37 protein-coding genes, 1 pseudogene and 1 riboswitch (1 of these 39 running past the window's edge) are annotated in these 57,671 nt (G+C 34.5%); of the genes and pseudogenes, 6 read left to right on the top strand and 32 right to left on the bottom strand.

Going from position 1 to position 57,671, the window contains the following annotated elements; genetic code table 11:
* The 11 genes and pseudogenes from H3S73_RS10350 to yejK all read right to left on the bottom strand — a co-directional run.
* Window positions 1-1,972, bottom strand: the 5' portion of a protein-coding gene (locus H3S73_RS10350) for a hypothetical protein (RefSeq protein WP_198236554.1). The gene continues 143 nt to the left of window position 1, outside the view; only the first 1,972 of its 2,115 coding nucleotides appear in the window; the start codon lies at window positions 1,970-1,972; its stop codon lies off the left edge, out of view.
* A complete protein-coding gene (locus H3S73_RS10345) occupies window positions 1,969-3,141 on the bottom strand; it encodes a VWA domain-containing protein (RefSeq protein WP_198236553.1) in 1,173 nt (390 codons plus the stop codon). Before H3S73_RS10345 ends, H3S73_RS10350 begins: the two co-directional genes overlap by 4 nt.
* 8 nt (window positions 3,142-3,149) lie before the next feature.
* The gene (locus H3S73_RS10340; protein ID WP_198236552.1) at window positions 3,150-5,714 is read right to left on the bottom strand and encodes a DUF5682 family protein; all 2,565 of its coding nucleotides are present in this window, start codon (window positions 5,712-5,714) and stop codon (window positions 3,150-3,152) included.
* 9 nt (window positions 5,715-5,723) lie between these two features.
* Window positions 5,724-6,830 (bottom strand): AAA family ATPase, encoded by a 1,107-nt coding sequence (locus tag H3S73_RS10335; protein WP_370528800.1) that lies wholly within the window; start codon window positions 6,828-6,830, stop codon window positions 5,724-5,726.
* 321 nt (window positions 6,831-7,151) lie between these two features.
* A complete protein-coding gene (locus H3S73_RS10330) occupies window positions 7,152-10,892 on the bottom strand; it encodes a DUF4132 domain-containing protein (RefSeq protein ID WP_198236550.1) in 3,741 nt (1,246 codons plus the stop codon).
* A 416-nt stretch (window positions 10,893-11,308) separates the two neighbouring features.
* On the bottom strand, window positions 11,309-15,016 hold the full coding sequence (locus H3S73_RS10325; protein WP_198236549.1) for a DUF4132 domain-containing protein: 3,708 nt from the start codon (window positions 15,014-15,016) through the stop codon (window positions 11,309-11,311).
* 453 nt (window positions 15,017-15,469) lie between these two features.
* Window positions 15,470-16,111 (bottom strand): annotated as a pseudogene (locus tag H3S73_RS10320) (DUF4132 domain-containing protein); the annotation flags it as partial.
* 15 nt (window positions 16,112-16,126) lie between these two features.
* Window positions 16,127-19,183, bottom strand: a complete 3,057-nt coding sequence (locus H3S73_RS10315; protein ID WP_198236548.1) for a hypothetical protein — start codon at window positions 19,181-19,183, stop codon at window positions 16,127-16,129.
* Window positions 19,177-22,923, bottom strand: a complete 3,747-nt coding sequence (locus tag H3S73_RS10310; RefSeq protein ID WP_198236547.1) for a DUF4132 domain-containing protein — start codon at window positions 22,921-22,923, stop codon at window positions 19,177-19,179. Before H3S73_RS10310 ends, H3S73_RS10315 begins: the two co-directional genes overlap by 7 nt.
* 842 nt (window positions 22,924-23,765) lie before the next feature.
* Entirely contained in the window at window positions 23,766-24,608 is an 843-nt protein-coding gene (gene nfo / locus H3S73_RS10305) for a deoxyribonuclease IV (RefSeq protein WP_198236546.1), read from the bottom strand.
* 32 nt (window positions 24,609-24,640) lie between these two features.
* Complete coding sequence (yejK, locus tag H3S73_RS10300; protein WP_198236545.1) at window positions 24,641-25,645, bottom strand: nucleoid-associated protein YejK; 1,005 nt, start codon at window positions 25,643-25,645, stop codon at window positions 24,641-24,643.
* A 360-nt stretch (window positions 25,646-26,005) separates the two neighbouring features.
* Between yejK and H3S73_RS10295 the strand changes: the two genes are divergently transcribed.
* A complete protein-coding gene (locus H3S73_RS10295) occupies window positions 26,006-27,397 on the top strand; it encodes an MATE family efflux transporter (protein WP_198236544.1) in 1,392 nt (463 codons plus the stop codon).
* 113 nt (window positions 27,398-27,510) lie between these two features.
* Here the strand turns inward: H3S73_RS10295 and H3S73_RS10290 are convergent, their stop codons facing one another.
* From H3S73_RS10290 to H3S73_RS10280, 3 genes are all read right to left on the bottom strand, one after another.
* Window positions 27,511-28,206, bottom strand: coding sequence for a tetratricopeptide repeat protein (locus tag H3S73_RS10290; RefSeq protein ID WP_198236543.1), 696 nt, complete (start codon window positions 28,204-28,206; stop codon window positions 27,511-27,513).
* A 403-nt stretch (window positions 28,207-28,609) separates the two neighbouring features.
* Window positions 28,610-29,497, bottom strand: a complete 888-nt coding sequence (locus tag H3S73_RS10285) for a DMT family transporter (protein ID WP_198236542.1) — start codon at window positions 29,495-29,497, stop codon at window positions 28,610-28,612.
* A gap of 11 nt (window positions 29,498-29,508) precedes the next feature.
* Window positions 29,509-30,375 (bottom strand): YicC/YloC family endoribonuclease, encoded by an 867-nt coding sequence (locus tag H3S73_RS10280; protein WP_086327324.1) that lies wholly within the window; start codon window positions 30,373-30,375, stop codon window positions 29,509-29,511.
* A gap of 157 nt (window positions 30,376-30,532) precedes the next feature.
* On the opposite strand from H3S73_RS10280, the gene rph reads away from it, so the two are divergent.
* The 3 genes from rph to H3S73_RS10265 all read left to right on the top strand — a co-directional run bounded on the left by rph (window position 30,533) and on the right by H3S73_RS10265 (window position 33,181).
* Window positions 30,533-31,249 (top strand): ribonuclease PH, encoded by a 717-nt coding sequence (gene rph, locus H3S73_RS10275; protein ID WP_039127094.1) that lies wholly within the window; start codon window positions 30,533-30,535, stop codon window positions 31,247-31,249.
* 13 nt (window positions 31,250-31,262) lie between these two features.
* Window positions 31,263-31,907: an orotate phosphoribosyltransferase gene (gene pyrE / locus H3S73_RS10270; protein ID WP_198236541.1), complete on the top strand. Its 645-nt coding sequence runs from the start codon at window positions 31,263-31,265 to the stop codon at window positions 31,905-31,907.
* Between the two features lie 161 nt (window positions 31,908-32,068).
* Window positions 32,069-33,181 carry an SIMPL domain-containing protein gene (locus H3S73_RS10265; RefSeq protein ID WP_198236540.1) on the top strand — a complete coding sequence of 371 codons (1,113 nt, stop codon included), beginning with the start codon at window positions 32,069-32,071 and terminating at the stop codon, window positions 33,179-33,181.
* Window positions 33,182-33,353: 172 nt separating this feature from the next.
* Here the strand turns inward: H3S73_RS10265 and H3S73_RS10260 are convergent, their stop codons facing one another.
* Window positions 33,354-34,058, bottom strand: coding sequence for a GntR family transcriptional regulator (locus H3S73_RS10260; RefSeq protein ID WP_198236539.1), 705 nt, complete (start codon window positions 34,056-34,058; stop codon window positions 33,354-33,356).
* 175 nt (window positions 34,059-34,233) lie between these two features.
* On the opposite strand from H3S73_RS10260, the gene H3S73_RS10255 reads away from it, so the two are divergent.
* Window positions 34,234-36,126, top strand: coding sequence for a beta-glucoside-specific PTS transporter subunit IIABC (locus H3S73_RS10255; RefSeq protein ID WP_198236538.1), 1,893 nt, complete (start codon window positions 34,234-34,236; stop codon window positions 36,124-36,126).
* Between the two features lie 14 nt (window positions 36,127-36,140).
* Entirely contained in the window at window positions 36,141-37,577 is a 1,437-nt protein-coding gene (locus H3S73_RS10250) for a 6-phospho-beta-glucosidase (protein WP_039127082.1), read from the top strand.
* Between the two features lie 74 nt (window positions 37,578-37,651).
* Here H3S73_RS10250 and dinB read toward each other — a convergent pair whose 3' ends face one another.
* The 17 genes from dinB to H3S73_RS10165 all read right to left on the bottom strand — a co-directional run.
* The gene (gene dinB, locus H3S73_RS10245) at window positions 37,652-38,707 is read right to left on the bottom strand and encodes a DNA polymerase IV (protein WP_198236537.1); all 1,056 of its coding nucleotides are present in this window, start codon (window positions 38,705-38,707) and stop codon (window positions 37,652-37,654) included.
* A gap of 85 nt (window positions 38,708-38,792) precedes the next feature.
* Window positions 38,793-40,505, bottom strand: coding sequence for a phosphoethanolamine transferase CptA (gene cptA, locus H3S73_RS10240; RefSeq protein WP_370528802.1), 1,713 nt, complete (start codon window positions 40,503-40,505; stop codon window positions 38,793-38,795).
* Window positions 40,506-40,613: 108 nt separating this feature from the next.
* Window positions 40,614-41,324, bottom strand: a complete 711-nt coding sequence (gene thiQ, locus H3S73_RS10235) for a thiamine ABC transporter ATP-binding protein ThiQ (protein ID WP_198236535.1) — start codon at window positions 41,322-41,324, stop codon at window positions 40,614-40,616.
* Window positions 41,311-42,879, bottom strand: coding sequence for a thiamine/thiamine pyrophosphate ABC transporter permease (gene thiP, locus H3S73_RS10230; RefSeq protein WP_198236534.1), 1,569 nt, complete (start codon window positions 42,877-42,879; stop codon window positions 41,311-41,313). The genes thiQ and thiP overlap by 14 nt, the downstream gene beginning before the upstream one ends.
* Before the next feature lie 33 nt (window positions 42,880-42,912).
* The gene (gene thiB / locus H3S73_RS10225) at window positions 42,913-43,920 is read right to left on the bottom strand and encodes a thiamine ABC transporter substrate binding subunit (protein ID WP_198236533.1); all 1,008 of its coding nucleotides are present in this window, start codon (window positions 43,918-43,920) and stop codon (window positions 42,913-42,915) included.
* Between the two features lie 40 nt (window positions 43,921-43,960).
* Window positions 43,961-44,068, bottom strand: a riboswitch (TPP riboswitch).
* 338 nt (window positions 44,069-44,406) lie between these two features.
* Complete coding sequence (locus tag H3S73_RS10220; RefSeq protein ID WP_198236532.1) at window positions 44,407-45,231, bottom strand: DUF6708 domain-containing protein; 825 nt, start codon at window positions 45,229-45,231, stop codon at window positions 44,407-44,409.
* Between the two features lie 45 nt (window positions 45,232-45,276).
* Window positions 45,277-46,104, bottom strand: coding sequence for a DUF6708 domain-containing protein (locus H3S73_RS10215; protein ID WP_198248902.1), 828 nt, complete (start codon window positions 46,102-46,104; stop codon window positions 45,277-45,279).
* A gap of 45 nt (window positions 46,105-46,149) precedes the next feature.
* Entirely contained in the window at window positions 46,150-46,962 is an 813-nt protein-coding gene (locus H3S73_RS10210; protein ID WP_198248901.1) for a DUF6708 domain-containing protein, read from the bottom strand.
* Window positions 46,963-47,000: 38 nt separating this feature from the next.
* Window positions 47,001-47,813, bottom strand: a complete 813-nt coding sequence (locus H3S73_RS10205; protein ID WP_198248900.1) for a DUF6708 domain-containing protein — start codon at window positions 47,811-47,813, stop codon at window positions 47,001-47,003.
* A 45-nt stretch (window positions 47,814-47,858) separates the two neighbouring features.
* Window positions 47,859-48,671: a DUF6708 domain-containing protein gene (locus tag H3S73_RS10200; protein ID WP_198236952.1), complete on the bottom strand. Its 813-nt coding sequence runs from the start codon at window positions 48,669-48,671 to the stop codon at window positions 47,859-47,861.
* 45 nt (window positions 48,672-48,716) lie between these two features.
* Window positions 48,717-49,544 carry a DUF6708 domain-containing protein gene (locus tag H3S73_RS10195; RefSeq protein ID WP_198236951.1) on the bottom strand — a complete coding sequence of 276 codons (828 nt, stop codon included), beginning with the start codon at window positions 49,542-49,544 and terminating at the stop codon, window positions 48,717-48,719.
* 54 nt (window positions 49,545-49,598) lie between these two features.
* A complete protein-coding gene (locus H3S73_RS10190; protein WP_198236950.1) occupies window positions 49,599-50,426 on the bottom strand; it encodes a DUF6708 domain-containing protein in 828 nt (275 codons plus the stop codon).
* Between the two features lie 51 nt (window positions 50,427-50,477).
* Window positions 50,478-51,290, bottom strand: coding sequence for a DUF6708 domain-containing protein (locus tag H3S73_RS10185; protein ID WP_198236949.1), 813 nt, complete (start codon window positions 51,288-51,290; stop codon window positions 50,478-50,480).
* A gap of 45 nt (window positions 51,291-51,335) precedes the next feature.
* Entirely contained in the window at window positions 51,336-52,160 is an 825-nt protein-coding gene (locus H3S73_RS10180; RefSeq protein WP_198236948.1) for a DUF6708 domain-containing protein, read from the bottom strand.
* Window positions 52,161-52,178: 18 nt separating this feature from the next.
* A complete protein-coding gene (locus H3S73_RS10175) occupies window positions 52,179-56,159 on the bottom strand; it encodes a toxin VasX (protein ID WP_198236947.1) in 3,981 nt (1,326 codons plus the stop codon).
* 35 nt (window positions 56,160-56,194) lie between these two features.
* Window positions 56,195-57,124, bottom strand: coding sequence for a hypothetical protein (locus H3S73_RS10170; protein ID WP_198236946.1), 930 nt, complete (start codon window positions 57,122-57,124; stop codon window positions 56,195-56,197).
* Between the two features lie 2 nt (window positions 57,125-57,126).
* The coding region (locus H3S73_RS10165) for a DUF2345 domain-containing protein (RefSeq protein ID WP_198236945.1) at window positions 57,127-57,671 on the bottom strand (545 nt) is incomplete at its 5' end.

Below are 57,671 nucleotides of genomic sequence, written 5' to 3'. Positions count from 1 at the left end.
TTAAGCCAAGTGTATCGCATTGGTATTGTAATTGGTTTATTTTTTGTTTATCTGCGTTAGATAAGATCAATCGCCCAGAACTGGTGATTGCTTCAAGTAATGCCAGTGTAGGTTTGATGATATATGTCGCAATAGGATCTTGTTGGTAATTGATTTGCGTCATCTGTTTTTTTAATACCGGTTCTTTGGATGCTTCAAAGGCTTTATAATTTTTTCCTTTTGGATATAACCATTCATAATCAAAATCCAAATTGGCGATGTTGATTTGGTCGGTTTTCGACTCTTTATAAATGATTGCAAAAGGTTTAAGATCTAAATTACTGTCATTTTTTATGCATTTTACCAATACTGTCAATGGTTGATGAGCCGTTCTTAGCAAAAGGTTTAGCGTATCAATGCGCTGTGAATAATTTCCATCCCAAAAAAGTTGTAATAAAAGATCATTGTTTTTATTGTCTTTTATACACCAGATTAAACTTTGATTAATTTCATCTAATACCGGTTTTTGGGTATTGGTAATATGAATAGCGATTACCTGATCAAACAAGCCGTCACTGACATCACTATTTTCTAAATAACGACTCAGTTCTTTCCAGTTTCGAAAACCATTAAAGGCTCGAAATTCTTGATAATCCAGATCAGTCCATCCTATCGATTTTATCACCACACTCGCTCCAGTACTTGATAAGTTATTGCCTTCAGCTAGAAGAGGATTGTTCAGTGAGAATCGTTTTCTCATCAATATATTTGGCATTGACTGCCATAATGAAATACGATGCCATATAGAATATTGATTAAAATTAATGTCAGCCTTATTGGATCTGGCTAGCGTTGTTTGGTAATACTGATTATCGTTAGGGTTCCAAAAGTAAAAAGTGGCACCTTGTGCACCGGTATTACTTTCCCACCAATAAGCACCTAATGGCAATAAATCTAACGTTTGCTGGTTGGTCTGGTATTGGCGTTTTTGTTTTCCTCGTAAATTGGCAAGTTGTTCACCTTCGCTATTTAATATTGTTTGCAAATGAACGGTTAAGCGAGCTAAAAGTAAGATGATATCTTGCTCTTCAATAGCGAAATGCCGATTAACTTGCATCTCAACTAATTGGCACAATTGCCTAAGCATGGCAGCCAACATTGGTAAACCTTGTGCTCGGGCTGACATATTAAGTAATTGTAATTGGTTAGCTTGGCTGGCACTTACATGCGACAAGCCATGCTCTATTAACGTGTTGATTTGATTTTGTATCTGTTTTATCAAGATAATTTCATCATCACAAAGCTGATCTTGCTGATTATTTTGCTGATGTTCTGAAATAATCTGTTCAGGCCATTGCCAGCTTTTTTGATTTTGTTGGAATAGATAAGCAATAACGGCTAAATGTACGGCCTGTTTTTGCTTATCGGGTAATTCTGAAATGATGCCAGCAAAGCCCGTACCCGCTGTGTAAATAACTGGGGTGGTACTTTGTGGAACTTGAATACGAAGTTGAACGCCCTGAGTTTGCACAGTTACCCCATCGCTTTGTAACCAATCAAACAGTAATTGATAAGCCAGTCGTATATTGGCTTTGCCCACTGTTTTAAATAACTGGCTACTCTCAATTGCTAATAGCTCGGCTAAAGGATCACTATGTGATTTAGAGGATTCAAGTGGTTGATTAAGTGTGTCACAATTTGGGGTAACTTTGGATTCATCGATAAGTGGATTTTCGTGTAACCATAACACAGAAGCTATTATGTGTTTACAATGATCACTGGCTGGACAGCTACACTTTGCCGCTTGAATACCTTGTGGTGTCAGTTTGACTTGTTGGTTATCAACCTCAAATATCAAATGTGATTGATTGTGTTCGATTAATTTAACTTTATTAGCTTCAATATCTTTGAGTGCACGTCGAATGACGCCAACATTAGCATAGACAGCCAAAGCATCTTGATCGTAATTTAAGTAGATTTGAGACCAACTCATTTCATCACCTCTGCAAGCCAAGTAGCAAAATGTTCGGGTGTTAAAGCCGCAATTTCCATTCCCCGATTGGCGAGTTCTTGGGCTACTTGCAGATCATAAACGGGGGTTGCCAAGTAATCTAATGCAGCTAAACCCAGCATTTTAACTCGATTAGCATTAAGGCGTGCAACAGTTGTATAAAGGTTAGTTAAATTCACCCCCTCACAAAAATCACTGACCACAACCATGACGGTACGACTTGGATTTATTATTTTTTGTTCCGCATAATTTAGTGCATAACCAATATTAGTACCGCCACCAAGTTGTACTGTCATGAGTATTTCGACTGGATCGCTCGCTAAATGTGTTAAATCCACCACTTGAGTATCAAAAACCAATAAATGTAAACGAACAGCCGGCAACCGTGTAATGATACTGGCACACACCGCCGAGTAGAAAATAGAGCTATCCATTGAACCGCTTTGGTCAACACATAAAATGATATCCCAAGGAAGTTGACGAGCAGCGCGAGAGTTAAAAATGGCCTTTTCAATTATGATGCGTTGTTTATCATGATCAAAATGTTTTAAATTAGCTTTAATGGTTGCTCGCCAATCAAAATTTTGGTTATTTTTAATTAATGAGCGTCTAAATCGATTTTTTTTGCCTGTCATGGCATTAATAAAATTCGTCTGGATTTTTCGTAAAATTTCATCCACCACTTTTTTGATAAGCGCTTTTACCTCATCTTGAACACTGTTACTGAGCTTACCTCGTAAGTTCATTAAAAGTCGTACAGAATTGAAGTTGGGTTGTAACTCTTTAACGGCATTAGGATCGTTTAAAATACCTTCAAGATGATATCGTTCAATAGCTTGGTTTTGCATTCGTTCAAAAGTACTTTTAGGAAATAATTTGCGGGATTGTCGCAACCAATTTACTGTATTATAGACAGAACTCTCTTTTCCGCCAGATTTTGAGCTTGATTGGTTTTTGTCTTCCATTAATAAGCCCCGAGAACGATATTCATGTTGATAAAGGTAATCTAAAGCTTGATCAATTTGCTTATCGTATATGCCTAAATTATTATTGCTATTTAGATGTTCATCGGCGTATTGACCTAATATCAAACGCCAACGCTTGACTTGCTCGTCTGTTTTGCTGTTTTTAGTTTGTTTATCGTTAATCATGCCAATGCCTACTGTTTGAACCAATCGGTAAGATGTTGCTGTTTTATTTTTTCCGTAATAAACAATTCCAGCAAGAGCGCTTTTTGTAGCTGATTTTCACTAAATTGATGCTGTTGAAAATGCAAATCAGCATCAGCAATCTGATATTTTTTAGCAATTTTTTCGGCTAACGAAGCCGTTTGTTTAGGATTTAATTGAGAAAAGGCATAACGTAAATCAGGTAAAATTTCGATAAATTGCTCAGGTGACCAATCAATCAGTAATTGATCTAAACTCTCCAATAAAATGGATGAATGTATTACTAATTCAGGTGTACATTGCATGATGCCAATAAAATAGCTAATTGCTTGTTCATTTTTAGTACCTAAATTGAAGTTAATTTTTATATTATCTTCCAATTGTTGTTGGCTTAAATAGGAATCTAAATAACTCATACTATCGATAGCACCACGAATCAAAGGTGCCTGAGTTAACTCTGGTTGCAAACGGGACAAATTATGGTAAAAATCCTGTTTAAGTTGGTTAACATCAAGCTCATCGGGCAGATAATTTAATAAATCTCTAAATGAAAGTAATACTTTTAAATTTTGCTGTTGCTGTTCATTTTCATGTTGTTTAAGTTTATTTAACAAGAAAAAACTCTGTTTAACAATTTTAGTTAATAACGTAAGTAAAGTGGATGTGGCTTTAAGTTGTAAAAAAGTTTGACCTTGCCATAAGTAAACCATACGGTGTCCACAATGGATGAGTGAACTCAATTCACCATCACTTTCAATAAAATCTGCAAAATTATCAACTAAATGGTTAAAGTAATCATCTAATCCCATTAAAGCAGCATGGGTTAACTGCTCAACGGCGATAAGACTTACCGAACCAGTCTTATCGTGTATAAGCTGCTCGGCGTCCAATTGCAATTTATTTATGGCAATTTGTTCCAGCTTAGTCCCCTGCTGAGATAATTCAATCAATCTTGCTTCAACCATTGGTGTCCAAGCATAACGCCAATCTTCAAACATCACATTTAAACGTTGGCCATGAATGTAATCAGGACCATCAAGTCGATTAGCAAAACCAACATTTAAAAAGGTCATCAAGTGCAAAAAACGGCTACGTTGTCGATGATTAGGCTTGCGATAAATATCAATATGAGTAAGTTTTGGGTTGGTATCATCCAATTTGAAACGATATTTTTTTAAAGTTAAATAGACGTCATTAACCAGTGGTGGTTGTGACGTACTAGTCGGCACTTGGCCTAGTAGATTGCCTGATAAGCAACTTTGCACTGACAACCAAAACTCACTATTCGTAGTGTCAATGCTCTCTTTAATAAAGCAAGATTGAATAGCATCGAATAAATCATATCGCCCTGCTCCAACATGTCCACGCAAATCAGCAAGTAATGTGGCTTGTTCAATGGCTGATTTTAAAGGAACAAATCCAGTTGAACTATTATAATTTGGTTGTTGGCGTAATTTATCGGCAATTTCAGACAGTAAAGCTAAGGTTAGCCGTTGGCGATATTCTCGCCCTGATTGATCTTTATTTGTCGCTTTATCATAATGCAATATCGATTGCCAAGCTGCTTGATAATAAGCGGGTGATGGCATACCCGAAGCATAACCATTTAACGCATCAAGACGATCAAAGCTGTAACGAATTAGCCATGTTTGATCGTTCGCACTATTTTTTTGTTGGCGGTTAAACTGTATAACATCTGATCTTTTAGGTAATACAAGCTGATTTTGCCATAATCCCTCTATTAACGCTAAAGTATGAAATCCTCCTGTTACTACGACAATTTTGGCTTGTGGTTTGGATTTTTTTAGCTGACCAATAGCGGTTAACATATACTGTTCGCGCTGGACAGATCCTTCCGCAATTAGCGACTCTTGTGTGTAATCAAACCTTGACATGGCACACCAAACAAACGTATCAACAAAAAACGTCTGCCAATCAGCGATTTCATCATAATCTTTTAATTCAAATAGATGCTCCCATACTTCATCATGATCTCGGCAGTGCAGTTTTTGCATTAAACGTTGTATATATTGGCTATGTTTAAGATAAGTTTCAGAAAGTAGAGAACGATTATAATCCGAATCATAATCAATACTTTGATCCGTTTGTAAACTCCAAGGCAAATCAATAAATTGTATATCAGCCTGTTGCTTTTTTGCCATTTGCATTGCCAACCACTCCGGTGAGTAATGACAAAATGGATAAAATGCTGAATAGGTAATTGATTTAGGTGTTATATCATCGGTATCATCTTCCGTTTCTGGCTCGGAACTTGTCATTAGTTGATCAATGTTTTTTTCGGTTTGACATAGCACGGCGATAGGTGGCTTTGTGTCACTATGTAATAATTGCTCGATAATAGCCTCAAAGCTAGATGGCGCTTCTATCAATATATGTGTTGGCTGAACTTCCTTTATCAACTGTTTTAATGCATAGCTGCATGCGGGACTATGATGGCGCACTGGCGCAAAATAGATCTGTTCTTGCTGTAGCGCTTTTAGGCTTTCTACCGCTTTTGATAACCGTTCTGGTAATAGTGAATGGCTGATTGTCATAGCGATTTGTTATTTCCAAAAAGTTTTTGATACTTGATAAAAACTACGCCAAATATCGGATTTTTTAGCACGTTCACGTACCACATTATCCATATAAAACTGGATTCTTTTAATATCATCCGCATTGTCTTTCAAAACAACGCCAATCAGTTGTTTGGCAATTTGTTCACCTGTCAATGTTCCATCACCAAGATAATGGGCATCTAACGCAGATGCATAGGCAATGTTCACTGCCTCGGCCGTTGACATAACTGCATCGGGTGTTTTTAATTTGGCACCCTCGGTGGTTTGACCTTGTCTGAGTTCTTGAAAGGTAGTTACCAACAATTCAATGACATCAATAGGGATAACGATTTGTGAAGTTAATTCGCCTAACTCTTGATTAAGCTGGCGTTGTATTAATTCAATTTCAAAACCTTTATCAGCAATAGGATTAACGGTTTCGAAGTTAAAACGACGCTTCAATGCCGCAGACATTTCATGCACGCCACGATCTTGTAAGTTTGCTGTACCAATAATATTAAATCCAGGTTTAGCTTTGATAACGCTGTTAGACCCCATTTCGGGAATCATCATTTGTTTTTCGGACATAATCGATACCAGCATATCTTGAATTTCAGGTTGGCATCGGGTTATCTCTTCAAAGCGGACTATTTTTCCTTGCAACATACCTTGATAGATAGGTGAGCCAATTAATGCCCGTTCAGTTGGCCCTTCGGCAAGCAGTAAAGCATAATTCCATGAATAACGAATATGATCTTCGCTGGTACCAGCTGTCCCTTGAATGGTCAAATTCGAATCACCACTTATTGCTGCTGCCAGTAATTCAGATAACATGGATTTTGCTGTACCGGGTTGTCCCACTAGCATTAAACCTTGTTTTCCTAATAGTGATACAATTGCACGATCAACTAACGGATCGTCACCAAAAAATTTACGACTAATGCCTAGTGTGTCGTTACCTAAAATAAATTGACGAACGGATTTTGGTGATAATAGCCAACCTTGGGGTTTATTATTGTCATTATCGGCTTTGCTTAACGTTGCCAATTCTTGGCTATAACGCTCTTCTGCAGTGAATCGTATTACTTGTTTCTGATTTACCATCTTTTTCATCCTTTCAATCTAAATCAAATTCGCTTGATACGTTGGCAACCGCCCTATAATCAACAAAACGCTCGGCTAATAACCCAAGCGAGATGTCATTAGTATCGATTTTTGCTGTTATCATTACTTTGAGCAACAATATCAGGCATACTAAACAGTCTATAAATCCGTTTATCATATTTATTTGTTTTTGATAATACCTTTCGATCATCAAGAACCATGGCATCTTTGTCATATAAAATTTAATGACGAATCCATTCAGGTATTAACTGTTCTAAATCATGTAATCCTGCATTGCAATCAAGAAAAACATGATCCCTCAACTTCTAGTCATGTATCCCATATCACTTTATTTTGCCAATTAGGGTCAAAACCATTGGATGCGTCGGCTACCGCCATATAATTAGCATAACCTTCGGCTAATAACACTTTGGGTAGTTTATCAAGCGCGATTGCGCTATCTTTGAAACCTTTTTTATTGCTGAAATAAAGGGTATAGAGTACTGCTGGAATATTCTCTTCAAGTAGCATGCTACCACTGAATTCAATATTGATATAGATATTGAGAGTGTCAAAGTATTTATAGTAACTATAAAAATATCCGCCATCTTCAGCATTATCACGCTCGTAACCCAATTTCTTTAAAACATCACGTAAGGTAAAACTATCCATTAACCAACCTAAACGATCATCAATAATACCATTTTTAAATTTACTCATATCGGGTAATGAAGTACTAAACTGATCAAACAATGTATTTACTTTGTATTCTTTAAGATACGCTCGCCATTGTGCGGTATCATCACTTGAGAGTAAAGCTGAATGAGCAACGGTAATAAATTGATTTTCATAGAGTAAAACTTCTGCACCATATATATTCGTCGTAAAGTAGCCTTTTTCATTAGACCTAAAACTATTGATGAGCTGACCATTTTTATCTAATTGTAACCAAACCAAATCTTGAATTAATCGACTCACCAGTGGATGATTTTGTAAATATTTTTGCCAATCCTTCACTCGCCATCGACGCTCGGCACACATGGCTTGGTAAAAACGGTTAATTAAGAGTGACACCGCTACACTTTCTTCAATACCACAGGTTAACGCTAATATTCCTTTTGCTTTAATGGCTGAGCCAAGATAGGTTGTTAATGTTTCATTTTTAATTTCTTCAAAAACCTGCTCATAAGTTATATCTTTATAGTCAGAATAAAATTCTGGATAACGCTGATAACTTAAAATACGTTGTTGCAAGCGTTTATCAGCCTCTGAACTGGCTTTGGCTTCCGCCTCTTCCAGTGTTGGCGTTCGGGTATCTTGCTTAATGAAACTTTGTAAAATAAATTCGCCTAATTGCTGCTGACTTTGGGTGCTTAACAAGCGGTTATAGATCGTTAACAGCGGATTAATTGGATCTTTTAATTTGAACGCTAAACAGATCCACCACTTAATAATTAGTGAATCTACTTTATCACCATTTTGCCAAGTTAATGTTGGTATTAAGTTAAAATCAAACCAATCAAGTCCGGCAGGTATTTTACCTTTTAAGCCTTGTTGGGCATCCGCCAATAACTTTTTCGGGGTTAAGTGCTGACTAATGTCTTCACCCATTTTTTCCAATGCTACCAATATCGCCGCTTGTACTGTTTTGCATTTCTCATTTTTTAGCGCAGCATTTAATGCATTAATTGAGCTTTTTTGTCCTAACTCAGCCAACCAATTAGCTGCGGCAATACGTACCTTTTGTTTCGGAGAAGATAAAGCTTGTTCAACTTGAATATGTATATTGGGGATCGGTTTTAAAGCATCTTGCGCTGCATATCGTACTTGATTATCTATATCGGGGATCAGTCTTAAGATAAAATATGGTTGCTCTTGTGTATATTTACTTTCGTTTAAAGCTAATTCAAACAGGTAAGCGACATATTTCGCTGGAATCGTTGAAAACATCTGTAATATTTTTATGGGATAAGTTTTATTAATAAAATAAGATGTTTGTTGAGGAGCCAAACCCAATGCTTCATCAATTAAAAATTCATTTTCAGCAAAAAAAGCCCATAATTTATAGGGTTCATTCTCATAAATGTTATAAAAATAATCACTAGATAAAAACACCCAAGCGATTTTATACTTAACATCAGGAATATTATTAATTTTTAACAACACATCAGCTACTTGTCTAAGATCGAAATTTTTAACAATGTCATATTTTGTATATACATTTTGAAAATAGTAATAATCATGTCTATCTTCAATTAAGAGTGTCATTCGAAATAAGTGGTATAAAGAAAATTCAGGTAAATTTGCTAGTCGATCTTTAGTAGCTAAAAAACTAAAATCAATTTTCTTATCAAGTTTTTTGAATAATGTTGAGTAGCCGATTTTACCATTCAAATAATCAAAGATAATATCCAGAGACTTTGATGTCACTGTTTGCAACAATTTATAACTGTTTTTTTCATAATCCCATGATGTATTATTTTCTCTGTTTTCCGCTAGCTCATTTTCCATCAATTTTTTACATTCGATAAGGTGTTCGTCAAAATTCTGTTGTAAAATATCACGAACTGTGATTGGCAATGGCGTGTCAACAAGTGGTTCAAAATCGGGAATAATTAAATTAGCTTGCTGTTTAACTGTATTGCTAGTTTCTAATTTCAATAAAGCAATTTTAATGGTAGCAATAACTGTTTCATCTCTTTCGTTAGCTAAAGCCTGTAGTAAAATTGTCGGTTCAAGAATGATTCGAGAGAGCAATATTGCGGCATGAGCACGCTCTTTAGCCGCTCCTGAAGTTAAAAAGTGTTGTAATTGGGGTTGAATCAGTTCATGTGGTAAATTAAATAGCATTTCTGTGGCTAATTGGCTAACCGGTTTGAAAGAATTTAACGCCTGCATGACAATAAAATCAACCAATTGCAACTGAAGCTTTGGATATCTTTGAATGTATCTAAGTTGTTCTACCTGTCCCAAAGGCGCTAAACCCAGTGAGGGGAGTTGTTTAAATAATTCAATGCGTTCTTGAATATAAGTCAATAACCCATCCAACTGCGTAAAATATCCGAAGAATCGATAACGTTCAACCGCAATAAAAGTAATATATTTACGATCAAAAATCGCGAACAGCAACTTATCGCCTAATCCTTCTTGTTCAATTTCAAGTAATTGATGTAATTTGTGGACTGACCAACTTTTGCGCAAATAAATTCCGTGTATACAATATTCTTCATAATAAGGTGGTAACTGAGTAATCAGTCCATCATATAACAGATAGATAAACCATGATGGGGTTTGCTTACTTATATGTTTAATAAAATCTAAATGGTCACATAAAATGGCTAAAACCCGGGCAAAACGAATGATTTGCTCTGGTGTATAAACGTCCGTCCAAAAATTATAAAAATCAATACGGGCTTTTTTCGACGGATGAGTTTTTGGTTCAAATTCATCCCATGAACTATAATAATCAGAAGGTCTTCTCAATAAGTCATAAATGTCATTAGCATTATCGGGTATTTGGCATAATTTATCAAAATCGTCTAATACATCATGTTCATCACCATGCAAGATATATTTTGTGATCCGTTCTGGTAAAGACTTGTCTAATTCACTTAATGGGTTAAAGATAGTGATGAGTAGTCCATCATATAACAGATAGATAAACCATGAGGGAATTTGCTTATCTATATGTTTAATAAAACCTAAATGCTCACATAAAATGGCAAAAAACCGATCAAATCGAATGATTTGTTCTGGTGTATAAACATCCGTCAAAAGCTTATAAAAATCAATACAGCCTTGTGTCGACGCATGAGTCTTTAATTCACATTTATCCCATGAATCATGATAACCATAAAGGCTTCTCAATAATTGATAAATTTCATTAGCATTATCGGGTATTTGGCATAATTTATCAAAATCGGTCAACACATCAAGTTCATCTCCATACAAGATATATTGTGTGATCCTTTTTGGGAAAGATTCGTCAAAGTTACTTAATAGACCAAAGATAATGCTAATTAAGTGTCTAGATTTATGTGGACTTGTTGATAATTGTTCAGTTGTTTTCATATTAAGATTCAAATCTTAGGTATCCATTTATAATTTCAGCATATTTATAACTTTTAATCGCTATTCATTCCAATCTAATGTCGCCATTTAAATAAATATAAAACTATCTAAGTCAATACACATCAATTCTTAATGTTTGATAAGTTTATTGGACGTTATCAAATAATGGCTACGAGCTGGAATTTTATATTCCTTATTAGTTTTATTCAATAAATTTATTTTTTACTTTATTGTTTTGCATAATATTTTTACGCGATCCATTTCTGTTATCTACTTAAAACTAAAATGTTTAACATCGAAAATGGTAAATAAGTATTACTACTTTTAGTAGCAATACTTTTGTACACTAATCTCGACAATCATATAACCCATAACTAAATCAAGAATGATATGTTTCATCAGATTTTGACCATGTTTTACCATATTAATTTATCTTTCCAATTAGGATCAAAACCACTACTAGCATTTGCAACAGCCATATAATTAGCATAACCTTCGGCTAATAACACTTTGGGTAGTTTATTAAGCGCAATTGCACTATCTTTGAAACCTTTTTTATTACTGAAATAAAGGTTATAAAGCACTACTGGAATATTCTCTTCAGGTAGCATGTTGCCACTGAATTCAATATTGATATAAATACCTAAACTGCCAAAGTATTTATGATAACCATAAAAACATCCGCTATCTTCAGTAGTATCACGCTCATAACTCAATTTGGTTAAAATACCACGAATGGTAAAACTGTCGGTTAACCAGCCTAAACGATCATCAATAATACCATCTTTAAATTTGCTCATATCGGATAATAGAGCACCAAACTGCTCAAACAATGGATTTACTTTGTAATCTTCAAGATGCGCTTGCCATTGAGCTGTATCATCACTTGATATTAACGCTGAATGGGCAACAGTAATAAAGTGATTTTGATCAAGTAAGATTTCGTCATCTTGATTGGTTATTAAACCGCCATCCTCAGTTGGTCTAAAACTATTGACGATCTGACCATTATTGTCTAATTCCAACCACACTAAACGTTGAATCAATCGTCCCACAATCGGGTGTGGTTGCAGATATTTTAGCCAATCTTCCACTCGCCATTGACGCTCGGCACACATGGCTTCGTAAAAACGGCTTATTTGCATAGTGAGCAATTGGCTAAGCTCTTTTTTACTGTTGCTGAACTGTTTTTTGGCCTCTTTAACGAGTTCAGGATTTTCACTTTTACGTGCTTCTGGTAATGCTTTGATCTTTTCTCCATCAGCATTTTTTAATTGCCACTTAAATTTATCATCTAAACTAGCAGTAAAGGTACGCTCACCGTAATCAAGAATTAACAGACCATTATCATCTAACCCTGCGGTCGATATGGTGCGATCGGCCAGTTCATCTGTTGTCCATCCTGAGCGCTCGGCAATACTTTCTACCAAGTGTCTGGCTTTTTCTTGAATGGATGCCGTACGATAGCGACGTGCTAATGATAATAATAGTTGAATGATCATCGGATCATCACTGTTTGCCAGTGGTTCAAGCATCGCTTCAATTTGTGCACGACGTTGATAATGATTTTTCATAAAACTGCGTAAGAGAGACACTGCAATAGAGCCTTCAATACCACAGGTTAATGCTAATATTCCTTTTGATTTAATGGCTGAGCCAAGATAAATTGCTAATGTCTCTTTTTTGATTTCGTCAAAAACTTGCTCATAAGTAATATTGTTATAGTGAGGATAAAGATTCGGATAACGTTTATAATATCCAATATATTGTTGCAATCGCATATTAGCTTCTAAACCGGCTTTGGCTTCTGCTTCTTCTAGTGATGGACTTAGCGTATCTTGCTTAATGAAACTTTGTAAAATAAACTCGCCTAATTGTTGCTGACTTTGGGGGCTTAACAATTGATTATAAAGAGTTAACAACGGATTAGCCGGATCGTTTAATTTGACCGCTAAACAGATCCACCACTGAATAATTTGTGAATCAACTTTATCACCATTTTGCCAAGTTAATGTTGGTATTAAGTTAAAATCAAACCAATCTAGTTCGGTTGGCATTTTACCTTTTACCCCTTTTTGGGCATCAGCCAATAATTTTTTTGCAGTTAAGTGCTGACTAATATCTTCACCCATTTTTTCCAGCGCCACCAATATTGCCGCTTGTACCGTTTCGCGTTTCTCTTTTTTTAGCGCAGCATTTAGTGCTTTAATCGAGCTTGTTTTTCCTAACTCAGCTAACCAATTAGCTGCAGCAATACGCACCTCTTGTTTTGAAGAAGATAAGGCTTGTTCAACTTGATTATGTATATTAGGTATCTGTCTTAAGGCATGTTGTGCTGCGTAACGTACCGGTTTACTTCCACCTAAAGCTAATTCAATTAGGTAAGCAACATATTTAGCTGGAATGGTTGGAAAAAGTTGTAATATTTTTATGACACTCTCTAGACGACTAAGGATTTGTAGAGGAGCAAAACCCAAAGCTTGATCAATTAAATATATATTTTCAGCAAAAAAAGCCCATAATTTATAGGGTTCATTTTCATAAATATCATGATAAAAATCACTGGTTAAAAACTCCAGAGCAATTTCATACTCAACCTGTGGATAGTTGAGTTTTACCATGACATCCGCTATCTGTCTTAAATCGAAGTTTTTAACAATTTCATAATAATTATATATATATCTAAAAGGATAATTACTATTTAGACCGCTCAGTAACTGAGTCATGCGAAGTAAGTGAAATAAAGAAAATTCAGGTAAATTTGCTAGTCGATTTTTGGTAATTAAAAAGTCAAAATCAATATTCTTATCAAATTCTTTCAATAATGCTGAACGATCAATTTTACCATTCAAATATTCAAAGATCTTATCCAGAGACTTTGATGTCACCGTTTGCAACGGTTTATAACGGTCTAGATAATAGGTTGATCGTCTTTTATATTTTTGGTTTTTCTCTTGCTCATCTTCCATCAATGTTTTACGTTCAATAAGGAACTCGTCAAAATTTTGCTGTATAACATCTCGAGCAATTATGGGCAATGGCGTGTCAACAAGTGGTTCATAACCAGGAATAACTAACTCAGCTTGCTGTTTGGCTGCATTGACGGTTTCTAATCTCGATAAAGCATTTTCAATGGTAGCAATAACTGTTTTATTGGTTTCATTAGCTAAAGCTTGCTCTAAAATTGTCGGTTCAGAAATGATTCGTGAGAGCAATATTACGACATTAGCTCGCTCCTTAGCAGATCTGGAAGTTAAAAAGTGTTGTAATTGAGGTTGAACCAGCTCCAGTGGTAAGTTAAATAGTATTTCTGTAGCTAATTGACTTACCTGTTTGGAAGTATTTAACGTCTGCATGGCAATAAAATCAACCAATTGCAACTGAAATTCTGGATGTCGTTGAATGTAATTAAGTTGTTCTATTTGTCCCAAAGGCGCCAAACCGAGTGAGGGAAGTTGCTTAAATAATTCAATACGTTCTTGAATATAAGTCAATAACCCATTTAACCGAGTAAAATATTTAAAATCACGCAAAGAACTTTCAAAAATATTTTGACGGTCAAAAATCGCGAACAGTAACTTTTCACCTAATCCTGTCTGTTCAATTTCAAGAAATTGATGTAATTGTTGGATTGACCAATTTTCACGATCATCAATTTTATCTTTATTTTCGCTATAAGAGGGTAAAGTAGTAATCAGTCCATCATATAACAAATACATAATCCAAGAAGGAATTTGTTCGCTTATGCGTTTAATATGACTTAAATGTTCAAATAAAATAGCAGAAATTCGGGCAAATCGAATGATTTGTTCCGGTGTATAGGCATCCGTCCAAAGCTTATAAAAATTAATGCGTGCTTTTTGCAACGGATGAATCTTTTGATAATTATATGAACTATAAAAGGCAGCGGGTCCTCGCAATAATTCATAAATTTTATCAACATTAGCTGACTTTTGACATAGTTTATCAAAATCGGCCAACACATCAATTTCATCACCATGCAAGATATATTGTGTGACCCGTTCTGGTAAAGATTTGTCTAATTCACTTAATGGTTTAAAGATAGTATTGATTAACTGTTTAGATGCATGTGGACTTGTTGATAATTGTTCAGCTGTTTTCATATTTCCTTATTCTCCCATTAAGATTCAAATCTTGGGTATCCATTTGTAATTGATTGTTATAGGGATTGTTGTTTCCAAAAAGCTTTTTATACTTGATAATAACTATGCCATATATCGGATTTTTTGGAACGCTTAGGTACTATATTATCCTTATAAAATTATATTTTTTAATATCATTCGTATCTTTCAAAACTACGTTAAACTCCACTTACATTAAACTTTCTTTTCTAATAGTGATAAATTGCATAGTCTACTGACAGATCGTCACAAAAAAATTACCACTAATGCCTAATGTTCCCAACCCAATTAAATTGAGGAACTGATTTTGATAAAAAAAACTTAAGGCTTATTATTGCCATTATCAACTTTGCTTAATGTTGCCAGTTGTTGGCTATAATGTTCTTATACAATTATTCATATTGCTTATTTCTGATTTATCATCTTTTTATCTTTTCAATCTGAATCAAATTTGCTTGAAGCATTAGCGACAGCCATATAATCAGCAAAACTTTCGGCTAATAACACCGGGGGGATGTTGTTAGCATCAATTTTGGGTTTTGTATAGACCCTTTTTTGACGAAAAGAGAGATAATAACGTTCTACTGAAATATTGTCTTGAGAAATATAATTCCCACTAAATTGAATGATGGTATACAAATTTAGGTTACTATAGTATTTACAATAATAATCTAAGCATTCACTATCTTCAATATAATCATGTTTATAACCTCTTTTAGTAAGGACATTGCGAATGGTAAACGCGTCCGTTAACCAACCTGTATAATTATTTACTATACCATCATCAATCCATTGGCTCTTTGGTAAAGGGTTAGCAAATTGGTCAAACAATGGCGTAACTTTATAGTCTTTAAGATGTACTTGCCACTGTTTTGTATGACTGGCTGGTAACAAAACATTATGAGCTAGAGTGATATAGTGATTTTGATTCAAAATGATCTCTTCATCGTTTAAATTAATCAAACTACCATCTTCAGTTGGCCTAAAGCTGTTGCAAATCTTACCTTGTTCATCAACCGCTAACCACACTAATCTTTGCACCAACCGACCGACAATTGGATGGGCAAATAGATATTGTTGCCAATTACTTACTTACCAACGGCGCTGGGTGCACATGGCTTCATACAAGCGTTCGGTTTGTATTGTAACAACTTGTGCGAGTTCTTTTTTATAATGTGAAAACTGTTTTTTCACTTCTTTGATCACTGTTGGATCTTCATCTTTACGCCCTTCTGGTAAAGTTTTTATATTGTTACCTTCCGAATTTTTTAATTGCCATTTAAAGTTATCATCAATACTGGCCGTAAACATTCGTGCGCCGTAATCAAGCATAAGTTTGCCAGAATCATCCAGCCCAGCAGTTGAAACAGTACGTTCAGTAAGATCATCTGTTGTCCATTTTTTCTGCTCAGCAATTTGGTTTACCAAAGATTTTGCTTTTTCTTGAATAGTTTTTTTTGGATTACAGTAAGGAATAGATAACAAAAATTGAATTATGATGAAATCATCATTAACGGCGATCGCTTCTAACATTGCTTCAATTTGCTCTCGTCTAGTGTAATGATTTTTCATATAAGCTTTTATTATTGATACGGCTATATGGCCTTCAACTCCACCAGTTAAAGCCAATAAACCTTTTGATTTAATTGCCGAACCAATTAAACGAGTTTGCACTTCTTTTTTGATTCTTTCAATAACTTGTTGGAGAGTGATATTTTGATATTCAGGGTATAAGTCGGGATGATTTTTATAACTATTTAAATAGGACTGTAGTCGCACTGGTGCGGTTAATTTTGCCTCATTTTCTGCTTCTATTAAGGTCGGGGTTAAGGTATCTTGTTGGATAAAACTTTGTAATATAAATAAACCAAGCTGTTTTTGGCTTTTATCACTTAACAGACTAATATAAATAGTTAATAAAGGATTGGCTGGCTCTTTTAGTTTTACAGCTAACCATGTCCACCAAGTGATAATTCTGCGATCAACCTGATCACCATTTTGCCATGTTAAAGCAGGGATAGTATCACTAACTAACCATTCAATACCTGTCGGTTTTTTACTTTTTAAGCCTTTGATTGCATCATCAAGTAATCGAGATGGTGTTAAATATTGGCCAATATTTTCACCTAAACTTTCTAGCGCAGATAATAGTGCTGCTTGTACCGCTTCTTGTTTTTCTTGATTTAAAGCGGTATTTAAAGCAGCAATCGAAGATTTATTTCCTAATATTACCAACAGGTTAGCTGCTAAAATACGCTGTTTTAATTTATTAGAAGTTAATGCTTTTTCAACTTGACGATGTATACAAGGCGATTTACTTAGTGCTTGTTGGGCCAATAAGCGAGGTATTTTGGTATCGCCTAATGCTAACTCTAATAAATGAATATTATATTTAGCTGGAAGTTTTGGAAAGAAAGTTAAGATTTTTAGGCCACGCTTTTTATCAAAAGTATAATCACTATTTTGTGGCTCAAGGCTGGGGATTAATCCCAATGCTTCATCAAGATAGATAAGATTTTCAGCAAAAAAAGGCCAAACACAATTTGCGTCACTCTCTAAGGTTAGATCATAATAATAATTCATCAAATATGCTGCGGCAACAATACGTTTGACATCGGGCATATCGGATATGTTATTTAAAACCTGAGCGACCAAGCGTAAATCGGTATGCAGCAATATTTCATGTTTTAAAAAACTTAAAGCTAAACAAAACGCTTCAATCTTAGTATAAGTAATTTTTTCTGCGCGTAATAAGTGATACAAATTAAATTCAGGAAATGCTTGCAAACGCCCTTTATGTAAAATAATTTCATTAGTTAGCTTATTTTTAATATCAGATTGCTTTAATTCACCCTTAGCGTTTAGATAATTAAAAATCGTATCTAAATCATTGTCAGTGAAAGTAGTTAATTGCTCGTAACGTTCTTGCTCTTTCGTATATAGGCAATGATATCTTTGATTATCGAGTTTTTCTTGTTGTGCTCTATTTTGCGATTGTATTAACAACTCTTGATAATTTTGTTGCAATATATCGCGCGCTTTCACAGGTAAATCAATTTCAGTAATTGCCATAAAAGGAGGAATGATAAATTCATCCTCTTGCTGCCTAACTAACTTATCATCGTTAACGGAAAATAAAGCACTTTCGATACTTTTAATTACTATTTTATTCGTTTCTTCAGTTAGTATTTTTTCTAATATTACTTTATCAACAGACAATTTAACTAATAGCGCAATTTTTTGACAACGTTGCTTTGGTGTACCTTGTGCGAATGAAGCAATTAAATGATTTTGCGCACTTTCTGTAGAAACACTAAACAATAGCGTTGTCGCTAACTCTCTTATTTTTTTGATGCTACTGGTGGATTGTTTGACTAACAAATCCACTACTTGTTCTTTAAGTTCGGTATGACTGGCAATATATTGCAATTGTTGCAATTGACCAATTGTGGATAATTCTTGATCTGGTAAAGATTTAAACCATTCTAAGTTTTCAGTTATATATAATTTCAACCCTCTAATCGCAAAAACAGTATTAAAATAACGATAGTAATATTTTGGTACTTGTTGTCGATCAAAAAGAGCAAACATAAGTTGGTTTCCCAACCCTGTCTGCTCAATTTCGAGTAATTGATGTAATTGCTCAATGGACCAATTATCACGCTCAGCGATATTTTGCTCAGCATTGAAATTACGCCCTAAAAAAGTAGTGACCAAACCGTCAATAAACAGATATAAAAACCACAAAGGCAGTTTTGGAGTGATAACATTAATATTTATTTTCTCATAATAAACCTGTCTTTGAGGCAGGTCCAGAATATCAGTTGCTGCTAAAATTTTACCAAACCTGATGATCTGTTCAGGTGAATATTGACTCGTCCATAATTGATAAAATTTAGCTCGTATTTTTTGCAGTGGTTCATTACTTTCATCAGAAAAACCAACAAAACCAGGCATACCAAGCAATCTATAAATCCGTTTATATTTATTCGTTTTTGATAATACTTTTAGATCATCAAGAACCATGTCATCTTTGCCATATAAAATATAATGACAAATCCGTTCAGGCATTGACTGTTCTAATTTATTTAGACCTGAGAAGCAATCAAAAATAACCTGTTCCATCAAGTTTTGTTTATGTTTTACCATATTAATTTATCTTTCCAATTAGGATCAAAACCACTACAGGCATTTGCAACTGCCATATAATTAGCATAACCTTCGGCTAATAACACTTTGGGTAGTTTATCGAGCGCAATTGCTCTATCTTTGAATCCCTTTTTATTACTGAAATAAAGGTTATAAAGTACTGCTGGAATATTTTCTTCAGGTAGCATGCTGCCACTAAATTCAATATTGATATAAATACCTAAACTGCCAAAGTATTTATGATAACCATAAAAACATCCGCTATCTTCAGTAGTATCACGCTTATAACTCAATTTGGTTAAAATACCACGAATGGTAAAACTGTCGGTTAACCAGCCTAAACGGTCATCAATAACGCCATCTTTAAACTTACTCATATCCGGTAGTGGATCACTAAACTGCTCAAACAATGGATTTACTTTGTAATCTTTAAGATGCGCTTGCCATTGTGCTATATCATCACTCGTTAGTAATGCTGAATGGGCAACGGTAATAAAGTGATTTTGATCAAGTAAGATTTCGTCATCTTGATTGGTTATTAAACTGCCATCTTCAGTTGGTCTAAAACTATTGACAATCTGACCGTTATTATCCAATTGTAACCAAACTAAACGTTGAATAAATCGTCCCACAATCGGGTGTGGTTGCAGATATTTTTGCCAATCTTCTACTCGCCATTGACGCTCGGCACACATGGCTTCGTAAAAACGGCTTATTTGCATAGTGAGCAATTGATTAAGCTCTTTTTTACTATTGCTGAACTGTTTTTTGGCTTCTTTAACTAATTCAGGGTTTTCGCTTTTACGTGCTTCAGGTAATGCTTTGATCTTTTCTCCATCAGCATTTTTCAATTGCCATTTAAATTTATCATCCAAACTAGCAGTAAAGGTACGCTCACCGTAATCAAGAATTAACAAGCCATTATCATCTAACCCTGCCGTCGATATGGTGCGGTCTGCCAATTCATCAGTCGTCCAGCCTGAGCGTTCGGCAATACTTTCTACCAAATATCTGGCCTTTTCTTGAATGGATGCCGTACGATAACGGCGCGCTAATGATAACAATAGTTGAATGATCATCGGATCATCACTGTTTGCCAGGGGTTCAAGCATCGCTTCAATTTGTGCTCGACGTTGATAATGATTTTTCATAAAACTGCGTAAGAGAGACACTGCAATAGAGCCTTCAATACCACAGGTTAATGCTAATATTCCTTTTGATTTAATGGCTGAGCCAAGATAGATTGCTAATGTTTCATTTTTGATTTCTTCAAAAACCTGCTCATAAGTAATATTTTGGTATCTAGAAAATTGTTTTGGATAGCGCTGATAATATCCAATATAGTCTTGCAATCGTTTATTGGCCTCTAAGCTGGCTTTGGCCTCTGCCTCTTCCAGTGTTGGTGTTTGGGTATCTTGATTAATGAAACTTTGTAAAATAAATTCGCCTAACTGTCGCTGACTTTGGGTACTTAACAATTGATTATAAATAGTTAACAACGGATTAGCCGGATCTTTTAACTTGACCGCTAAGCAGATCCACCACTCAATAATTTGTGGTTCAACTGTCTTACCATTTTGCCAAGTTAACGTCGGTATTAAGTTAAAATCAAACCAATCAAAATCGGTTGGTATTTTACCTTTTAAACCTTTCTGGGCATCAGCCAATAACTTTTTCGGCGTTAAGTGCTGACTAATGTCTTCACCAAATTTTTCGAGCGCAATCAATATTGCTGCTTGTACTGTTTCGCGTTTCTCTTTTTTTAGTGCAGCATTTAGTGCTTTAATCGAGCTTGTTTGTCCTAACTCGGCCAACCAATTAGCGGCAACTATACGTACCTCTTGTTTTGCGGAGGATAAGGCTTGTTCAATTTGATTATGTATATTGGGGATCTGTCTTAAGGCATCTTGCGCAGCATAACGTTCCCGTTTAATTTCGCCTAAAGCTAATTCAAATAGATAAGCGACATATTTAGCTGGAATAGTTGGAAATAGCTGTAATATTTTTATGGTACAAACTCTATCAATACGATCATAACGAGACTGAGCGAATTGTGGAGGAGCAAAACCTAATGCTTCATCAATTAAAAACTCATTTTCAGCAAAAAAAGCCCACAATTTATAGGGTTCATTTTCATAAATATCGTGAAAAACATCACTGCTTAAAAACGGTAGTGCAATTGTATATTCAACATCTGGAATGATATTAATTTTTTTAAACACATCAGCTATTTGTCTAAGATCGGCATTTTTAACAACGTCATAGTTTTCGTATAATCGATTAAAATAATAAGTAACACTTGAATCATCAATTAATCGTCTCATTCGAAATAAGTGAAATAAAGAAAATTCTGGTAAGTTTGATAATCGATTTTTAATAAGTAAAAAATCAAAATCAATTTTCTCGTCAATTTCTTTGTATAATGCTGAGCGATCGATTTTACCATTTAAATATTCAAAGACCTTATCAAGAGACTTTGACGTCACTGTTTTCAACTTTTTATAACGGTACTGATTATAACTCCATGATGTATTATTTTCTTTGTTTTCCTCTAGCTCATTTTGCATCGCTCTTTTACATTCGATAAGGAACTCGTCAAAATTTTGCTGTAAAACATTACGAGCAGTGATTGGTAATGGTGTATCACTAATTGGTTCAAAATCAGGAATAACTAAATTCGCTTGCTGTTTGGCTTCATTGGCACTTTCTAATCTTGATAAAGCACTTTCAATGGTAGCAATAACTGTTTTATTAGTTTCGTTGGCTAAAGCTTGCTGTAAAATTGTCGGTTCAGAAATGATTCGAGAGAGTAATATTGCGGCATTAGCGCGCTCCTTAGCCGAGCCTGAAGTTAAAAAGTGTTGTAATTGGGGTTGAACCAGCTCATGTGGTAAGTTAAATAGTATTTCTATAGCTAATTGATTCACCTGTTTGGATGTATTTAACGCCTGCATTGCAAGAAAATCAACTAGTTGCAACTGAAGCTTTGGATATCGTTGAATATATTTAAGTTGATCAATCTGCCCAAAAAGTGCTAAACCGAGTGAGGGGAGCTGCTTAAATAATTCAATTCGTTCTTGAATATAACTCAATAATCCATTCAATCGGTTAAAATATTTAAATAAACCAACACGTATAACAGGAATATTTTGACGGTCAAAAATGGCAAATAGTAACTTTTCACCTAATCCTGCTTGTTCAATTTCAAGAAATTGATGTAATTGTTGTACTGACCAATTTTCACGTTCAATAATTCCATTTTCGTTTTCGCAATCATCATAAGATGGTAACGTGGTAATCAGTCCGTCATATAACAAATAGAGAAACCATGATGGGATTTGCTCGTTTATACGTTTAATAAAATGTAAATGGTCAATTAAAGTGGCAAAAACTCGGGCAAATCGAATTATTTGTTCTGGTGTATAAATATCGGTCCAAGACTTATACACGTCAATGCGAGCTTTAAATGATGGATGAAGTTTCTCATAACTAAAGTAATAAAAACGTGAACGATAAATACCTGAGGGGCTTTGCAATAATTCATAAAGATCATTTGCCTTATTAGGTATTTGACATAATTTCTCTAAATCGACTAATACATCAATTTCATCACCATACAAGATATATTGTGTTATCCGTGTTGGTAAAGATTTATCTTGTTCACTTAATGGCTTAAAGATAACGGTAATTAATTCTTCGGATGTGTGAGTTTTAGTTGATAATTGTTTTATTTCTTTCATATTCCTTTATTTTCCTATTAAGGCTCAAATCTTGGGTATCCATTTGTATTTGCAACTTATTTGTAGCTTTTTAATCGCGACTTATTCTAATTCAATTTTGCCATTTAAATAAATATAAAACGATGTAAATCATTACAAATCATTTCATAATGACTAGATAAGTTTATTGGGCATCATCCAAAAATGGCTACAAGTTAAAGCTATATATTTTATACTATTTTTTAGTTGTATTTAATTAAGTTATTTTTTTCTTGATTGTAATACATTAAAGATTATTTGTACTCGAGCCATTTCTGTTATCGAGCCTAAACTTAAAGTTTTTAATATGCAAAATGATAAAAAGGTATTACTACTTTTAATTACACTCCACTCACACATTAATGTCGATAATCACATCTAGGTATAAAATATTCATGTAATGGATGGATAGAGATGAAAAATGATAAGGCAAAAACATAAACAGAAAATATACTAATTTGTTTAACATTTTATTTCTTTATTCCTTTTATTAAACAAACGGTTGCAACCAAATAACTAAATGATCCATTTCTATTAAATTTTTTTAATATTATTGATTTTATTTTTAAATTAAAAAGATAGTTTTTGCCAACAACTTTTGCCATAAAAATAATAAAAAGTAATATTTATTAAGAGCAACGTGTAATCGAAAGCTAATTCATTGGCTAGATATTCAATTATATTAAGTGTGATATATGTAATGTTAGGGATAGATGGAGCTTGGTTTTGTGGCGCTTGTGAGCATAAACACCACAATTTAATAAGAGCAATAAACTAATCATCATTATTTTTTGATTAATTTGTTATCGTTTTTTTCATTCTCACTACTTAGCTTGCTCTTTTAACCAAGCAATCTCCTGAGCCCAAATATCTGGGTCAATGGTTTCAAGAATGAGCGGTATTTCGTCAATTCGCGGATCTTGCATGATAAATTTAAATGCTGTTTGACCGATGTTACCTTTACCTAAACTGTCATGGCGGTCAACATGGCTGGCGAGTTCACTTTTGGCATCGTTTAAATGCATGCCCCGTAAATATTTAAAGCCAACAATCTTTTCAAATTCATCAAACGTTTCTTTACAGGCTTTTTCGGTACGTAAATCATAACCAGCAGCAAAGGCATGACAGGTATCAATACAAACACCCACACGAGTTTTATCTTGAACTTTGTCAATGATTTGTGCTAGATGTTCAAACTTATAACCTAAGTTAGATCCTTGCCCAGCCGTATTTTCAATCACAGCAACCACGTTTTTGGTTTTATCTAAAGTGATATTTATCGATTCAGCAATACGCGCTAAACAGTCATCAACCGATATTTTTTGTAAGTGACTACCCGGATGAAAGTTTAATAAGGTGAGTCCCAACTGTTCACAGCGTTGCATCTCATCTAAAAAAGCCGTTCGTGATTTTTCGAGTTGCTCATTGTCAGGACTACCTAGATTTATCAGGTAACTATCATGCGGTAAGATCTGTTTACTGGTAAAGCCATACCGTTCACAGCGTTTTTTAAAGCTATCAATCATGGCTGATTCAAGTGGCTTAGCATGCCATTGTCTTTGATTTTTTGTAAATAAGGCAAAAGCTGTTGCGCCAATTTGATAGGCGTTGATTGGAGCATTATCAACTCCCCCTGCTGCGCTAACATGTGCACCAATGTATTTCATATTTTTATGTTCCTGATAATTGGATGTGATGATTATTTTGAACCGCTATTACGTTGTAATTGATCGCGTAAATTTGGTGGAACACCTTTAATCACTAGTGTATCAGTTTGCTGATCCCATTTAATTCGTTCACCTAATAAGTCAGAATCAAAACTTAAGGTTAATCCACCGCCACTACCTGAGAATTTTTTGAGTTGACGCAGTGCACTACGATCAACTGGAAAGGTCTCTTCTAAATCGTAATCGCTATTTTTTACAAATTCAGCAAAATTATTTTCACCATTAGCCGGCAATTCATTAGCCAGATTTTTGAGTTCGATCTCTTCGCCTGCTTGTAATTGAGCTTGACAATAATTATAGACATTTTCACGGGCGCTGGTTTTGTCTTGTTTATCAAATTGCATTTCTTGGCAATAGTCATCAACCGCTTTCACTAAAGTTTTATTTTGAGCTTTCGCATCTAATCCTTCACTGGCGCCTAAATAGTCCATAAAAAAGTCAGACACTTTGCGCCCAACTCTCCCTTTTAAAAAGGTTAAATAGCGTTTTGAATCTGGTGTGGTTTCCCATTCAGTGATATCAATTCGTGCAATAATATCGGCATGATCAATATCCAAATATTGGGTTTCGGTTATATCAAGCTGTTCATTAACTAACATACTTGAACAGCTATTTAATACTGCAATAATTAAGTATTCAACAGCTAGATAACGGTAATGACAAAAGACCACCGTGCCACCTTCGGCAAACGGGTATTTAGCGAGTTCATTGCGTAGTTGTTTGGTCGATTCTTGACTAAAATGCAAAAAATCTTGGTTGCCTAAACGTAATTCTTTAAGCGATTGTTCAAACAGACTTTCACTATTAAAGAGCCCATAAGCTTTGCTTTTATTATTATAAATACGGTTAATATCCTCAATTAAATTGACAACCGCTTGTTGATTGCTTAGCATTGAATCACGAAGTTGCAGTTCAATTTCAGTGTCATTTTTTCTGATTAATTTATGTAAAATAACTTTTTCTATTTGTACACTCATTTAGAATTCCTGTTTGGATGGCAAAAGTAAGACTACCACTATTTTATCAAAGCACTAAAAAAGTGCTATCCACAATTTATTAGTCTGATTAGATAACAAATGATAATTAGTTAGATTTTATACTAAAACGTATAGTTAACCTGAAACTTCTTTACAAAATCTAATGGTATTTAAGAAATATTAATAACGATAACTTGAGTCTTAGTGGCTAAAAAACCTCACCAACTCATTTTTGATAAGACAACTTCATAAGTGCCATTAGCATAGTGATAAATAGTGTAATTAACAATAATATTTTTTACTGAAACGTAATGTTAATCTGAAACTTTTTTACAATCTGTTATATTTGGAATAAATAATATGGCAAATCCTCAAGATATTTATAATGATTTTAAGAATAAAAAAATCAGTTTATTATTTTGGCAATATGCACTTCCCTCCATTATTGGGACAACCGTCAATACCCTGTATAACATTATTGATGGGGTTTTTATTGGGCATTGGATTGGGCGCGAAGCATTGAGTGGTGCAGGCATTATTTTACCCGTTATGAATCTTGCTGCGGGTATTGGTATGTTAGTAGGTATTGGTTCGGCGAGCCGTATTTCTATATTTTTAGGTCGAGGCGAAATCGATAAAGCCGAAAAAGTTGCGGGTACTTCGTTTATGTTAACAGCAGTACTTAGTGGTATTACTTTAGCGTTATTACTTTATTTTATTGACCCTGTTTTACATTTTATTGGTTCAAGCCCAACCAACCATATTTACGCTCGTGAGTTTTTAGAGGTATTTTTGCCGGGTAGTATTTTTATCACATTGACTTTCAACTACAACAATATGATGCGAGCAAGTGGTTATCCTTTTAAAGCTATGGTAACTATGTTTATTAGCGTGATTGCCAATATTATTCTTGCCCCAATTTTTATTATTGCTTTAGGTTGGGGCATGCGAGGCGCAGCTTTTGCAACCACCTTATCGATGTTCATTAGCTTTTTGTTTGTAATGCAGCACTTTGTTAGCAAAAACAGTAATATCAAGCTATATCGTCGTAATTTTAGGCTTGATATTACATATATTAAATCGATTCTTTCGATTGGCATGTCGCCATTTGCCATGCAAGTTGCTGCGTCTGTGGTAGTGGTATTTATAAACTGGCAATTAACTCACTATGCGCCGATTTCTCATGTTTCAAGTGACGATGCTATTGCTGGTTATTCAAATGCAAATCGATTAATAACCCTGATTATTATGATTGTCATTGGCGTTAACCAAGGAATGCAACCAATCATTGGCTATAACTATGGTTCAAAGAATTATAAACGCGTGAAAGAGACCTTTTTCTACGCAGTAAAAATCGCTACTGTGATCACGAGTGCTGGATTTATATTAGGTTGCTTTATGCCTGATGTACTGGTTAGAGCATTCAGTTCCGAAGCGGATTTAGTTGCTATATCAGCTATTGCACTAAGGTATACAACGCTTTCATTTGCGTTTGTTGGGTTCCAAATGGTGACAACAAGCTTTTTCCAATGTATTGGTATGGCTAGAGTTTCTATTTTACTCAGTCTTTCAAGACAAATTTTAATTTTATTGCCAACACTTTATATTTTACCGCTATTTTTCGATTTAGATGGAGTTTGGGCATCATCACCTACTGCTGACCTTTTATCAACCGGTATCGCTTATGCAGCACTCTACTGGTATTTTAAATCGATTAAAAGTCGGCATTATCCTAAACAAGTTAATTCGTAATATACTAAAATTAAAAAACAAAAGGGGCACTTTGCCCCTTTTAAATTTTATAAGGCCGTATTACTTATTGCTATTAACATTACTGATTATAATTTTTAATTCGATAAACAAACTCATTGACAAATTGGATGTTCTACACCGCCTTCACATCCTTTTTCAATCAATTCCATTGCTTTGTTATGATCTTTTGTTAGACCTGCTGCTCCATTTTCATACATGACCCCTAAATTAAACTGTGACTCTGGTTGCCCTTGTTCGGCTGCTTTTTCAAACCAATATCGAGCTTTATTGAGATCTTTATCTATGCCTGCACCCGTTAAATACATATCCCCTAAATGATACTGTGCATTTACAAGACCTAGTTCGGCTGATTTTTCAAATAATTCTTTTGCTTTTAATGGATCTTTAGCTACACCTCGACCTTCTTTGTATAAACTAGCAAGATTATATAGAGCATATTCATCATTTTTTGCAGCACCTTTTTCATAAAACTCTTTGGCTTTAGCATAGTCTTGGTCAACTGTTATGCCATTCTCATACATATATCCTAAATTAGATTCAGCTCCAGAATGGCCTTGTGCAGCTGCCTTTTCATACCATTGTCTGGCTTTCAACGGATCTTTTTCAACCCCCTCACCTTGAAAGTAGCGAACACCTAAATCATATTGCGCTTTTGGGTCATTATTTTCCGTTGCCATTTTTAGTACTTCATCATAAGGTACATCTTTTAATGACTCTTTAACTGCTTGTGCACCAGCAGGTCCCGCTAAAAATAGAAATAACAAACCAGAAGTAAGTAATTTTTTCATATTTATCATCCCCTTTTATTATTTGTGATTATCTATGATTTACTATATTTTGATTAAAATATAGTCTGTTTATTTTAACAACATCTATTTAATTATCCAGTATCGTAAAATATTATTTTTTAAATTCTTATTACATGTGTAAAAAGTTGAAAGGTCTATTTAATCTGTATGAATTTTATTATTGAGATAGAAAGAGTTAGAGATTTTTTCTTGATTTTAATCTGTCAGAAATAATTAATATTTTTACTATTTCATCAAAATAAGAGGTCTGTTATTTATTTTAGAAAAATATTCTTGGCTTACTTATTAAAGTAAAAAATTGTAAAAGACAAAAAACAGTATTGATGAGTAGCGGATTGAATTAATTTTTTTATAAAATAGCTAAAGAAAAAATACCAAATATTCAGTTGTTAGCCAAACTTGATAAGGTTACCATAATCAGACAAATAAAGATCAACAGCATGCCAATCCAACCAATTAATGATAAGCATTCACCCACAATTAACATAGCAAGAATCGCAGCAATAACGGGTTCAAGTAAGGTAATGGTTGTTGCCATACTGGCCGAGATTTTTGATAATCCAAAACCGTAGCAACGATAACCTAAAAACATCGGTATCAATGCCATATAAAATCCAACTGTCATGTTATTCCATGAATTAACAAAAGCAGAGCCCGTTATTAACATAACAGGAATTAATAGTAATCCCCCACAACCAAAAGTAGCGCCCATTGCCGCTTTAGTATTAACGCCTTTTAACATTAATTGCCTTGCTGACCATGAATAGAGAGCGTAAGTCAAGCCCGCAACTAATCCTAATAAAATACCTAAATTAACATGAGTATATTGGATTGTTGTACTTGCATTGTCAGAAAAAGCTAACATCACCATTCCAATAATCCCCAATAAAGCACCCATAGCCCACTGTTTATTGAGTTGAAAATCACGACTAAAATATTCAATTATCGCCGATAAAATGGGTGCTGAACCAATAGAAACAACGGTACCAATGGTTACCCCAGATAAACGCATAGAAGAATAAAATGCTAAAGGATAGATAACTACAGCAAGTGCCCCCAAGATCAAGAATCTGCAATGCACTGCCAATAAAGCACGATCATGAACAATCTTAACGGTAGCCAATCCACATTGCAAAATCCCCCCCATACCCATAGCAAACGAGCCGATAAATAAAGGGGATAAAGCTGGGGCAAACGTGGCTGCCGTACCTGTCGTACCCCATAATAGCGATGCCAAAATAACGGCTAAAATCCCTAAATACTTATTCATTGAATAACAGTTTATTCAATATTTTGTACTTGTTCTCGGATTTGTTCAATTAAGACTTTAAGTTCAATGGCGCTAGCGGTTACATCTGCATTAATTGATTTTGAGGCGATGGTATTGGATTCGCGGTTAAATTCTTGCATCATAAAATCAAGTCTGCGCCCGACTGCTTCGTTTTTCTTTAAAATTGCGTAGGTTTCTTTAACATGAGTCATTAAACGATCAAGCTCTTCAGCTACGTCAATACGTTGAGCCATCAATACGATTTCTTGTTCTAATCTTGACTTGTCGAGTTCAATATTCGCTTCAGCCAATTTGTTTTGCAGGCGCTCTTTTTGCCATTCGAGTATTTGTGGCATCCATTGACGAATTTTTTCAACTTCTGTCGTAATACTGTCTAAACGTTGGATGATAAGATCACGTAACACTTCTCCTTCGCGTTCACGCACAGTAATTAATTCATTAATGGCTTCATCCAATAATGCTAAGATTTCTTGTGATATGCTATCAAGATTTTGTTCTTTAGCTGATAGCACACCCGGCCAACGTAAAACATCAATAGGATTAACGTCACCAGATTTATATTCAGTTTTAATCCAATTAACCGCACTAAGAACCTGTCTTGCAAGATCCTCATTTAAAGATAATTCTTGATGCTGCGAAGCAGGATCGAGTTCAAAGCGTAAATTGCATTCAATTTTACCGCGTGTTAATCGACCTCGAAGTCGTTCTCGAATAATCGGTTCAAGTGTTCGAAACTGTTCAGGCATACGAATATAGGTTTCTAAGTAGCGTTGATTAACCGAACGCAACTCCCAAGAGGCCGTCCCCCATGATTGGTTAATTTCTTTTCGGGCATAGGCAGTCATACTTGAAATCATAATTGGATCCTAAATTTATAAAAAACTTGCTGGGCATTGTATCATAAATTCTGTATAATGCGCTCTTAGCTTAGGCTAAACATCAATCCTTTCTTTAATTGATGTCCTCCTAAATGATAAATTCAAACATTTTTTTATATAATAGCTGGAGAATTGCATGCGCCCGTCTGGTCGAGCTGCGGAACAAGTCCGCCCAATCAAAATAACCCGTCATTATACTAAGCATGCAGAAGGTTCTGTATTAGTTGAATTTGGTGAAACCAAAGTACTGTGTAACGCAACGGTTGAGGAAAGTGTACCTCGCTTTTTAAAAGGTCAAAATCAAGGTTGGGTTACAGCAGAATATGGCATGTTGCCACGCGCAACCAATTCAAGAACTCAGCGTGAAGCGGCAAAAGGGAAACAAACAGGTCGTACAATGGAAATCCAACGACTTATTGCCCGTTCATTAAGAGCCATGATTGATCTTAAATTACTTGGCGAATATACCATTACCCTAGACTGTGATGTCATTCAAGCCGATGGCGGAACACGAACAGCATCCATCACCGGTGCATGTGTTGCTCTTAATGATGCAATTAATAAAATGATTGCTGATGGTAAATTAAAACAGAACCCAATTAAATCATTGGTTGCAGCTGTGTCTGTCGGAATTGTCGAGGGTCAAGCAGTATGTGATTTGGAATATATTGAAGATTCCAATGCTGATACAGATATGAATGTCATTATGACTGATGACGGACGTATTATCGAAGTACAAGGTACTGCCGAAGGTGAACCATTCAGTCATGAAGAATTATTAAAACTGCTAGAACTAGCAAAAAATGGTATTGCAACAATTATTGATGCACAAAGACAAGCCTTAAAAGATTAATTGGAGAGGATCGATGAAATCATATAAAAGTGAGTTTATTGAATTTGCTTTAGATAGGCAAGCACTAAAATTTGGTGAATTCACCTTAAAATCAGGACGTAAAAGCCCTTACTTTTTTAACGCAGGATTGTTTAATACAGGTAAAGATCTGGCTTTATTAGGTCGCTTTTATGCTGCCGCATTGATGGATGCAAATTTAAACTATGATGTCATCTTCGGTCCTGCCTATAAAGGGATTCCGATTGTTTCATCAACAGTAGTGGCCTTATCTGAGCACTATAATGTTGATGTTCCTTATTGCTTTAACCGTAAAGAAGCTAAAGACCATGGTGAAGGTGGTAACCTAGTTGGTAGTACTATTTATCAACAACGTGTTATGTTAGTTGATGATGTAATTACTGCGGGTACCGCAATTCGTGAATCAATGCGAATTCTAGAAGATAATCAATCAAAACTGGCAGGTGTATTGATTTGCCTTGACCGTCAAGAAAAAGGTCGTGGTGAGCTATCTGCCATTCAGGAAATCAAACAAACTTATCATTGTGATGTGATTTCGATTATTACTTTAGATGATTTAATCCAATACCTCTACCAAGATCCCTCTCGACAAAACCAAGTTAAACTGGTCGAAAATTATCGTACTCAGTATGGAATATAAAAGGCGTCTTACGACGCTTTTTTACACCTTTTTTCAACTTAAGGTATTTTTTTTACATATCTTAAATTAAACTGTTTGTGATTTTTCGGTAGTAAAGAATTCTATTACTATAATTCAAAACAACGAATAAATAATTAACTAATAAAATAGTGGAATATAGAATGAAAAAAACATTAATATTTATTATATTACTCAATATTGGAACAAGTTTTACCTGCTATTCGGCAAACCTTAGGAATATCAATAATAATGAACCTAAAGTTGAACAATTAATATATGGCAAAAATTTAATTCCCGTTGGAGAAATTGAAGCAAGTATTACTGATTCAATTAAACTAAAACCAAATACGGTTGAGTTTTCGGTTACATTAGATACAGAGGCTTCAACCCTTGATGAGGCATCAAATATCAATGCTAAGACCATGAAAGAATTTAAGGATTATTTAGCGACACTCGCCATTAAAGATAACAATTTAATCACAACCGATTATGGCAACTATATACAGGATTCTTATGAAGAAGTCAGTGAAGATAATGCTCAATATAAAGCTACTCTCACTCTTGCTATCAATATCAATGATAACGAAAAATTTTTAGAATTAAATAAATTACTTGATAAATATAACATTAATAATGTCCAACAAATATATAATAGTGAAACAAATAATGCGTTCTCATTTAGTATTTTTGAAAATGCAGTTACTGCAAACAAAGCAAAAGACATGGTTTATCAAAAATATACAACTATAACTAACGAATTAAAAAACCTACAACTTGATAATTTTTCGATCATTCAATCAAATACCGAACGCACCTCACCAAAAAAAATCGACAAAAAACAGCATCATGTATATAACACCGTACAAATAAAGATTAACAAACTTGATGTGGTTGGTAAAATTATTACTAAAGCACAAGAATTAAAAATAAAAGTTAATGATGATATTTTTTATAGTGTTTCACCAGATGCGATTGAGCGAGCAATTAATGATCATGAAAGACTTTTATTAAATAAGTTAAGTAATAAAGTTGAACGGTTATTGACTAAACAATATTTAGTTGGTGATCCAAAATATCTCGATATGAGAAAAGCTGACTACGAACAACAGTCACCAAAAAAACGAGAAAGATTTTATGGAGCAATGAATATGGCGATGGCCCCCGGTTCAGATGATGAAGCAACAAATAAAATTAATATCTATGCTCCTTCTGATTTTGAAATACAACTCACTTTATTAGGAAAATTTGAGATAATAAAAAAAGTTACACAATAATTAACATTAAAAATCATCGATTAATAAAAAAGTTCATCCTTAATTAAGTAATACTTGAATGTATTTTTAATTAAGGAGAACTAAGCTAGGCAAACTTACTAATAAAATACATTATTAACTTGTTTAATAACCAATGAGTTACTCTGCATCGTGTTAATAAACTAAAAAGAAATCATTTAGAATTACTTTGTACGTAAAATTTAGCATTGTCGTAATGATATATAATGGTTGAAAAATCAAATGGTTCGCCTGCACTGGTGTAAAAAATTTCTTCCACACACAGGGCAGGATCGCCCACACATAATCCTAAATAGTCCGCAGTCTGTTCATCTAATTTAATCGCTTTAAAATATTTGTCAGAAAAACCAATATTAATTTTTAATATATCTTTTATATAACTGAATATGGAGTGTTCAGCAATCTCTTTGTTTAAATAGCTCACCATTTTTTTTCGATAGTAGGATCTTTCAAGCGCATAAACTTTATCTTCGAACTTACGTAACCGTTTGATAAAATAGACCTCTTCCCCATCTTCACATTGTAGGTTTTGTTTGACTTGTGAACTTGGTTGAACGATATCTACATTAAACACTTGTGAGGAATTTGGTGCATCGTTTAAATCAACACTAAAACCATGACTTTCCAAAAAATTCAGATATCCATGTTTTTGCGGTTGCCGAACAAAAATACCACTCCCTTGGACTTGATATATGACACCGTGTCTTTCTAAACAGTTCAGTGCTTTAATGATGGTCGTACGACTAACTTGATATTGATTAATTAAACCTTCGATATTAGGCAGTTGTGTATCTTTAGGCAAATTTTGTTGATAAATTGCTTGCTGGATTTTCTTTGCCACATCCTGGTATTTTAACATTCGTACTCTTTATTTTTATTGTGATAAATAGACCCCATTTTATACCTATGAATAAATTAATAAATTGAAATCATTTTAAAACGAGATCTAGATCACAAACAATAAAATTGGTCATTAACAATTTTTTATTTAGGGATAAGATAAGCTTTCTCATCTGATGAAAGGAGCTTAATGAATGTCATCTAAAATTAGAGACTATAATAAATTAGCCGTTGATATATTAAATGAATTAGGCGGTGAAAATAATATTGTTTCTGTTGCACGTTGTGCAACTCGCTTGCGTGTCGTTACGCAAACCACTCCAGAAAATGTAAAAGAAAAAATTAGCAGCTTTCCTGGAGTTATCACAGTGGTAGAAAAAGGTGGGCAAATTCAAATCGTTATTGGTACTAATGTTGATAAAGTCTATAATGCATTTACCAAATTGATAGGGAATGAGAATAAAGTTGATATTAAAAGCCAAGGCAGTATTTTGAATCGCGTTATCGCAACAATGTCAGCAGTTTTTGCACCATTTGTTTATGTATTAGCAGCATCGGGTATTTTACAAGGGATCTTGATTTTAATTAAGTTATTCTTTCCTGCATTTGCAGCAACCGGTACTTATCAAGTTTTTAACTTTATTTCTTGGGCTCCGTTTGCTTTTTTACCTATTTTTATCGCCATTACCGCATCTCAACATTTTCGATGCAACATTTATATTGCAGTAGCTTGTTGTGCCGCCTTACTTTCTCCAACTTGGGCGGAGCTTGCGGCGATGATAAAAGACGGTCAAGAGATTAATCTATTTGGATTAGCATTGTCTGAAACTACCTACACATCAACGGTTTTACCGCCTCTGTTTTTAGTTTGGTTACTTTCTTATTTAGAGCGTTTTTTAGAGCCTCGTTTACATAGCATTATTAAACCATTAGTAATGCCTTTAATCTGCTTAGTGATTATGGTTCCCCTCACTTTAGTGGCTATTGGACCAATTACTGCGGGCGCTGCACATTATATTGCTAGTGGATATAATTGGATTGTTAACCTTGCACCATCGGTAGCTGGTGGATTGATCGGTGCAGTTTGGCAGGTGTTTGTTATTTTTGGTGTGCATTGGGGTATTACACCAGTCATTATTGAGAACATAAATGAACATGGACGAGACTCTTTCCAAGCTTATCAAACCATCGCAGTTATTGGTCAAGTTGGTGCTGCATTAGGTTTTTATATAAAAACTCGAAGCAAAGATATGAAAGGGGTATCGCTATCAGCTTTTGTTACAGGTCTATTTGGTATTACTGAACCCGCTATATATGGTGTTAACTTACGCTTTAAAAGACCATTTATTTATGGTTGTATTAGTGGTGCGCTTGGTGGCATTGTAGCAGGATTCTTTACACCTTATTACTACACTTATGCTGCATTACCTGGACCTTTGACTATTGTTAATGCTATTAATATAGACCATCCTGTATCATTTATTGGTGTTGTTATTGGTTCAGCAATTGCATTATTTGGACCAGTTATTCTTATCCAAATTTTTGGCACTAATGAAAAGAACCAAAGCAATGAAAATATTGAAAATGAGACATCTGACATTGAAAACGATACACCTAAAATTGTAATTGATGAAATCGATGTGACTAGCCCAATGATCGGTAAAGCATTACCACTTAGTGAAGTACCAGACCCTGCTTTTTCTCAAAAACTTATGGGTGAAGGTATTGCTATTGAACCAACAGACAATCATGTTTATGCACCTTATGATGGCGAAGTAACCGCTGTGTTTGAAGCATCAAAACACGCTATTGGTTTGGTCTTAGATAATGGGGTTGAATTATTAATTCATGTGGGTATTGATACAGTTAATTTAACTAACAATGAATTTGAATACCATGTGAAGCTGAATGAAAAAGTGAAAAAAGGTGATCGGTTGATCAGCTTTGATCCTCAAGCAATTAAACAAGCAGGTTACCCATTAATTACTCCTGTTATTATTGTTAATACTGATCAATACCAAGTAATCACGTTAACAGAAAAAACGGAAGTAAATCTTGATGATAACCTTTTTGAAATAAAGCAATAACAAGGAACCAAAAAATGACTAAAAAACCATTTTTATGGGGCGGTGCATTAGCCGCTCATCAATTCGAAGGCGGTTGGAACGAAGGTGGCAAAGGGCCAAGCGTGGTTGATGTTATGACAGCGGGCGCACATGGCGTTGCAAGACAAATTACCCAAGAAATTGAAGCAGGTAAATTTTATCCAAACCATACTGCTATCGATTTTTATCATCATTATAAAGACGATATTAAGCTGTTTGCCGAGTTGGGTTTGAAATGCTTACGTACCTCCATAGCTTGGACTCGTATTTTTCCAAAAGGTGATGAACTAGAGCCAAATGAAGAAGGTTTACGTTTTTATGATAATGTATTTGACGAGTTAATTGCCAATGGTATTGAACCAGTTATTACTTTATCCCATTTTGAGATGCCATTACACGTTGCTCGTCATTACGGTGGCTTTAGAAACCGTAAAACAGTTGAATTTTTCGAACGTTTTGCAACAGCGTGTTTTGAACGTTATAAAAACAAAGTGAAGTATTGGATGACGTTTAACGAAATTAATAACCAAATGGATACCAGTAATCCGATCTTTTTCTGGACTAATTCAGGTGTGCAGGTTCAACCGGGCGAAAATCCACAAGAAGTACTTTATCAAGTGGCACATTACGAACTATTAGCCAGTGCCAAAGCAGTAATTGCTGGTAAAAAAATCAATCCTAACTTTGAAATTGGTTGTATGATTTCTCACGTGCCGATTTATCCGTATTCTTGTAATCCAGAAGATATGATGGCATCTGAAATTGCTATGCATCAACGCTTCTTCTTCCCTGATGTGCATGTTCGTGGTTATTATCCATCTTATGCTTTAAAAGAGTTTGAACGAGAAGGCTATAAGCTTGATATCACCGATGAAGATTTAGCGATTTTAAAACAAGGTACCGTTGATTACATTGGCTTTAGTTATTACATGTCAACCGTTGTTAAAGCTGATGCTAAAAATGATCATCGAGATAATATTGTCAACGGTGCTTTACCTAATGCTGTTGAGAATCCATACATTAAAAGCAGCGATTGGGGTTGGCCAATTGATCCAGAAGGCTTACGTTATACTCTTAATCGTTTATATGATCGTTATCAGTTACCACTGTTTATTGTGGAAAATGGTTTTGGCGCGATAGATGAATTAGAAAACGGTAATAAAGTTCATGATAAACCACGCATCGAATATCTTGGTGCACACATCAAAGCAATGTTAAAAGCTATCGATTATGATGGGGTTGATGTTATGGGATATACCGCGTGGGGTATTATTGATGTCGTCTCATTTACAACTGGCGAAATGAAAAAACGTTATGGCGTGATTTACGTTGATCGTGATAATGAAGGTAACGGTACTATGAAACGCTATAAAAAAGATTCTTTTGATTGGTATAAACAAGTCATTAGCAGTAATGGTACTAATTTAAAATAGATTTAGTATGAAGTCGTAAGTTTTGGGGGTGATGTGGTAATGCACACATCCTCTTTTTTTATCAATCTAGATAATTAAAAATTGAAGAGTAACTGTTTATCAAGTTGTGGATCGATTAATGTGACATGAAAACCAATCAAACGCACTCCACGATCATTTCGACGTTCTTGCCAAACTTTATAGGCTTGTTCAATTAAATCCTGTTTATCAAGTTTAGACCAAATATGTTCTTGGGTAGTAAGTTGGAAATCATCAAATTTAAACTTAACACCTTGTCGAGCGATTGACAAATCAGAACGAACTTTACTTAACCGAGTTTTCAGCTCTTCAAATAACGGTTCAAACTGTAATAAACACTCATCCCAAGTATGAATATCGTTAACTAAGGTGCGCTCTACCCCTACAGATTTACGTTGCCTATCATTACAAACTTCACGTTCATCAATGCCTTGACATCGTTCATATAAGACTCGCCCAAATTTACCAAATTGATTAAGTAATTTACTTACATCATAATTAACGACATCCTGACAGGTGATTAGCCCTAATTCAGCTAATTTTTTCTCGGTCACTTTACCTACACCCGGAATTTTTTTAAGTGGTAATTGAGCGATAAAGCTTGTAACAGCATCAGGTGTAATAACATATTGCCCATTAGGTTTATTCATATCTGAAGCAATTTTAGCTAAAAATTTAAGTGGGGCAACGCCTGCGGATGCGGTCAACTCAAGTTCTTTATATATCGCTTGGCGGATATCTTGAGCAATTAAAGTGGCTGAACCATGACAAAGCTTACAATCGGTCACATCTAAATAAGCTTCATCCAATGACAAGGTTTCAATTGCTTTAGTATAGCGCTGAAATATTTGATGAATTTGATTAGAAACTTCTTTATAAACAGCATGCCGACTTGAAATGACTTTAAGATTTGGACACAATTTTAGAGCTTGTGACATCGACATCGCACTATGTACGCCATATTGACGAGCTAAATAATTTGCAGTAGCAACAACACCGCGTTTGCGAGGATCGCCCCCTACTGCTATCGGCAAATTACGATAACGGGGATTATCTCTCATTTCAACTGCGGCATAAAAACAATCCATATCAACATGAATAATTTTTCGCATAAATAACTGTTTCACTGCATTTAAAATATGACTGTATAAATATACAATATCATACCTTAAATGCTGGTGTAAACAGTCTAAAGAGTTACTTCGTTAATTTATCAAAATCAATTAAGCCATTTTTATCATAAGGATCACCAATCCAGCGTTTTCCCTCATAATAATTGGGGTTGACCAAACTTTTTTCTGGCACATATAAGTTATAATTGAGTCCAGCTAAATCAGACCAAGTATGGATTAAATCCTGAGTACTAAATTTTCGATTCACATAATCTTGATAGTGATTAGGGTGAGATGCGATCCAACTTGGTGATTGCCATAACATAAACGGTACAGTATACATGGTGCGGGTTGGCACCTTTTCATTACGCCCTAAGATATCATGTGGTGAAGTTTCGTAAACATCTTCGCCATGATCAGAAAAATATAACATAAAACCATTTGTATGACTGTTTTTAAATAGATTGAATAACGTGGTTGTCACAAAATCATTATAACTTATTGCATTATCATAAGAGTTATATTCATCCACGTTCTCATCATCAATTTTAAATGGGATATTTGCATTATCTTTAAATCTATCATGTTCCCCATCTTTTGGATAACGAAACTCATATTTCATATGTGTACCGAGCAGATGAATAATGATAAATTTCTTTTCTTCTGGTTCAGCAAGCACTTTCACAAACGGTTCAAAGACCGATTCATCATATTGCCTTGAACTTTGATTACGATCGTTATTCATATAAAACTGTTCATCTGCTTGTTTAGAAAACATCGTCAACATCGTATTTCGTTTCGTCATTGTTTGTTGATTTGTTATCCAATAGGTTTTATACCCTGCCTGTTTCATTAAATGTATTAACGAAGGTTGAGTAAGGTAAAGGTCAGGATGTTGTTCATCTGCAAAAGTTAAGACTTGTTGCAAAACCTCTATGGTATAAGGTCTTGATGACACAACATCTTTAAACACTAAAAATTCAGGATTATCCTTTTTAAATTGCTCGATTTGTGGCGTTGTGTTACGTGGATATCCATAAATACTCATTCGATTACGAGTAGTTGATTCACCAATAATTAACACCAGTGTTCTGGGAGTATTACCATTGGCATCTTTTAAATTTTCAACGGGAGGTAAAGTATTCAAATGATGAATTATCTCTTCCATATTCGAAAGTTGAGAGCGATAAGCGATATAACTATTAATCAGTTGCCAAGGTACAGTGGTTTCCATTCGACCTAATAGATGTGTTGTTGCTTTTTGCAAGGAGGAATTTTTGATTGTAACACTAATAACCAGTGGCATAATTGCATAAATGGCAATTAATAATGACGTAACCCATTTGGTTGTATTTTTAACATAGACAGGTCTTACTTTTCGCCAAAGATAAATACCAATCAAACAATAAATAATCACTATAGCCATTAATTTCGAATTGAAATACTGTTGAATAAACTCATTTGATTCAGTCAAATTCGATTCAGCCATGACAAAAAATACACTTTGAGAAAATTCTTGACGATAAATTATAAAATAACTTATTGAAATCAATGATAAGCTTCCGACAATCAAACCATAGACAGTGGCAATTTTTCGGGTCTGACTTGGAAATATTAAAGCGGGGATCAACCAAATTAAACTATAGATGATTGAATCACGTAAACCTATCACATTGGCGTGTCCAGAAATGAAGATATAAAGTTGTAAACCACTTGAAAAAAAAGTAAAAAATAAAATAGTAAAGATAAGCGCTAACCAGCTAAACTTTTTGTTTTCTTGTATATTCGTCATGAAAATTTATTTGATATCATAGGTTATAGAAGTGTATAAATTACCCCTCCTACATTAATAAAACCTTAAGTGATAACAATTTTATATTTAGAAATAAATTAGCAAACAATCGTTTTAGCTTTTATTTATTGGCAAACCTAATAATTGAGCAATAACCTTATTTTCGGGTTCCTTAAGTTGATCAGGAGGATTATTAAATATGATCTTTCCATTATCAACAACTAAACAACGTGAAAAGTTTTCTAAAGACTCATCCAGATAATGTGAAACCATAAGTAACGTTAAAGCGAATTCATCACAGATATGATTAACCAGTGCTAGCATTTCAAACCGTAAAGCTTGGTCTAATGCCGAAAATGGTTCATCCAATAATAAAATAGGACGATGTTGAATTAAACAGCGAGCCAAAGCAACTCGTTGACGCTGTCCACCTGAAAGTTGATTGGGATAGCGATCATTAAAGCCCGATAAACCAACTTTAGCCAACATATCGGCAATATTTTGCTTCTCAAAAGTCGTTAGTTTTAATGACGGTTTAATGCCTAAAGCAATATTTTGCTCAACGGTTAAATGATCGAATAAGTTATTATTTTGAAACAGCATCGAAACTGGGCGCTTACCCGGTAAAGTTTGCGTCATATTTTGATTATTAAGGATGATTTGCCCGGAATTTGGAAAAATAAATCCTGCGATCAAGCTTAATAAGGTACTTTTACCCGCACCACTCGGTCCAACAATGACTACTTTTTCTTGAGCAGCAATTTGCATATTAAAATGCATCTTAAAATTATCATATTGATAATTAATTTGATTAAGTTCGATCATAATCCATCACAATTAATAAACTAAAAGATAAAATTAACAAAAATGCAGCCGTCACGGCGCTCTCTTGATAATGGTAATGAGCGATTTGTTGATACAAATAATAAGGTAACGTGGTGACGGCTTGCCCGCCAAACAATGCAATGATACCAAAATCCCCCATTGACAATAATGCCGAAAAGGCCAAGCTCAATGTAATCAGTTTTTTTAATGATTTATATTCGATTAAATAAAAATGCCTAATACCTGCAATGTTTAATGATTGACATAATTGCCAATACCGTGATGTGACATCATACATTGGCACTTCAAGATTTTTTAAGATAAAAGGTAAGGCCATTAGACCATTGCAAAGCATCATTAAACCACAGACAAACACGGCATTATCAGCATACTGAAATAACAAAATAAACAATCCTGATGCAAGTACCATGCTTGGAATGGTTAATATCAATGACCCTATTAACATTAAACGATTGCTCCATTGTTGTTGATTGCTAATCAATAGACGGCTATTGGTCCAAAGTATTAATAAAGCAAGTGACATAGCCACCACAGCTGAACCAAGGGCAATTATTAACGAATAGATAACCGCTTGCTGAAAAGCCCAATTTAACTGCGACCATTGAAAATAACCAAAACCTTCAATCAATAACGTAATCATTGGCAACAATATATACATTGCACCCAAAATCACAATAATAGCACTAACTAAACCTATAGTCACAGTGTTGGGTAAACGATATTGGTCACGAATATACTGCGCACTAAGATCGCGGTAATGATTTTTTCTTCGCAGTACCCAAACAAAACTCATACAACAAATAAGTTGTATGATTGCTAACATAACAGCTTGCATCAAATCAAAATCGCGAATCGATTGGTAAATAGCTACTTCAATAGTGGTATATTTTGGCCCACCTCCTAATGCCAACACTATTGCAAAGCTGGTAAAGCAAAGCATAAAAATCAGTCCGGACATAGGTAAAAGCTGCCGACGCAATAATGGCCATTCTACTAATTTAAAATAAGTAAAATGAGAGAAATTAAGCTGAGCAGCCAGTTGTTTTTGCTCAACAGGAACACTCGTTAATGTTTGATAAAACAGACCGCTCGCATAAGGAAAATTCAAAAAAACATGAGCCAATAAAATCCCAACCAGTCCATAAATTGAAGTTGAAAAAGATAAGCCTAAATAAGCAAAACACGTAGCAAATAAACCTTGTTGACCATAAACAGATAATAGCCCGGTTACAACAACTAATGTTGGTAATATAAAGGTAACGGGCATGATTCGTATCAGAAAGCTTTTTCCCCAAAAATCGATCATGGATAACGCTTTAGCCATAACAACGGCCAAAAATACCGACAAAAACGTCGATAATATCGCTTGCATGAAAGTGATCCAAATAATGTGCAATAAATAATTATCAATATAAACCGTTAAATTATCGGACTTTATGGCTGTATGGCAAAGTGCAAACAATGCAGTGCCTAAAACTGCTATTATCAAACTAGCAGCGCTGATACCTGGCAGTAACGTTTTAAAATTTAACATTGCTTTTTATTATAAAATTAACAATCTATTTTATTACTGACTAATGGCTGATTGCCATTCTCGTATCCAAGCTTTTTGATTATCAACCACGTTCTCTGCATCAAATTCAAGCGCTTTACTGACTTTATTAATCTGATCAAACGCAGGGGGTAATGGCGTATTTATAATAGGATACATAACATTTTTTTCAGCAAATTGCCGTTGTACCTCGGGTGTTAATAGATATTGTAAAAAGCGACGTGCTAATTGTGGTTGTTGACTATATTTGGTGATACCTGCTATTTCAACTTGACGATAATGCCCCTCATCAAAAATAGCGGCATTATAACGATAATCTTGATCATTAATTATATGTGCAATTGGCGATGTGCTATAACTCAGCACCAAATCAGCTTCACCTTTTAAGAACATACCGTATGCTTCACTCCACCCTTTAGTAACTGTAACAGTATTTTTAGCAATTTTTTGCCATGCGGATACCGCATCCTTACCGTAAATATTTTTTACCCAAAATAGCAATCCTAATCCGGGAGTACTGGTTCTAGGATCTTGATAAATAATTTTCCAATTGGCTTTATTGTCAACTAACTCATGTAATGAGTGAGGAGGATTCTTTATTTTTTCTTTATTATAGATAAAAGTAAAATAACCGAAATCATACGGCATAAAATCCTCATCCCACCAATCAGTATTAAGATTGTTAGGTTTGGCTATTTGATGAGGTGCCATGATATTAGCCTGTTTAGCTTGTCCTAAAAGATTATTGTCTAAACCTAAAATAACATCAGCATTGGTTTTATTACCCTCAAGGCGAAGACGATTTAAAATCGACACACCATCGCCTAGCGTTACAATATCAAGTTGGCAATCACACTGCGCTTCAAAGCCCTGTTTAATTGCTTCACCTGGTCCCCACTCGGAAATAAAAGAGCTATAACTATAAACTGTTAAAATAGGTTTTTCATGAATTTTAGCATTAGCAGAAGTTGCTACAAAGAATACAGAAAATAAAAATGACAGTAAGAATTTATTACAAAACATTTTGCCTCCAAAAAAGCGAATAAAAGACAAAAGGTTTGAGCAGACACGATAACTCAAATCCCTCCGCTGGAATGACCCAGTTCAGGTTCGACGAGTTGCATTAGTAAACCTAACACTCTCAGCCCATAAGGCACCCCGTTGAGAACGATATTAGTTTAGTAGTTAGTTGGAAAATTGTAAATAAAGAAAGTGGTAAGTTATTTTTAAGGTATCATTTTCTGGTAAAAAATCATCAGAAAACCCATTATTTTTAGTTAAATTTAAATCATATCAAACATTAGTAATCAGAAACTCCTCATTTAGGTATAAAAAACGGTGATGCTTAAAATAAAAATAGCAATTTTTGTAAAAAATATTCAGGAGTCTATACCGTTTCGTCTATTTTATTATTAATATTTCTAATAGAATTCATGTGAATAAAAAGACTTTTTATTACTGTTTTTATATTCAATCATCATTATCCATTCAAGTTATTTAAGTCCGTTATTATGGTTTGATATTATATTTATGTTTAATGGCAGCTAACTCTTCAAGTGATGTAGCATTAAAAGCTTCCACTATCCATTCTGGCCAACCTTCACCCTCTATTATATCTGTTTTAAATTTTCCTTCTTCATCTGTTTTGTATTCACCATCATCTATATTGGCTGATTTATAATTCACCATAAAACTGTTAATCCAACCCCAGACAAACATTCTACCTGTTGCTGCTCGTGCAGGATCTAACATAACATGGTCAATAACCTGATGTGTACCGGGTTGACATACCATTAATACCGTTGAGGTTAAAGCATTACGTGAAAAATTATGGATAATTACGCCATGCATATCATTCCAATCATACTCTTGTATACGGCGCTTTTTCGGTTGTAAAAATACTTTTGGGTGCCGTAGTACTTTAAAGTTAAAAAAGAAACTTTCATTTACATACACTTTACCCGTCTTACGATTAAATATTATGGGACTTCCAAGGCGTGAAAATGCATTTTGGTAGAATTCAGGAATAGCTAGATATAAACCAAAACAGCAAGTAACAAAACAGACTATAACAACCAGATCAACAAACTCTATTTTAGAGTTATCATGGAGAACCGCTAGCCAAAGACATCCAATGATAATTCCATTTGCCAAAATAATTGAGATAAAATAGAGACAAGTATAAAAAAGTTGGTCATTGTGATCCTGGCGAATAAACGCACAATAGTTATCATTGGCATAAATTAAACGACGGTCATGCAGTGGTACGCTATGAGGACCTTTATCTAGGTCGCCAAACCAACCAAAGATCTGGGGACGGTATTTTGAGGGCATTATTGTTTGATTCCTTATTCCTTTGCGTTCTATTTAAGTTCGTTATTATTGTTTAATATTATATTTGTGCTTAATTGCAGCTAACTCTTCAAGTGATGTGGCATTAAAAGCTTCCACCATCCATTCTGGCCAACCTTCACCCTCTATTATATCTGTTTTAAATTTTCCTTCTTCATCTGTTTTGTATTCACCATCATCTATATTGGCTGATTTATAATTCACCATAAAACTATTGATCCATTCCCAAACAAAGGTACTACCTGTACCAGCGCGTGCAGGATCTAACATAACATGGTCAATAACTTGATGTGTACCGGGTTGACACACCATTAATACCGTTGAAGTTAAAGCATTGCGTGAAAAATTATGGATAATTACGCCATGCATATCATTCCAATCATACTCTTGTATTCGGCGCTTTTTCGGTTGTAAAAATACTTTTGGGTGCCGTAATACTTTAAAGTTAAAAAAGTAACTTTCATTAACATACACTTTACCCGTCTTACGATTAAATATTATGGGACTACCAAGACGGGAAAATGCATTTTGATAGAATTCAGGAATTGCATAATTTAAAGCAAAACAGCAAGTAATAAAACCAATTATCCCAACTATTGTTAGTTGGTCACCGATTTTGGAATCATTAAATCCAAAAATAAACATAACAGTACCTACAATTAGGATGATTCCTAAAATAATTGCAACAAAATAGAGACATGTATAAAAAATCTGATCGCTATGTTCCTGACGAATAAATGCACAATAGTTATCATTGGCATAAATTAAACGACGGTCATGCAGTGGTACGCTATGAGGACCTTTATCTAGGTCTCCAAACCAACCAAAGATCTGGGGGCGGTATTTTGATGGCATTACTGTTTTATTCCTTATTCCTTCGCGTTCTATTTAAGTTCGTTATTATGGCTTGATATTATATTTTTGTTTAATTGCAGCTAACTCTTCAAGTGATGTAGCATTAAAGGCTTCCACCATCCATTCTGGCCAACCTTCACCCTCTATTATATCTGTTTTAAATTTTCCTTCTTCATCTGTTTTGTATTCACCATCATCTATATTGGCTGATTTATAATTCACCATAAAACTATTGATCCATTCCCAAACAAAGGTACTACCTGTACCAGCGCGTGCAGGATCTAACATAACATGGTCAATAACTTGATGTGTACCGGGTTGACACACCATTAACACCGTTGAGGTTAAAGCATTGCGTGAAAAATTATGGATAATTACGCCATGCATATCATTCCAATCATACTCTTTTATGCGGCGTTTTTTCGGTTGTAAAAATATTTTTGGGTGCCGTAATACTTTAAAATTAAAAAAGTAACTTTCATTAACATACACTTTACCCGTCTTACGATTAAATATAATGGGACTTCCAAGGCGTGAAAATGCATTTTGGTAGAATTCAGGAATAATTAGATATAAACCAAAACTACAAGTAATAAAACCAATTATTCCAATCAGTACCAGTTCATGATCAAATCCAAAAATAAATATAACCATACCTACAATTAATATACTCAACAAAATAATCGCAACAAAATAGAGACATGTATAAAAAATCTGATCATTATGCTCCTGACGAATAAAGGCACAATAGTTATTATTCGCATAAATTAACCGACTATCATGCAATGATAGGCTATAAGGGCCTTTATCTAGGTCGCCAAACCAACCAAAGATCTGAGGGCGGTATTTTGAGGGCATTACTGTTTTATTCCTTTGCGTTCTATTTAAGTTTGTTATTATGGTTTGATATTATATTTTTGCTTAATTGCAGCTAACTCTTCAAGTGATGTAGCATTAAAGGCTTCCACCATCCATTCTGGCCAACCTTCACCCTCTATTATATCTGTTTTAAATTTTCCTTCTTCATCTGTTTTGTATTCACCATCATCTATATTGGCTGATTTATAATTCACCATAAAACTATTGATCCATTCCCAAACAAAGGTACTACCTGTACCAGCGCGTGCAGGATCTAACATAACATGGTCAATAACTTGATGTGTACCGGGTTGACACACCATTAATACCGTTGAAGTTAAAGCATTGCGTGAAAAATTATGGATAATTACGCCATGCATATCATTCCAATCATACTCTTGTATTCGGCGCTTTTTCGGTTGTAAAAATACTTTTGGGTGCCGTAATACTTTAAAGTTAAAAAAGTAACTTTCATTAACATACACTTTACCCGTCTTACGATTAAATATAATGGGACTTCCAAGGCGTGAAAATGCATTTTGGTAGAATTCAGGAATAATTAGATATAAACCAAAACTACAAGTAATAAAACCAATTATTCCAATCAGTGCCAGTTCATGATCAAATCCAAAAATAAATATAACCATACCTACAATTAATATACTCAACAAAATAATCGCAACAAAATAGAGACATGTATAAAAAATCTGATCATTATGTTCCTGACGAATAAAGGCACAATAGTTATTATTCGCATAAATTAACCGACTATCATGCAATGATAGGCTATAAGGGCCTTTATCTAGGTCGCCAAACCAACCTAAAATCTGCGGGCGGTATTTAGATGGCATTATTGTTTAATTCCTTATTCCTTTGCGTTCTATTTAAGTTCGTTATTATGGCTTGATATTATATTTTTGTTTAATTGCAGCTAACTCTTCAAGTGATGTAGCATTAAAGGCTTCCACCATCCATTCTGGCCACCTTTCTCCCTCTATCATATCCTCTTTGAATTTTGCCTCTTCATCTGTCTTGTATTCGCCGTCATCTATATCGGCTGATTCATAATTCACCATAAAACTGTTAATCCAACACCAAACATGAAAACTACCTGCTCCGGGTTGAGCCGGATCTAACATAACATGGTCAATAACCTGATGTGTGCCGGGTTCACAAACCATTAGCACCGTTGAAATTAAAGCATTACGTGAAAAATTATGGATAATTACACCATGCATATCATTCCAATCATACTCTTGTATGCGGCGTTTTTTCGGTTGTAAAAATACTTTTGGGTGCCGTAATACTTTAAAGTTAAAAAAGTAACTTTCATTAACATACACTTTACCCGTCTTACGATTAAATATAATTGGACTACAGTGGCGTGAAAATGCATTTTGGTAGAATTCAGGAATAATTAGATATAAACCAAAACTACAAGTAATAAAACCAATTATTCCAATTAGTGTTAGTTCGTGATCAAATCCAAAAATAAACATAACCATACCAACAATTAGAATATTCATCCCAATAATACAAATAAAATAAAGATATGTATAAAAAATCTGATCATTTCGTCGCTGACGAATAAATGCACAATAGTTATCATTAGCATAAATTAATCGACGACCATGCAATGATAGGCCATACGGACCTTTATCTAGGTCTCCAAACCAACCAAAGATCTGGGGGCGGTATTTTGACGGCATTACTGTTTTATTCCTTATTCCTTTGGGTTCTATTTAAGTTCGTTATTATGGTTTGATATTATATTTATGTTTAATGGCAGCTAACTCTTCAAGTGATGTAGCATTAAAGGCTTCCACCATCCATTCTGGCCAACCTTCACCTTCTATCATATCCTCTTTGAATTTTGCCTCTTCATCTGTCTTGTATTCGCCGTCATCTATATCGGCTGATTTATAATTCACCATAAAACTGTTAATCCAACACCAGACATGAAAACTACCTGCTCCGGGTTGAGCCGGATCTAACATAACATGGTCAATAACCTGATGTGTGCCGGGTTCACAAACCATTAATACCGTTGAAATTAAAGCATTACGTGAAAAATTATGGATAATTACACCATGCATATCATTCCAATCATACTCTTGTATGCGACGTTTTTTCGGTTGTAAAAATACTTTTGGGTGCCGTAATACTTTAAAGTTGAAAAAGTAATTTTCGTTAACATACACTTTACCTGTCTTGCGATTAAATATGATGGGATTACCAAGACGGGAAAAAGCATTGTGATAAAATTCAGGAATTGCAAGATATAAAACAAAACAACAAGTAATAAATCCAATTATTCCAACAATTGTTAATTTATCTCCGATTTTGGAATCGTTAAATCCAAAAATACAAAAAGGAAAACCTACTATTAGTATAATTCCTAAAATAATTCCAACAAAATAGATACAAGTATAAAAAATTTGGTCATTGTGCTCCTGGCGAATAAACGCACAATAGTTATCATTGGCATAAATTAAGCGATCATCATGCAACGGTATGCTATAAGGACCTTTATCTAGGTCGCCAAACCAACCTAAAATCTGCGGACGGTATTTTGATGGCATTACTGTTTTATTCCTTTTCCTTATTCCTTTACTATCATTTTAAATTTTTTATTATTATTTAATATTATATTTTTGTTTAATTGCAGCTAACTCTCCAAGTGATGTAGCATTAAAAGCTTCCACCATCCATTCTGGCCAACCCTCACCTTCTATCATATCCTCTTTGAATTTTGCCTCTTCATCTGTCTTGTATTCGCCATCATCTATATTGGCTGATTCATAATTCACCATAAAACTGTTAATCCAACACCAAACATGAAAACTACCTGCTCCGGGTTGAGCCGGATCTAACATAACATGGTCAATAACCTGATGTGTACCGGATTGACACACCATTAATACCGTTGAGGTTAAGGCATTGCGTGAAAAATTATGGATAATTACGCCATGCATATCATTCCAATCATACTCTTGTATGCGGCGTTTTTTCGGTTGTAAAAATACTTTTGGATGCCGTAATATTTTAAAGTTAAAAAAGTAACTTTCATTAACATACACTTTACCCGTTTTACGATTAAATATTATGGGACTACCAAGGCGTGAAAATAGATTTTGATATAACTCAGGAATTAGAACATACATGCCGAAACAACTTACAGTAAATCCAACTATAATAACCATTAGAGTAAAAGACTCAATTGTTGGATCATCATATTCAAGAGCCAATAACCAAATAAAGCTAACAATAGCACCAGTTCCAAATATAAAACCAACAATATACAGACACGAATAAAAAATTTGATCATTATGTTCTTTGCGAATAAAGGCACAATAGTTATTATTCGCATAAATTAAGCGATCATCATGTAGTGGTAGGCTATAAGGGCCTTTATCTAGGTCACCAAACCAACCTAAAATCTGCGGGCGGTATTTTGATGGCATTACTGTTTTATTCCTTATCCTTATTCCTTTAATATCAATTTAAGTTCGTTATTATGGTTTAATATTATATTTTTGTTTAATTACAGCTAACTCTTCAAGTGATGTGGCATTAAAGGCTTCTACCATCCATTCTGGCCAACCTTCACCTTCTATCATATCCTGTTTGAATTTTGCCTCTTCATCTGTTTTGTATTCGCCGTCATCTATATCGGCTGATTCATAATTCACCATAAAACTGTTAATCCAACACCAAACATGAAAACTACCTGCTCCGGGTTGAGCCGGATCTAACATAACATGGTCAATAACCTGATGTGTGCCGGGTTCACAAACCATTAATACCGTTGAAATTAAAGCATTACGTGAAAAATTATGGATAATTACACCATGCATATCATTCCAATCATACTCTTGTATGCGACGTTTTTTCGGTTGCAAAAATACTTTTGGGTGCCGTAATATTTTAAAGTTAAAAAAGTAACTTTCATTAACATACACTTTACCCGTCTTACGATTAAATATTATGGGACTACCAAGACGGGAAAATGCATTTTGATAGAATTCAGGAATTGCATAATTTAAAGAACCACAACAAGTAATAAAACCAATTATTCCAATTAGTGACAGTTTGTGATCAAATCCAAAAATAAAAATAACCATACCAACAATCAGAATACTCAATAAAATAATTGCAGCAAAATAGAGACATGTATAAAAAATCTGATCATTATGTTCCTGGCGAATAAAAGCACAATAGTTATCATTGGCATAAATTAAGCGATCATCATGCAGTGGTAGGCTATGAGGACCTTTATCTAGGTCACCAAACCAACCTAAGATCTGGGGACGGTATTTTGATGGCATTATTGTTTAATTCCTTATTCCTTTGCGTTCTATTTAAGTTCGTTATTATGGCTTGATATTATATTTTTGCTTAATTGCAGCTAACTCTTCAAGTGATGCGGCATTAAAGGCTTCCACCATCCATTCTGGCCAACCCTCACCCTCTATTATATCTGTTTTAAATTTTGCTTCTTCATCCGTCTTGTATTCGCCATCATCTATATCGGCTGATTCATAATTCACCATAAAACTGTTAATCCAACCCCAGACAAACATTCTACCTGTTGCAGGTCGTGCAGGATCTAACATAACATGGTCAATAACCTGATGTGTGCCGGGCTGACAAACCATTAATACCGTTGAGGTTAAAGCATTACGTGAAAAATTATGGATAATTACACCATGCATATCATTCCAATCATATTCTTGTATGCGACGTTTTTTCGGTTGCAAAAATACTTTTGGGTGCCGTAATATTTTAAAGTTAAAAAAGTAACTTTCATTAACATACACTTTACCCGTCTTACGATTAAATATTATGGGACTACCAAGACGGGAAAATGCATTTTGATAGAATTCAGGGATTGCATAATTTAAAGCAAAAAGGCTAGTAATAAAACAGGCTATAACAACCAGATCAACAAACTCGATTTTAGAATTATCATGGAGAACCGCTAGCCAAACACATCCTATGATAGTTACATTCAACAAAATAATGGCAATAAAATAGAGACAAGTATAAAAAATCTGATCATTATGTTCCTGACGAATAAATGCACAATAGTTATCATTGGCATAAATTAAGCGATCATCATGCAGTGGTAGGCTATGAGGGCCTTTATCCAGGTCGCCAAACCAACCAACGATCTGGGGGCGGTATTTTGAGGGCATTATTATTCTCCTTTTTAATTACTCATCGTGAAATTTATTACTATCTCGGTTAATTATCAATGGGATTTCGTTACAATCTGTGGTATCAGTGTAGATATTGATTTGATAACTTTTTACCAGATCACAAGCGAATGTGCCTGCTACCCATGTGATCGCCGTTAAGTCACTCTTTGGCTGGTTAGGGGTTGAACTTTTCAATTCGACTTTTTCAATATCATTAAAATTGGATTCCCGTATCGCTTTACGGTTTATAATCGTTTTAAAGCTTTTACTTTCATAACGTTCAACAAAATAACTTTTTTGAGAAGTAACATAGTCTCTAATTTTTAAAGTTTCTTTATCTTTATCTTCATTTGTGTGGATTAGGATATTGTCATTTGGTGCAGGGTGCTTATTTATCTTGGTGGAGTTGATATTAAAGTTGAATTCAATAAAATCGGCATTGCTTTGGTCATTTTTGCCAAATAAACGAACTGATGCCTGCAAAGATTTGTTGGAAATGAATGTGTAATCTAAATATTGCAAATAAAAATAGATATGTCTATGATATAGTTTCATTCCATTATATAAACTTGGTTTTTTAAAAATCATAAATGTATCAATGCCTGAGATTGCAACCAAGTAATCATTAACCGAATGACCAAAACCAACAAAGGAATTTTGCTCTTCGTGATAGGCATCATATCCTAAATAGGCAAACTCTTTATGCACTCCAAAATAACAGCGGTTTAGCCAGTGATCGATAGGAGTAAAATTGTCATATTTTTTACTCAAAGCAATTAGATATATTCCTATTAATAATAATATAACGCCCCCACCTATAGCTAAAGTTGAAGTAGCTAATAAAAAAACAGCCCCAATACCTAAGATAGAAGCGCCTATAACTCTATAAATAAAATAACTTTTATCCTCCATATTCCACATGCCAAAAGCACTTTTTAATTCACCTAACGCTTCCATTACAGTTATAAAGGCAAAAGCTTCTGCGATACTTTTAGAAATAATACCATTTGATTTTAATAAATTTTTAATTTCAGGTATTGATGCTTTGGCAGTGGTGGAGCGCATAGCTTTTAATAATTGCATTTGCAATTTTATATCACGATATATGGCAACTGTATCGACACTGAGTAACGCTAATGAGCTTAAGTCGATGGCTAGTTGACGTTGTTTCTGTTTTTGGGTTTTACCCTCTTCAATTTTGTCCAATGCTTTAATGTCATCTAAAATATTTAACATGGTGATAACGCCCATTACCGCATTAACAGTATAGTTAAGTCTAGCGGCTTTCACATTTTGTCCAGTTCGTTTTGCTTGTTCATATCTCGATTGATTTTGTTCAATCTTTATTTTTTCGTTCTTTTTTTTATTCATCACTTCAGTTTCTTTTTTTATTTCATATTCACGAGTTTTATCATCTCTTTTATTTTGGTTTGATTGGTGAATCGCTTCATCATTGGAAGCTTTCTGCCGATTGGTGATGTCAATTTTGCCTTCTAAAACAGCTTGCCGATTGACTAAAGTGACATATTTAGGCATTTTTGTTGCTAAAAAATTCTTAAAATCATTTGGATTGACAATCTCTTTATTTTTCAAAAAACCTACAACTAAGCCTTTACTGACTTCATCAGGAAAACAAAGCGTAAATTTAAGCGTATGGGTTGTTGGTTTTTTTACACCAACATCATATTTTGCATCTGTCACATCAAATTTTTCTAAAAAAGCAATTTCTGGACCGGTCAAACTGTTTTCGCGGAAAAGCGCCCCTTGTAATTGAGTCAATAATGCATAAACTTGTCGAATCTTTTCCGGCCTAACTTTTTTGGTAAACTCAACTGGATAGGCACCAATGTCACCTAAGTAAGCAAGCGAATCAAGCTGTTTTAAACGAGGCTCAATAGGTTGGAATTGTTTATGTGTTCTTAAGACTGAGTATTTTTTTAATGCTTGTTGATGCAGGTATCGATTTTTTCCTACATCTGTCATTACACTGTTTCCCTCTACCATCTCGGCTAGTTGGTGGTTGATGGATGCTAAATGCTCGTTTAATTGTTTGAGTTCTTTAATTTTTTGATCTCTTATTTTTTGTAGCTTTGCATGCTCTTGTGGATTATATTTTCGATTGTTGTTTAACTCTTCTTGTTTAGCGTTGATCTCTTGCCGTTTTTTTTCAATATCAAGTTCAACACGCTCTTTCGCTTTTTGCAGTTCCTTTTCTTTGTCGGTTTGAGTATTTTGAGTCTTTTCTGCCTGATAAGTGTTATAAGCTAAAACCAACCCCGTTGATCTACTGATTACATCACGCCATTTTAGTAATGTATTATTATCTAAATTGACAAATGCTGGCGCATCAAGATTAATCCCCTGATTATTCTGATGTTCAATTACATAAAAAATACTATTATGGTTACTCAGTAATTCGTCCCAAAGGGCGTTATCTTCATCAAGACGGACTTCCGCATGGGTAGAATCAAGTAGGATTTGCAAAACTTCTTTTATATAGCTGAGAGCTCTGATACTGGTAGAAAAATCAAATTCTTGTTGCCAAAAAGGCGCTTGATTGAACGTTGTTTGCTTTATTTTACTGTACTTTGAAACAAATTGTGCATTACCAAATAACCAACGGACATAAGTAAAATAGTCTTGCGACCATTCTTGATAATATTTTTCAATATCAGCAAAAGCGGTTTCTAATTCACCTTTGAAAGAATCAATTTTTTTATTATCAAGCTGTTCGTTTATTTTTTTTATTTTTTCGGCTTTCTCTGATTCGGCTTTAGCAATGTCATTTTGTGCTTTATCTAAAAAACCATTACCTGAATCATGTGCAGCGTCAATATTTTTTATATAGTCATACCATTCTTGTAACCGGGCAATTTCAGTGTCGTAAGCATTTTCAACTGAAGTACGATAGTTCTCAATAAGCTGTAGGGTAGTACGTTTTTTAAACATATCCGGCTGATAATACTTAAATCGTTTTTTTAAAATAGGATTAACACTTTTATACAGTTGTTCACCACGTTTTTGATAAACCTGTGTTGTATCTTTTAGAGAAACGACATCACATTGTTGGTCATCCAGATTACTTTTTTGGTTATCCTTATTGTCTTCTTGATTAGTAAAAATATGCAGTTGTGATAATCGTTGGGAGTTGAGTTCTTGAGCAATGCCAAATGTATCTTCTAATACAACACCACAAGATATCGGTTTATCCCCGCTATATAGTTGACTGGCATGTATAGCATATTTTTGTTTCTGACTTTTTAAACTTATAAAAGGGTGTACCGATTCAAAATTATTAAGGCCTTGCTCACCAAAACGAAACTCCAATACTTTGCTATCGTCATTATTAGATTCTTGATAACTACTACCAAAAATATCTTTAAATGGTACCGAACGATTACCTGTTGCTTCTGCTGGTGAGTTTTTAAATTGTTTTATATTAATTTTTGTAAAACGGGATAATATGTTGCTATCTTGTTGCTTTAAATAATCATTGATTGTTTTTTCGCTCCAAGGTTGCGAAGTATAAGCCACCCATGCATAAGTATAATGTTCTTCAAGATTAATAAATGATGCTGGAATGGTATGACAGGCATTTTTGCATGCTTTTGATATCGGTCTTGGCTGGGTATTGGTCAATTCATAAAGTTTTTTTAATCTAAGTGCCCCTTCAATACATTCATAGACATGAAATATTCGGCTATTAATATCATCGTCAAGTTGATGCATAACGTAGACATAACCGTCACGCAAAGTACGAAGTACATAGCTATAATACTCTAATTCTATTTCTGGTTTGCGATTGTTAAAATCTAAGGTTTTAGTGTAATCGGCTAATTCTTGATAAATGGGGTCAATGCTTTTAGTTAACAAAGATTGGGTTTTTACAACCGCTTGACGCAGTAAAAAAACCGGAATTCCGACTCGACCACAAGCAAGGCAATTTCCTTTTGCTTCGTTTTGATTTTCTTTAGCAATGTTTTCTGTTTTTTTCATCTTACACTCTATTATTCTTGTTTTATCTGTTTTTGCTATTCTTTATCAGAAAGTAATTGGCTTTCAAAATTAATATTGGCATTAATAACATGTTGTGAGAATGTACCTGGTTCTTGTTGCGCTTTTCTAATTTGCTCAAATATTTGCGGATGTTCAGTAAAAACTTGATGATACCTTAATCCGTTTAGTCCCCAAAATAAGATATCGGTAGCATGGGTTAAGCCTAATTGATAAGCCTGTTCAACCAATTGTGTTGATTGCGAAATCACATTTTCATTAAGCGGTAAATTTTTTTGTTCATCAAATTGTGACCGGTTATTCGACCATGCATTAACAAGCGTTCGAATCATCCTGAAATTTTTTAAGCGTTGACAGTAATTTGAACTCCAACTGATTGGCGTTTCGAGTGTGTTATCAGCAGTGAAACGCATAAATTTGCCACCATTAATGGATGGATAATAGTAGTTTTCAATTTGAGAAAATTGCGCTTTTAGCCATGCATTGTCTTCTTTTGAACCCACTTCGTGTAAAAATTGCATTCGAAAAGGTTCAAAAAAAGGATAATAAGGTTGTCGCAATGTTTGTGCGATATTATTACCAATCTTGATCAGTTGTTTTGCCAGCACCGACGGTTTGAGATCAGAGATAATATAAGCACAAATATAGCGTTTAGACCATAAACATTCAATTTTGGCTTGTTGGTTGATTTCATCAAGCATCGAATCGGCAAAAAATTCATTTGGATCAGCAAGTTTAATAAGTGTCGGGCATATACTTTGATCATAATCCAAATCTGTACGTAATACTTGCGTCAGTTTTTTTTCGCCAAAGGATTTATCTTCACCAAATAGATCTAATAATGAATCGCGTGATAATGGACTTAATGAGTTAAGCACCACTAAATTATCCACTAATAAATAGCGATATTTATTAAAGTTATCTTGATTGTTTAATTCAGTCAGCATTATTAATCCGTTTCTGCGCAGTGTTTAACATTCAGCTCACTTGATTTTAATGTTATTGTTCTATTTTGGGTTGCTGGCCCCATCTTTTTCATCGCATTGCATTTCAAGTAAACGTTATTATTTGTACCCAGTTCAATTCCCGCACTGCTGATTTTGACGTATGAACCACCACATATTAAGGTGATTTCTTTTGTTGCTGACCAATCAACACTGCCATCTACACTGTCTATTTTTATATCTTGCTTGGCAGCCATATTCAGGTTGGCATTTTGCGCCTGCACCTCAACATCACCTTGGTTGGCAAAGACCTTCATTCCTGATTTATGAGCAAACAGACCGATGGATTCACCGGATGAGACGGTAATGTTTTTTAATGCATTGATGTCAGTTTGGTTTTCACTGGTCATTGAAACACTGTTTGACGTTGACAGTTGGATGTTTTCCGGACTGGTTAAAGCGATGCCCTCTTGTGCATAAGCAAGAATGCCGCTTTGGGCTAATTGGGTTAATGTCGCTTTAAGTTGCTCCTGACTGTCGGTATCTGCGC

This window comes from Gilliamella sp. B14384G12, from assembly GCF_016101825.1.
GTDB classification, from domain to species: domain Bacteria; phylum Pseudomonadota; class Gammaproteobacteria; order Enterobacterales; family Orbaceae; genus Gilliamella; species Gilliamella apicola_N.
Note: the sequence above shows the minus strand (reverse complement) of the source record. Positions and strands in the feature narration are given on the sequence as shown.

Excerpts from the sequence above, each read along its gene's own strand:
- H3S73_RS10345 (WP_198236553.1), bottom strand. The coding sequence starts at position 3,141 with ATGATTAACGATAAACAAACTAAAAACAGCAAAACAGACGAGCAAGTC.
- H3S73_RS10340 (WP_198236552.1), bottom strand. The coding sequence starts at position 5,714 with ATGACAATCAGCCATTCACTATTACCAGAACGGTTATCAAAAGCGGTA.
- H3S73_RS10335 (WP_370528800.1), bottom strand. The coding sequence starts at position 6,830 with ATGAAAAAGATGGTAAATCAGAAACAAGTAATACGATTCACTGCAGAA.
- H3S73_RS10330 (WP_198236550.1), bottom strand. The coding sequence starts at position 10,892 with ATGAAAACAACTGAACAATTATCAACAAGTCCACATAAATCTAGACAC.
- H3S73_RS10325 (WP_198236549.1), bottom strand. The coding sequence starts at position 15,016 with ATGAAAACAGCTGAACAATTATCAACAAGTCCACATGCATCTAAACAG.
- H3S73_RS10315 (WP_198236548.1), bottom strand. The coding sequence starts at position 19,183 with ATGGTAAAACATAAACAAAACTTGATGGAACAGGTTATTTTTGATTGC.
- H3S73_RS10310 (WP_198236547.1), bottom strand. The coding sequence starts at position 22,923 with ATGAAAGAAATAAAACAATTATCAACTAAAACTCACACATCCGAAGAA.
- nfo (WP_198236546.1), bottom strand. The coding sequence starts at position 24,608 with ATGAAATACATTGGTGCACATGTTAGCGCAGCAGGGGGAGTTGATAAT.
- yejK (WP_198236545.1), bottom strand. The coding sequence starts at position 25,645 with ATGAGTGTACAAATAGAAAAAGTTATTTTACATAAATTAATCAGAAAA.
- H3S73_RS10295 (WP_198236544.1), top strand. The coding sequence starts at position 26,006 with ATGGCAAATCCTCAAGATATTTATAATGATTTTAAGAATAAAAAAATC.
- H3S73_RS10290 (WP_198236543.1), bottom strand. The coding sequence starts at position 28,206 with ATGAAAAAATTACTTACTTCTGGTTTGTTATTTCTATTTTTAGCGGGA.
- H3S73_RS10285 (WP_198236542.1), bottom strand. The coding sequence starts at position 29,497 with ATGAATAAGTATTTAGGGATTTTAGCCGTTATTTTGGCATCGCTATTA.
- H3S73_RS10280 (WP_086327324.1), bottom strand. The coding sequence starts at position 30,375 with ATGATTTCAAGTATGACTGCCTATGCCCGAAAAGAAATTAACCAATCA.
- rph (WP_039127094.1), top strand. The coding sequence starts at position 30,533 with ATGCGCCCGTCTGGTCGAGCTGCGGAACAAGTCCGCCCAATCAAAATA.
- pyrE (WP_198236541.1), top strand. The coding sequence starts at position 31,263 with ATGAAATCATATAAAAGTGAGTTTATTGAATTTGCTTTAGATAGGCAA.
- H3S73_RS10265 (WP_198236540.1), top strand. The coding sequence starts at position 32,069 with ATGAAAAAAACATTAATATTTATTATATTACTCAATATTGGAACAAGT.
- H3S73_RS10260 (WP_198236539.1), bottom strand. The coding sequence starts at position 34,058 with ATGTTAAAATACCAGGATGTGGCAAAGAAAATCCAGCAAGCAATTTAT.
- H3S73_RS10255 (WP_198236538.1), top strand. The coding sequence starts at position 34,234 with ATGTCATCTAAAATTAGAGACTATAATAAATTAGCCGTTGATATATTA.
- H3S73_RS10250 (WP_039127082.1), top strand. The coding sequence starts at position 36,141 with ATGACTAAAAAACCATTTTTATGGGGCGGTGCATTAGCCGCTCATCAA.
- dinB (WP_198236537.1), bottom strand. The coding sequence starts at position 38,707 with ATGCGAAAAATTATTCATGTTGATATGGATTGTTTTTATGCCGCAGTT.
- thiQ (WP_198236535.1), bottom strand. The coding sequence starts at position 41,324 with ATGATCGAACTTAATCAAATTAATTATCAATATGATAATTTTAAGATG.
- thiP (WP_198236534.1), bottom strand. The coding sequence starts at position 42,879 with ATGTTAAATTTTAAAACGTTACTGCCAGGTATCAGCGCTGCTAGTTTG.
- thiB (WP_198236533.1), bottom strand. The coding sequence starts at position 43,920 with ATGTTTTGTAATAAATTCTTACTGTCATTTTTATTTTCTGTATTCTTT.
- H3S73_RS10220 (WP_198236532.1), bottom strand. The coding sequence starts at position 45,231 with ATGCCCTCAAAATACCGTCCCCAGATCTTTGGTTGGTTTGGCGACCTA.
- H3S73_RS10215 (WP_198248902.1), bottom strand. The coding sequence starts at position 46,104 with ATGCCATCAAAATACCGCCCCCAGATCTTTGGTTGGTTTGGAGACCTA.
- H3S73_RS10210 (WP_198248901.1), bottom strand. The coding sequence starts at position 46,962 with ATGCCCTCAAAATACCGCCCTCAGATCTTTGGTTGGTTTGGCGACCTA.
- H3S73_RS10205 (WP_198248900.1), bottom strand. The coding sequence starts at position 47,813 with ATGCCATCTAAATACCGCCCGCAGATTTTAGGTTGGTTTGGCGACCTA.
- H3S73_RS10200 (WP_198236952.1), bottom strand. The coding sequence starts at position 48,671 with ATGCCGTCAAAATACCGCCCCCAGATCTTTGGTTGGTTTGGAGACCTA.
- H3S73_RS10195 (WP_198236951.1), bottom strand. The coding sequence starts at position 49,544 with ATGCCATCAAAATACCGTCCGCAGATTTTAGGTTGGTTTGGCGACCTA.
- H3S73_RS10190 (WP_198236950.1), bottom strand. The coding sequence starts at position 50,426 with ATGCCATCAAAATACCGCCCGCAGATTTTAGGTTGGTTTGGTGACCTA.
- H3S73_RS10185 (WP_198236949.1), bottom strand. The coding sequence starts at position 51,290 with ATGCCATCAAAATACCGTCCCCAGATCTTAGGTTGGTTTGGTGACCTA.
- H3S73_RS10180 (WP_198236948.1), bottom strand. The coding sequence starts at position 52,160 with ATGCCCTCAAAATACCGCCCCCAGATCGTTGGTTGGTTTGGCGACCTG.
- H3S73_RS10175 (WP_198236947.1), bottom strand. The coding sequence starts at position 56,159 with ATGAAAAAAACAGAAAACATTGCTAAAGAAAATCAAAACGAAGCAAAA.
- H3S73_RS10170 (WP_198236946.1), bottom strand. The coding sequence starts at position 57,124 with ATGCTGACTGAATTAAACAATCAAGATAACTTTAATAAATATCGCTAT.